The following is a 47,205-nucleotide window of genomic DNA, read 5'->3' on the forward strand; positions in this document are numbered from 1 at the left end:
GCGGGACCTATTTACAGCCCCAAAAAACTTGCCCCCGCGGGGCCGGGGGGGGGGGGGGGGCCCGGGGCCCCCCCCCCCCCCGGCCGGCCCGTCAGACCTCTTCGACGCTGCTCGGCTCGCGCCGGGACAGGTCGATACCGAGTTCCTCCGCTGCGCGGAAGACGTCCTCGTCCGTGTCGCGCATCTCGATGGACATGCCGTCCGAGGACAGCACCTCCACGTTGAGGCAGAGCGACTGCATTTCCTTGATGAGCACCTTGAAGGACTCGGGAATGCCGGGCTCCGGGATGTTCTCGCCCTTGACGATGGCCTCGTAGACCTTCACGCGGCCGGTCACGTCGTCGGACTTGATCGTCAGCAGCTCCTGGAGGGCGTACGCGGCGCCGTATGCCTCCAGCGCCCACACCTCCATCTCACCGAAGCGCTGACCACCGAACTGCGCCTTACCACCCAGCGGCTGCTGGGTGATCATCGAGTACGGGCCGGTCGAACGCGCGTGGAGCTTGTCGTCGACCAGGTGGTGGAGCTTGAGGATGTACATGTACCCGACCGAGATCGGGTCCGGGAACGGCTCGCCGGAGCGGCCGTCGAACAGGTGGGCCTTGCCGGAGGGCAGGACCAGCCGGTCGCCGTCGCGGTTGGGGATCGTGGCCTCGAAGAGACCGGTGATCTCGTCCTCGCGGGCACCGTCGAACACCGGGGTGGCGACGTTGGTGCCGGGCTCGACGCGGTCGGCGCCGATGACCTGGAGGCGCTGCGCCCACTCGTCACCCAGACCGGAGACGTCCCAGCCGCGGCTGGCGAGCCAGCCGAGGTGGATCTCCAGGACCTGTCCCGGGTTCATTCGGGACGGCACACCCAGGGGGTTCAGGATGATGTCGACCGGGGTGCCGTCCTCCAGGAACGGCATGTCCTCGATCGGCAGGATCTTGGAGATGACGCCCTTGTTGCCGTGACGGCCGGCGAGCTTGTCACCGTCGGTGATCTTGCGCTTCTGGGCCACGTAGACGCGGACCAGCTGGTTCACGCCCGGCGGAAGCTCGTCGCCCTCTTCGCGGTCGAAGACGCGGACGCCGATGACCTTGCCGATCTCACCGTGCGGCACCTTCAGCGAGGTGTCGCGCACCTCGCGCGCCTTCTCACCGAAGATCGCGCGGAGCAGGCGCTCCTCCGGCGTCAGCTCGGTCTCGCCCTTGGGCGTGACCTTGCCGACGAGGATGTCGCCGGCGACGACCTCGGCACCGATACGGATGATGCCGCGCTCGTCGAGGTCGGCGAGGACCTCCTCGGAGACGTTCGGGATGTCCCGGGTGATCTCCTCCGGGCCGAGCTTGGTGTCACGGGCGTCGACCTCGTGCTCCTCGATGTGGATCGAGGAGAGGACGTCGTCCTGCACCAGCCGCTGGCTGAGGATGATCGCGTCTTCGTAGTTGTGGCCCTCCCACGGCATGAACGCCACGAGGAGGTTCTTGCCGAGCGCCATCTCACCCTGCTGGGTGGCGGGACCGTCGGCGAGGACCTGGCCCTCGATGACCCGGGCGCCCTCGTTGACGACAACCTTCTGGTTGACCGAGGTGCCCTGGTTGGAGCGGGAGAACTTGGCGATCCGGTACGTGGTGTACGTGCCGTCGTCGTTGGCGACGGTGACGTAGTCCGCGGAGACCTCCTGGACCACACCCGCCTTCTCCGCCTTGATGACGTCACCGGCGTCGACCGCGCAGCGGTACTCCATGCCGGTGCCGACGAGCGGCGCCTCGGACGTGATCAGCGGCACGGCCTGACGCATCATGTTCGCGCCCATGAGCGCGCGGTTGGCGTCGTCGTGCTCCAGGAAGGGGATCATCGCGGTCGCGACCGACACCATCTGGCGCGGCGAGACGTCCATGTAGTCGACGTCGTCGCCCGGGATGTAGTCGATCTCGCCGCCACGGCGGCGGACCAGGACGCGCGACTCGGTGAAGCGCATGTCCTCACCGAGGGTCGCGTTCGCCTGGGCGATCACGAAGCGGTCTTCCTCGTCGGCCGTCAGGTAGTCGACGTCGTCGGTGACGACACCGTCGGTGACCTTGCGGTACGGCGTCTCGACGAAGCCGAACGCGTTGACGCGACCGTACGAGGCGAGCGAGCCGATCAGACCGATGTTCGGGCCTTCGGGCGTCTCGATCGGGCACATGCGGCCGTAGTGGGACGGGTGCACGTCACGGACCTCGAAGCCGGCCCGCTCACGGGACAGACCACCGGGACCCAGTGCCGAGAGACGACGCTTGTGCGTCAGACCCGACAGCGGGTTGTTCTGGTCCATGAACTGCGACAGCTGCGAGGTGCCGAAGAATTCCTTGATCGACGCCACGACCGGGCGGATGTTGATCAGGGTCTGCGGCGTGATCGCCTCGACGTCCTGGGTCGTCATGCGCTCGCGGACGACGCGCTCCATACGAGCCAGACCCGTGCGGACCTGGTTCTGGATGAGCTCGCCGACGTTGCGCAGACGACGGTTGCCGAAGTGGTCGATGTCGTCGGTCTCGACGACGATGTTCCGGCCCGACTCGCCGACCGTCTCGGTCTCGCCCGCGTGGAGCTTCACCAGGTACTTGATGGTGGCGATGATGTCGTCGGTGGTGAGCACGCCGGCGTTCAGCGGCTCGTCCGCGCCGAGCTTCTTGTTCACCTTGTAGCGGCCGACCTTGGCGAGGTCGTAGCGCTTCGGGTTGAAGTAGAGGTTCTCCAGCAGCGTCTGAGCGGCCTCACGGGTCGGCGGCTCGCCCGGACGCAGCTTGCGGTAGATGTCGAGCAGCGCGTCGTCCTGGCCCTGGGTGTGGTCCTTCTCCAGGGTGGCGCGCATGGACTCGTACTCGCCGAACTCCTCCAGGATCTGCTCGGTCGTCCAACCGAGGGCCTTGAGGAGAACGGTGACGGACTGCTTGCGCTTGCGGTCGATGCGGACACCGACCATGTCGCGCTTGTCGATCTCCATCTCCAGCCAGGCACCCCGGGACGGGATGATCTTGGCGGAGAAGATGTCCTTGTCGGACGTCTTGTCGATGGAGGAGTCGAAGTAGACACCCGGCGAGCGGACCAGCTGCGACACCACGACACGCTCGGTGCCGTTGATGACGAAGGTGCCCTTGTTCGTCATGAGCGGGAAGTCGCCCATGAAGACCGTCTGGGACTTGATCTCGCCGGTCTCGTTGTTGGTGAACTCGGCGGTGACGAAGAGCGGGGCGGCGAACGTGAAGTCGCGCTCCTTGCACTCGTCGATGGAGTTCTTCGGCGGCTCGAAACGGTGGTCGCGGAACGTCAGCGACATCGACCCGGAGAAGTCCTCGATCGGGGAGATCTCTTCGAAGATCTCTTCCAGACCGGACTTGGTGGGGACGTCCTGTCCACTCTCGAGAGCGGCCTCGACGCGACCCTTCCAAGCGGCGTTGCCGAGCAGCCAGTCAAAGCTCTCGGTCTGCAGCGCGAGGAGGTTCGGAACCTCGAGGGGCTCCTTGATCTTTGCAAAGGAGATGCGCAGCGGGGCGGTGCTTGCGCCGTTGTTCGTATTGGAGGTCGAGGCGTTGCGCGAGGCGGCCAAGAGGGGGTCCTTCCGAGGGCTCGGACTCACTACGCGCGTACCGGTCCCACGTTGGACACAGAGACAGAAAAGCCCTGATCAGGGCGGATCATTCCTCGGTGCTCAAGCATGGGCATGCCCCTGGTGACGGGCAGGAGGCAGCTAACAGGCAGCGCAAAGGGTCAGTGTAGCCACTTGGCCCACTGATGTCCAGAGCGGGTTTTTTGGGACCCTCATCGGCCTCTTTGTTCTTCTCAACGCCACTGCCAAGACTGCTGCTGCATCAACGTCACGGGCGAGCCCTCCGCGCCCTGCGAGCGCACCTCGATACTGCCCTCTTCGTCATCGATCCATGCCTCGGATGCGGATCGATGTGACGACGCGTCCTGAGAATTGCGCGCTGCGTGCCGTTCGTCAAGGCCCCCCGCCCCCTCAGAGGTTTGTCACCTGCCCGGACCGCCTCAGCGGCGTACAACGGGCGCGCAGCGGACCTCCGGGGCGCACAACGAAGATCACCATACTCGCCGGGGAGCGATGCGCCCAGTCGCCCCGGAGAACGCCGAAGGGCGACCACCCCATTGGGTGATCGCCCTTGGCGGTGCCGGCGTTACGCCTCACGGCGTTTCTCCGGCAAAAGAGTCCGGGGACTCAGGAGGTCACTTGACCTCGACGGCCGCACCGGCAGCCTTGAGGGACTCGGCGGCCTTCTCAGCGGCCTCCTTGTTGACCTTCTCGAGGACCGGCTTCGGGGTGCCGTCGACGAGGTCCTTGGCCTCCTTCAGACCCAGCGAGGTCAGCTCACGCACGACCTTGATGACCTGGATCTTCTTGTCGCCGGCGCCGGTGAGGATGACGTCGAACTCGTCCTTCTCCTCGACGGCCTCAGCGGCGGCACCCGGGCCGGCCGGGCCGGCGACGGCGACGGCCGCGGCGGCGGTGACGTCGAACTTCTCCTCGAAGGCCTTCACGAACTCGGAGAGCTCGATGAGGGTCATCTCTTCGAACTGCGCGAGCAGGTCGTCCTGGGACAGCTTCGCCATGATGGCGTCCTTCCACTAATTCGGCAGGTGCCGGATGTAAATGTCGGCGGGCGTACGATCGGCCCGCTGCGGCCGTCTCCCTAGTGGGCTACGACCATTGCGCGAGCCGAGTTACTCGGCACCGCCCTGCTCGTCACGCTTGACGCGAAGAGCCTCCGCAGTGCGGACGAACTTCGACGGCAGCGCCTGGAAGAGCTGAGCAGCCTGAGACTGCTTGCCCTTGAAGGCACCGGCCAGCTTGCTGAGCAGAACCTCGCGGGACTCGAGGTCCGCGAGCTGCTTGATCTCATCGGCGGACAGCGCCTTGCCGTCAAGGACACCGCCCTTGATGATGAGGTTCGGGTTCTCCTTGGCGAAGTCACGAAGACCCTTCGCCGACTCCACCGGGTCACCGGTGATGAAGGCAACCGCCGTCGGACCATTGAACTGGTCGTCCAGCGAAGTGATCCCGGCCTCGTTGGCCGCGATCTTGGTCAGCGTGTTCTTCACCACGGCGTACTGGGCGTTCTCACCGAGCGAACGACGCAGCGTCTTGAGCTGCGCGACGGTGAGACCCCGGTACTCGGTCAGCACGGCGGCGTTCGAGCTGCGGAACTGGTCCGCGAGCTCGGCTACCGCGGCAGCCTTGTCGGGCCTTGCCATAGAGCGTCGGCCTCCTTCCGGGTGATGAGGACCGCTCAGAAGGGGCTCGACAATGCAAAACGCCCCGGCGCAAGCGCACGGGGCTGAGCTCAACCAGAATGAACCGGGAACTTTCCACGAACACCTGCGCAGGTCGTCCGCGGTTATCAAGCGGATCCTTCGGCCACCACGTCCTCTTACGAACACGCAGCAACGACCAGCGGTCTTTGGCTTCCTCGGAAGAGTACGCGAATGGACGAGCGTCAGGCAAATCGGGTCACCGGGCCCGCGGGGAGCCCGCCCGGACGCGGGGAGGGGCCGCTCCGGAACGGTCCCGGGCGGCCCCTCCCCCGGAGGCTCAGACGCCCTCGGGGGCGCCCCCGGCCCCCTTGCCGAGCTCTTCGAGCACCTTCATGAAGTCGACGGTGTCCTTGGCCGGCGGGACCGCGGGAGAGACCTTGGTCCCGTAGTCCGAGTAGTTCATGGTGATGTTCATCCGGCCCTGGGCCGAGTCCATCCCGATGGCCATCTTGGCCGGGTAGCCCTTGTCGTCGACCCAGACGTCGGTGTCGTAGCCCTTGATGCCCGCCTTGTTCATGTTGGCGAGCAGTTCCTCGCGCTCCTTGCCGGAGAGCTGGCGGTCGACGTCCTTGTTGGTCTTGAGCATCTCGGCGACCGACAGGGTGCCCTTGTAGTGCTGCGTCGCCACGCCCTCGACGTTCTCGGCGCCGACGTGCTTGAGGTTCGGCGACTCCAGCAGCATGGCGATCTGCTGGGAGGGGTCCTGGTTGGCGTTGTCCATGCCACCGGTCAGCTGCTTGGCGGCGGCCCCGCCGCCGGCCTTGGCGATCTCGGCCAGGTCGATCTTCATCCAGCGCTTGCCGTCCGCCTTGGCGGCCATCGCCGATCCCGCGTCCATGTACATGACGTTGTCGCGCATGATCATGCGGATCTGCTCGGGGGCCTGGCCCCCGCCCTGCTGCTTGAGGGCGCCGGTGGGCTTCATCGTCATGTCCAGGACGCTGGGGTCCCAGCCGACGGTGCCGGACATCTCCATCTCGCCGCCCTGCGCGGCGGCGGGCATGCTCATCGTCATCCGCACCTTGGCCGACTTGGCGTCGACGGTGTTCTGGTACGCGGCCTTGAGCATCCGGGCCGCCCCGGCGCGGTCCTGCGTCTTGAGCTTGGGCGCCGCTTCGCCCCCGGCCTTCTTGCCGGCCTGTCCGTCGTCCTGACAGCCCGCGAGGCCGACCACGGCCGCCAGCGCGACCGCGGATATCCCTGCCCTCTTCCAACCCGCTGTGCTCATGCGTCCACCTCTTGTGAGTCTCCTGTGAATTCTGTGACGGTAACTCAGCCCTCTGACAGGAAGCGATCACAGAACGCGGACCAGAAGCACACCCGAACGTTTCCGGACACCGGCAACCAACCCTGCGACCGGGCGGGCCGGGACGGAAGGGAAGCGCGGGAAGGACGGGAAGGACGGGAAGGAACGACGAAGCCGCCCCCGCACCTCGTGATGAGGTGCGGGGGCGGCTTCGGTGCGCGGAACCCGCGGCTGCTGCCGAGTCAGGAGACTCAGACGGCGGCCGGGTCCTCCTCGACGAGGAGGTTGCGGGTGCGGTTGGCGTCCAGCGGGATGCCGGGGCCCATCGTGGTGGCCAGGGTGGCCTTCTTGATGTAGCGGCCCTTGGCGGCGGACGGCTTCAGACGGAGGACTTCCTCCAGCGCCGCGGCGTAGTTCTCGACCAGCTTCGTCTCGTCGAAGGAGACCTTGCCGATGATGAAGTGCAGGTTCGAGTGCTTGTCGACGCGGAACTCGATCTTGCCGCCCTTGATGTCCGTGACAGCCTTCGCCACGTCCGGGGTGACCGTGCCGGTCTTCGGGTTGGGCATCAGACCACGCGGGCCGAGGACGCGGCCGAGGCGGCCGACCTTGCCCATGAGGTCCGGGGTGGCGACGACGGCGTCGAAGTCCAGACGCCCCTTCGCGACCTCGTCGATCAGTTCGTCGGAGCCGACGATGTCGGCGCCAGCGGCTTCCGCGGCCGCAGCACGGTCACCGGTCGCGAAGACCAGGACCCGGGCGGTCTTGCCGGTGCCGTGCGGAAGGTTCACGGTGCCGCGGACCATCTGGTCGGCCTTGCGCGGGTCGACGCCCAGACGCATGGCGACCTCGACGGTGCCGTCGAACTTGACCGAGCTGGTGTCCTTGGCGAGACGGACGGCCTCGAGGGGGGCGTACAGACGCTCCCGGTCGATCTTGGCGTCCGCAGCGCGGAGAGACTTGCTGCGCTTCACTACTGCTCCTGTGGTGTGTCAGGTGTGGAGTCGTGGTGCGGGCCAGCGCCTGGCCCTACCACTGAAGGTCTACGGGGGGGTGATCAGCCCTCGACGGTGATGCCCATGGAACGGGCGGTACCGGCGATGATCTTGTCCGCGGCCTCAAGGTCGTTGGCGTTGAGGTCGGGGAGCTTGACCGTCGCGATCTCGCGCACCTGAGCGGCGGTGAGCTTCGCGACCTTGGTCTTGTGGGGCTCGCCCGATCCCTTGTCCACACCGGCGGCCTTGAGGATCAGCTTCGCGGCCGGCGGGGTCTTCGTCACGAAGGTGAAGGAGCGGTCCTCGTAGACCGTGATCTCCACCGGCACGACCATGCCACGCTGCGACTCGGTCGCGGCGTTGTAGGCCTTGCAGAACTCCATGATGTTGACGCCGTGCTGACCGAGCGCCGGGCCGACCGGCGGGGCCGGGTTGGCGGCGCCCGCGTTGATCTGGAGCTTGATAAGCCCCGTGACCTTCTTCTTCTTGGGAGGCATTGCTCTCTCCGGGTCCTAGTGAGAGTTTCGGCCATCCATCCGATCATCCGGATGGAGGCATACCGCACAACGATAACGGGTATAGCAGCGCGGCTAAAAACCGAGCAGGTCAGACCGGCTCTGGAAGCCCGATCTGACCTGTTCGGAAGCTCTTGTCAGAAGTGCCCGACCGGAGGTCAGTTCTTCTGGATCTGGTCGAAGCTGAGCTCGACCGGGGTCTCGCGGCCGAAGATCTCGACGAGGCCCTTGACCTTCTTGGAGTCCGGGTTGATCTCGTTGATCGTGGCCTGGAGGGTCGCGAACGGGCCGTCCGTGACGGTGACCGCGTCGCCGACCTCGAAGTCCAGAACCTGGACCTCCATCTTGCGCTGCGGCGCCGGCTTGCCCTCGGCCTCGGCCGCCTCGCGGGCCGCCTTCTCCTCGGCCTCCGGGGCGAGCATCTTGACGATCTCGTCCAGGGTCAGCGGGTACGGGTCGTAGGCGTTGCCCACGAAGCCGGTGACGCCGGGGGTGTTGCGGACGACGCCCCAGGACTCGTTCGTCAGGTCCATGCGCACGAGCACGTAGCCCGGGAGCTTGTTCTGACGGACGTTCTTGCGCTCGCCGTTCTTGATCTGAACGATTTCCTCTTCAGGCACCTCGGCCTGGTAGATGAACTCTTCGACGTTCAGGGAGACGGCGCGCTGCTCCAGGTTGGCCTTCACACGCTTCTCGTAACCGGCGTACGTGTGGATGACGTACCACTCGCCGGGCAGGGTGCGCAGCTCTTCGCGGAGGGCGGCGATCGGGTCGACCGGCTCGGCGGGCTCCGCGTCGGCCTCGGCCTGGGCGGCGTCCTCGTCGTCGGCGACGGCGTCGTCGATCTCGTCGGCCTCGGCGACGGCCGCGGCGGCAGCCTCGTCCTCGTCGGTCTCGGCGACGGCGACCGCGTCGTCCTCGATGTGCAGGGCAGCCTCTTCGGCCGGCTCGCCCGCGGCGGCGTCGGCGGCTTCGGCCTGGTCGGGCTCCACAGCGTCCGCCGCCTCGACGATGGCGGTCTGGTCCTCTACGGACTCGACCGACTCGATGGCGTCGTTCAGGTTCGGGTCAGACACGGTGGCTGCTTCTTCCTGGATACACAAATGGGTGGAACGCGCGAAAGGACGCCCATTCATGGAGGCGCCCTACGCGAGGTTTTTAGCCGAAGACGTACTTCACGGCGATGGAGAAGCCCTGGTCGATCACGGTCACGATGCCGATCATGATCACGACGAAGACGATGACGACCGTGGTGTACGTCGTCAGCTGGCTGCGAGTGGGCCAGACGACCTTGCGGAGCTCCGCGACGATCTGGCGGTAGAACTGCGCGAGGCGGCCGAACGGGCCCTTCTTGCCCCGCTTGCCGCCCTTGCGTGCCTTCTTCGGCGCTTCGTCCTGGGCATCAGGCATGTCGATGGAGCCCACGGCGTCCGTCACGCAACTCACCTGATTCCGGGTCGTGGCCGTGCCGCGCCCGGTGGAGCCGCACGACAATGCAGAGAAGTACGTACATGCGCACACATCCTGGCGAAGGAGTGTGTAGCAGGGCCGGAGGGACTTGAACCCCCAACCGCTGGTTTTGGAGACCAGTGCTCTACCAATTGAGCTACGACCCTTTGTGGTTCCCCCAACCTACCGCATCCGGCCGAGTGCACGGAGTGCGCACGGTGGAGCGGGCTGCTGTGGGCCAACGACAGGTGAGTGTACGTGCTCGCAGGCCCGACGTCGAACAGATACGGGCCGGGCACCCCGCCCGCCCCCTCCCGACCGCTCTGCGGAAGCCTTGTACCGGGGGCCCGTCCGGTCTGGGACGATGGGCCGTATGAGCGCTGCTACCCCTCCGACCGAGCGCAGGGTGTCCGCCCGCGTCGGTGCCATTTCCGAGTCCGCCACGCTTGCCGTGGACGCGAAGGCGAAGGCCCTCAAGGCCGCCGGCCGTCCGGTGATCGGCTTCGGTGCGGGCGAACCGGACTTCCCGACGCCCGACTACATCGTCCAGGCCGCGATCGAGGCCTGCTCGAACCCGAAGTACCACCGCTACACCCCGGCCGGCGGGCTCCCCGAGCTGAAGAACGCGATCGCGGCGAAGACGCTGCGCGACTCCGGCTACGAGGTCGACGCCTCGCAGATCCTGGTCACCAACGGCGGCAAGCAGGCCATCTACGAGGCCTTCGCCGCGATCCTCGACCCGGGCGACGAGGTCATCGTCCCGGCCCCGTACTGGACGACGTACCCCGAGTCGATCCGGCTCGCGGGCGGTGTCCCGGTCGAGGTGGTCGCCGACGAGACGACCGGTTACCGGGTGTCCGTGGAGCAGCTGGAGGCCGCCCGTACGGAGAAGACCAAGGTCGTCCTGTTCGTCTCGCCGTCGAACCCGACCGGTGCCGTCTACAGCGAGGCCGACGCCGAGGCGATCGGCCGCTGGGCACACGAGCACGGCCTGTGGGTGCTGACCGACGAGATCTACGAGCACCTGGTCTACGGGGACGCGCGGTTCACCTCGCTGCCGGCGATCGTGCCGGAGCTGAAGGACAAGTGCATCGTGGTCAACGGCGTCGCCAAGACGTACGCGATGACCGGCTGGCGGGTGGGCTGGATCATCGGCCCGAAGGACGTGGTCAAGGCCGCGACGAACCTGCAGTCGCACGCCACCTCCAACGTCTCCAACGTGGCCCAGGTCGCCGCGCTGGCCGCCGTCTCGGGTCCGCTGGACGCGGTCGCCGAGATGCGCACCGCCTTCGACCGCCGTCGGCAGACGATCGTGCGGATGCTGAGCGAGATCGACGGTGTGATCTGCCCGACACCCGAGGGCGCCTTCTACGCGTACCCGTCGGTGAAGGGGCTGCTCGGCAAGGAGATCCGCGGCAAGCGCCCGCAGACCTCCGTCGAGCTGGCCGCGCTGATCCTGGAGGAGGTGGAGGTCGCCGTGGTTCCCGGTGAGGCCTTCGGCACCCCGGGCTACCTGCGGCTTTCGTACGCGCTGGGCGACGAGGACCTCGTCGAGGGCGTGTCCCGCATCCAGAAGCTGCTGGCCGAGGCGCGCGACTAGTCCGGCAGCGGGACCCGTACTCGATGTCGAGTACGGGCGGCGGTCCTCCGGCGTGGAGCCGGAGGACCGTTTTTGCGTTCGGACACCCACCCGTTGGGAAAAAGGCACTTCCGGGCGCCACGTACGTACGGCAAGATCGGGCGATGGAACGTGTACGTGATCTGACCCTGCTCCCCAAGGCCCATCTGCACCTGCACTTCACCGGGTCGATGCGCCCCGCCACTCTGCTGGAACTGGCCGACAGACACGGTGTGCACCTTCCCGACGCGCTGACCAGCGGTGAGCCGCCGAAGCTGCGGGCGACCGACGAGCGGGGCTGGTTCCGGTTCCAGCGGCTGTACGACGCCGCCAGGTCCTGCCTGCGGACCCCCGAGGACATTCAGCGGCTGGTGCGGGAGGCCGCCGAGGAGGACGTCAGGGACGGCTCCGGGTGGCTGGAGATCCAGGTCGACCCCACGTCGTACGCCCCGCTGCTCGGCGGTCTGATCCCGGCGCTGGAGATCATCCTGGACGCGGTGGACAGCGCGTCCCGGGAGACCGGGCTCGGGATGCGGGTGCTGGTCGCGGCGAACCGGATGAAGCACCCGCTGGACGCGCGCACCCTGGCCCGCCTCGCGGTGCGTTACGCGGACCGCGGGATCGTGGGCTTCGGGCTCTCCAACGACGAGCGCCGGGGCATGGCCAGGGACTTCGACCGCGCCTTCGCCATCGCGCGCGAGGGCGGACTGCTGGCCGCGCCGCACGGCGGGGAGCTGACCGGGCCCGCCTCCGTGCGGGACTGCCTGGACGACCTGCACGCCTCGCGGATCGGGCACGGGGTGCGCGCCGCCGAGGACCCCCGGCTGCTGAAGCGGCTCGCGGACAAGGGCATCACCTGCGAGGTGTGCCCGGCGTCCAACGTGGCCCTGGGGGTCTACGAGAAGCCCGAGGACGTGCCGCTGCGAACGCTGTACGACGCCGGGGTGCCGATGGCGCTGGGGGCGGACGACCCGCTGCTGTTCGGGTCGCGGCTGGCCGCGCAGTACGAGCTGGCGCGGAACCACCACGGCTTCACCGACGCCGAACTGGCCGAGCTGGCACGGCAGTCGGTGCGTGGCTCGGCCGCGCCGCAGGACGTGCGGCAGAAGCTGCTGGCCGGGATCGACGGCTGGCTGGCCTCCTGAAGCGGGGGCGCCGGCGCCCGGCCGACGGCGCCCTCAGACGGCGATGCCCTTCAGGAGGGTGCGGGCCAGGCCCGCGGTGAAGTCGTCGATGTCCTGGGGCGGCTGCTTGCCGATCTCCCCTTCGAGGTCGTAGGCGAAGGTGCGCTGCGCGCAGGCGCCCAGCAGCAGCGAGGCGGCGGCGAAGGTGTCGGCGTCGGGTGAGATGCGGCCGGCGGCGCGTTCGGTGCGCAGATAGGCGTCCAGGCCCTCGATGGGCATGTGCGGGCCGGTGCCCATCTCCCGCATGACGGAGTCGTGGCGGGCCTTGAGCCTGCTCTCGGCGTACAGCGAGGCGCCGATCGGGAAGCTCTCCGCGTAGAAGAGGACGGCCTGGCGGGCGATCTCGGTGAGGTTCTCCTCGACGGTGCGCTCGCCGGGGTCGAGGGCGAGCCGGTGCAGCAGCGGGGTGAGCCTGGGCAGCCGCTCGCTGAGGACGGTGACGAAGAGGTCCTCCTTGCTGGCGAAGTGCTTGTAGAGGGCGGCCTCGGAGCAGCCGGCGGCGCGGGCGATCTCCTTGGTGGTGGCGCGGACCAGGCCCAGCGTGCGCATCAGCTCGTGCGCGGCGTCGACGATGCGTTCGCGGGTGGGCTTCTGCATGGGTGCTCCGGGGTTCGAGAACAGGGGTTGACGGGTGGGTGAGTGCTCACTCACCCTAAGGGTGAGTGAATGCTTACCCACTGGGAAGAGGTGCGTGCGATGAGGCTCACGGTATTCGGTGCCACCGGCGGTGTCGGACAGGAGATCGTCAAACAGGCCCTGGCCGCCGGGCACCACGTCACGGCGGTGGTGCGCGATCCGTCGGGGTACGCCCCGGCGCACGAGCGGCTGGAGGTGTTCAGGTCCGATCTCTCCGACCCCGAGCAGGTGCGCAAGGCGGTGGCGGGGCGGGACGCGGTCCTCTCCGGACTCGGCGCACGCAGGCTCAAGGACGCCGGGATCACCCACCGGCTGACCCGCACGGTGCTGGCGGCGATGGAGGCCGAGGGGGTGCGGCGGCTGGTGGTGGTCAGTGCCGGCCCCCTCTCCCCCGCCCTGCGGGGCCAGCCGCCGCTGGACCGGCTGATGCGGGCCGTCATCGGCACGGTGCTCAAGAAGATCTACGACGATCTGCGCGTCATGGAGTCCGACCTCGCCGCCTCGGGCACGGACTGGACGTCGGTACGGCCGCCCAGGCTGCTCGACAAGCCGCTGACCGGCACCTACCGCAAGGTCGTCGGCGGGATGCCGCGCAGCGGCCGGACGCTCGCGCGGGCCGACGTGGCCCACGCGATGCTCGGCGCGCTGGACGACCCGGCGACCGTGCGGCAGGGCGTCGGAGTGGCGTACTGACCGCCCGCGGGGGCCTCAGAGGGCGCAGTTGACCGTCACGGGCTCGTTGACGAGGGTCACGCCGAACGCGTCGTGGACGCCCGCGACGACCTCGCGGGCGAGGGCCAGCAGGTCCTCGGTGGTGGCGTGGCCCCGGTTGGTCAGGGCCAGGGTGTGCTTGGTGGAGATGCGGGCGGGCCCGTCGCCGTACCCCTTGGTGAAGCCCGCGCGGTCGATCAGCCAGGCGGCCGAGGTCTTGGTCAGCCCCTCCCCCGCCGGGAAGGCGGGCGGGGCGGTGTCGGGGCCGAGACGGTCGGCGACCCGGGCGCGGAACACCGCGAACCGTGCCTCGTCGAGGATCGGGTTGGTGAAGAAGGAGCCGGCCGACCAGGTGTCGTGGTCCGCCGGGTCGAGCACCATGCCCTTGCCCGCGCGCAGGGCGAGCACGCTCTCGCGGGCGGCGGCCACCGGCACCCGGTCGTTCGCCTCGACGCCCAGGGCGCGGGCGGTCTCCGGGTACTTGAGCGGCGCGGAGAGGCCCCCCGCGTCCTCCAGTTCGAAGCGGACCCGCAGCACGACGTAGCGCTCGGGGTCCTCCTTGAAGCGGCTGTGGCGGTAGGAGAACGCGCACTCGGCGTTGGTGAGGGTGACGCGCTCGCCGGTGCGGCGGTCGAAGGCGTCGACCTCGGTGAGGGTGCTGGAGACGTCCTGGCCGTACGCGCCGACGTTCTGGATCGGCGTCGCACCGGCGGAACCGGGGATTCCGGCGAGGCACTCGATGCCCGCGAGACCGGCTTCGACGACCCGGGCGACGGCGTCGGTCCACACCTCGCCGGCGGCCAGCTCCAGCTTCGTGCCGTCGAGGCGGAAGCCGCGGGTGGCGATGCGCAGGGCGGTGCCGTCGAAGCCCTTGTCGCCGACGATCAGGTTGCTGCCGCCGCCGACGATCAGCAGGGGGGTGCCGGTCGCGTCGGCCTCGCGGACCGCGGCGATCACCTCGTCGTCGGTCTCCGCGGTCACCAGGCGGTGCGCGGGGCCGCCGAGGCGGAAGGTGGTCAGGGGGGCGAGGGGGGCATCGTGGAGTTCCTGCACGGGGTCCAGCGTACGAGAGGTGGGGGTGGGGGTGGGGAGGGGTCCGCCGGGTCCGCCGGGGGCGGGGTGCGGGTGTGCGGCTCCGCCGGGGGCGTCCGGGGTACGGGGGTTCGGCTCCGCCGGGGGCCGCCCCCTTGCCCGCCCGTTCCGCCCCCGGGGGGCGGCCCCGCCGCCCAAGGGGGCGGGGGTGAGGCGGCCCCGCCGCCCAGAGGGGGCGGGGGTGAGGCGGCCCCGCCGCCCAGAGGGGGCGGGGGAGCGAGAAGGGCGGCCCCGCCGCCCAAGGGAGCGGCGGGGGCGGGGGTCAGGGGAGTTGGACGATGGCTCGGGACATGCCGAGGACCTTCTGGCCGGCGGCCATGGCGATCAGGTCCACCCGGACCCGGTTGTCGTCGAGCAGGGCCGCGACCTTGCCGGTCACCTCGATCAGGGCGCCCGTACCGTCGTTCGGCACCACGACGGGCTTGGTGAAGCGGACCCCGTACTCGACGACCGCGGCCGGGTCGACCGTCCAGTCGGTGACCACGCGGATCGCCTCGGCCATGGTGAACATGCCGTGCGCGATGACGTCCGGCAGGCCGACCTCCACCGCGAACTTCTCGTTCCAGTGGATCGGGTTGAAGTCGCCCGAGGCGCCCGCGTACTGCACGAGCGTGGCGCGGGTCACGGGGAACGACCGGGCGGGCAGCTCGGTGCCGACCTCGACGTCCGCGTACGCGATCTTGGCAGCCATCTCACGCCTCCTCGGCGGCGGCGCGCGCCACCAGCTTCGTCCAGGCGGTCACGACGTGCTCACCGCTCTCGTCGTGCACCTCACCACGGATGTCCAGGATGTCGTTGCCGGCCATCGACTTGATCGCCTCGATGGTGGAGGTGACCGAGAGCCGGTCGCCCGCCCGCACCGGGCGGGTGTAGGCGAACTTCTGGTCGCCGTGCACCACGCGGCTGTAGTCGAGCCCCAGCTGCGGGTCCTCGATCACCTGGCCCGCGGCCTTGAACGTGATCGCGAACACGAAGGTCGGCGGCGCGATCACATCGGGGTGTCCGAGCGCCTTGGCGGCCTCCTGATCGGTGTAGGCCGGATTGCTGTCGCCGACGGCCTCGGCGAACTCGCGGATCTTCTCCCGGCCGACCTCGTACGCCGAGGTGGGCGGATAGGTCCGCCCCACGAAGGACTGGTCGAGCGCCATGGACTCGTAACCTCCTGTGAAGTGACGTCAATTACGTGAACAAACGACACGAGGCCGCCCCCGGTAAAGGGGACGGCCTCGTGTACGAGCCTGTGCTTAGCGCGTTTCGCGGTGCGCCGTGTGCGAGTTGCAACGCGGGCAGTGCTTCTTCATCTCCATGCGGTCCGGGTTGTTACGCCGGTTCTTCTTGGTGATGTAGTTCCGCTCCTTGCACTCCACGCAGGCCAGCGTGATCTTCGGGCGGACGTCGGTGGCAGCCACGTGAGTGCTCCTTGGACGGACGGATGTACGGATGAACGCAAAAAAGAGTAGCCGATCGGAGGACCGACCCTACAATCGGCTACTGCGCGTAGCGGTGACCGGACTTGAACCGGTGACACAGCGATTATGAGCCGCTTGCTCTACCGACTGAGCTACACCGCTTTGATGTCTGGATCACCTCCCCCGAGGGGGAGGATCTCCGAACACCAGAGCCCCAATGCGGAATCGAACCGCAGACCTTCTCCTTACCATGGAGACGCTCTACCGACTGAGCTATTGGGGCGAGCGATGAAGACATTACACGGTTGCCTGCCGATCGCCCAAATCCATATCGGGGGCCCTGATCGCCCTCCTCAGGACGTACCTCCACCACCCGCCCCGTAGGCCACCTGAGGTCACTCCGGTACGACTATTCCGCTCCTCCTCGAAGCCCCGGAAAGGGGCCCCTAGGCTCGGTCGCACGCTGCGTGATCTTGGCTGCGGCGGCTCCCGCAGGGCGCCGCCGCTCCCCCGCCGCGCCCTTTCCGCCCGAGCCCCGCCAGGAGCGTGATGTCCGACAGTCAGCCGCAGCCGCCCCGTCGGCCGGGAAGCCCGGACGGCTCCGGCGGCTTCGAGGGGGCCGCCGGGGACGGTGCCACCGCCCTGCTGCTGAGCGGCGCCCGGCTCACCGACGGCCGCACGGTGGACGTGCGGCTCAGCGAGGGCCGCATCGAGGCGGTCGGCACGGCGGGCAGCCTGTCGGCGCACCGGGCGGCCCGGGTGGACCTCGGCGGGTTCCTTCTGCTGCCCGCGCCCGCCGAGCCGCACGCGCACAGCGAGAGCGCGCTGACCGCGGACGCCGCCGGTCCGGTCTCGTACGCCGTGCCCGACGTCCAGCGGCGCACCACGGACGCGGCCCTGCTCCAGCTCGGGCACGGGGCCACGGCGCAGCGCTCGCACGTACGGATCGGGGACGTGCCGGGGCTCGGTCCGATGGAGGCCGTGCTGCAGGCCAGGCGGGCGCTGCGCGGGCTGGTGGACCTGTCGGCGGTGGCGGTGCCGGGGCGGCTCACCGGGGTCGCCGGGGCGGACGGTCTGGCGATGCTGCGGGACGCGGTGAAGATGGGCGCCGCCGTGGTGGGCGGCAGCCCGGACCTGGACCCCGATCCGGCCGGGTACGTGGAGCGGGTCCTGGAGGTGGCGGCGGAGCACGGCTGTCCGGTGGACCTGCACACGGACGGTGACGATCCGGCGCGGCTCGCGCGGCTGGCGGCGATGGCCGGCGGGCTGCGGACCGGGGTGGCGATCGGCCCGTGCGGCGGGCTCTCGCGGCTGCCGCTGGAGGTGGCGAGCCGGGCGGCCGACCAGCTGGCCGCGGGCGGGGTGAGCGTGGTGTGCCAGCCGCAGGGCGGGTGCGGCGGGGTGGACCAGCGGGGTGTGGCGCCGGTACGGCTGCTGCGGGCGGCCGGGGTGCGGCTGGCGGCGGGCAGCGGGGCGCTCAGGGACACGGCGAACCCGGTGGGGCGCGGGGATCCGCTGGAGGCGGCGTATCTGCTGGCGTCGCAGAGCGGGATGCGGCCGCAGGACGCGTACGACGCGGTGGCGGGGGTGGCGAGGGCGGCGATGGGGCTGGCCGAGGTGCGGCTGGAGGCGGGGTTTCCGGCGGAGCTGGTGGCGGTGCGGGGGGAGCGGCTGGCGGGGGTGCTGTCGCTGGCTTACAGCCGGATCGTGGTGCATCGGGGGCGGGTGGTGGCGCGGACGAGTGCGGTGCGGGAGTACTGCGATTCGGTGGGGGCGGGGGATCTGGAGCTGCCGCGGCAGGGGAGGGCGGGGGCGTAGCGGGTACGGGGTGGGGCGGGGCGGTGGGGTTCGGCTCCGCCGGGGGCCGCCCCCTTGCCCGCCCGTTCCGCCCCCGGGGGCGGCCCCGCCGCCCAAGGGGGCGGGGGTGGGCGGGCCCGTCGCCCGAGGGCGGGAACGGGCGGCGGGGGGCGGTTTGGGGGCGTACGGTCGGTGATATGCGCATTGTCATCGCTGGTGGACACGGTCAGATCGCGTTGCGGCTGGAGCGCCTGCTCGCCGCGCGCGGGAACGAGGTCGCGGGCATCGTCCGCGATCCGAAACAGAGTGAGGATCTGCGGTCGGCGGGGGCCGAACCGGTCGTGCTCGACCTGGAGTCGGCGTCCGTGGAGGAGGTGGCCGAGGCCCTGCGGGGTGCCTCCGCCGCCGTCTTCGCCGCGGGTGCGGGGCCGGGCAGCGGGGCCGGGCGCAAGGACACCGTGGACCGGGACGCGGCGGTGCTGTTCGCCGACGCGGCGGAGCGCGCGGGGGTGCGCCGCTATCTCGTGGTGTCCTCGATGGGTGCCGATCCGCAGCACGCGGGCGACGAGATCTTCGACGTGTACCTGCGGGCCAAGGGCGCGGCCGACGCGGACGTACGGGCCAGGAAGGGCCTGGACTGGACGATTCTGCGGCCCGGTTCGCTGACCAACGACGCGGGCACGGGCCTGGTGTCGCTGGGCGCGTCGACCGGGCGCGGCCCGGTCACCCGGGACGACGTGGCGGCCGTACTGGCGGAGCTGCTGGAGACGCCGTCGACGGCGGGGCTGACGCTGGAGCTGATCGGCGGCAGCGTGCCCGTCTCGGTGGCCGTGAAGGACATCGCCGGAAACTGACGGGCAGTGGACGGAGCGGCGCAACGGCGCGGCGGGAAGGCCGAGTCGGGGCCCGCCCGCCGCGTCGGCCGTGCTCGGTCGACGACGGGTCGGACAGCGGAGCGAGGAGTCGTATGCACCACAGGACCGAGGACGGGCCGGTCGTCGAACCCGTCGTGGTGGAACGGGCGGAGCAGCCGTACGTGGCGTTCCGCGGGCGGGTGCGGACGGACGGGTTCGCCGCGCTCGCGGACCGTCTGCCCGAGTTGTTCGGATGGCTGGCGGCGCGGGGAACGGAGCCGCTCGGCGGGCCGTTCTTCCGGTACAACCTGATTGCCCCGGACGGGGAGTTCGAGGTCGAGGCGGGCGTCCCGGTCGCGCTGGCGCCGAAGCCGGAGGGTGACGTCAGGGCCGGTGTCCTGCCCGCCGGGAAGTACGCGACGGTGACCCATTTCGGCCACCCGGACCAGCTCTTCGCCGTCGCGTCGGCGCTGTACGCGTGGGGCCGCGCGCAGGGGCTCCCGTGGGACATGACGGAGGCGGCGGACGGCGAGCACTGGGTCTGCCGGCTGGAGACGTACCGGACGGATCCCCGGGTGCAGCCGGACCCCGCCAAGTGGGAGACCGAGCTGGCCTTCCGGCTGCTGGGCTGACGGACCGGCAGGGGGCGGGAAGCGGCGGGGACGGCCCGCCACCGCTCGGCTCCCCCGGGAAAACCCAAAGGCCCCTGCTCTGCGTTTCCGCAGTTCAGGGGCCTTCTTTTGTGGCGGCGCCAGGATTCGAACCTGGGTAGGCTAAGCCGACGGATTTACAGTCCGTTCCCATTGGCCACTCGGGCACACCGCCATGGGATGTCGCCCCGGATCTTCGCCTTGCGGCGCTTTTCCCTGGGGACGACGTAAACGATACCTGATGACCAGGGGTGCTTCGCCACTCGGTTGATCCGCGCCCGTCATCCGTGCGGGTGGCTAGGCTTTGCGACGTATCGCAGAGGCTTTACGCCGTCCCCCGTCACCCACATCAAGGAGCCACAGGACATGGCCGACTCCAGTTTCGACATCGTCTCGAAGGTCGAGCGGCAGGAGGTCGACAACGCCCTCAACCAGGCCGCGAAGGAGATCTCCCAGCGCTACGACTTCAAGAACGTCGGCGCCTCGATCTCCTGGTCCGGCGAGAAGATCCTGATGGAGGCGAACTCCGAGGAGCGCGTCAAGGCGATCCTCGACGTCTTCGAGACCAAGCTGGTCAAGCGCGGGATCTCGCTGAAGGTGCTGGACGCGGGCGAGCCGCAGCTGTCCGGCAAGGAGTACAAGATCTTCGCCTCCATCGAGGAGGGGATCTCGCAGGACAACGCCAAGAAGGTCGCCAAGATCATCCGCGACGAGGGCCCCAAGGGCGTCAAGGCGCAGGTGCAGGGCGACGAGCTGCGCGTCAGCTCGAAGAGCCGGGACGACCTCCAGGCCGTGCAGGCGCTGCTCAAGGGCAAGGACTTCGAGTTCGCGATCCAGTTCGTGAACTACCGCTGAGGTCCTGACCAGGGGCGGTGCGGGCGTGACCGCGCGGTAGCACGTCGAACGGGGGCGGTGGGCGGCTTCGGGCCGACGCCGCCCCTGTCGCGTGTCCCCGGTGTCCGGCCCGCCGGTGTCCGCACCCCCGGTGCCGTCGTGTCCGAATTCCGCCAGCCCGGCGGCGGGCGGGCGCGCAGACTCGGAGGTGCAGAGCGTGGCGGGTGCCGCGCGGAGAGGATGGGGTCATGACGGTCTACGCGACCCTGGACAGCCCGCTGGGCGAGTTGCTGCTGGTCGGCGAGGAGTCGGCGGCGGCCCCCGGCGGCGTCGCGCTGGTCTCGCTGTCGGTGCCGGAGCAGAAGGGCGGCGCCGTCGTGCAGGACGGCTGGCGGTGCGCGCCCGAGCTGTTCGGCGGGGTGGGTGAGCAGTTGAAAGCGTACTTCGCCGGGGAGCTGACGCACTTCGACGTGGCGTACGCGCGGGGTTCGGGTACGGAGTTCCAGCGGCGGGTGTGGAGTGCGGTCGACCGGATTCCGTACGGGCACACGACGTCGTACGGGCAGCTCGCCGAGTCGATCGGGGCCTCGCGGGCGGCGGTGCGGGCGGTCGGCACCGCGATCGGCCGCAATCCGCTGCTGGTGCTGCGCCCCTGCCACCGGATCGTGGCCTCGGACGGGTCGCTGGCCGGGTACGCGGGCGGGCTGGAGCGCAAGCGGCTCCTGCTGGACCTGGAGCGGGCCGACGGCGACGGCGGGGCGGACGGCGGCTCGCGGGCGTGAGCGGGCTGTTCCCGCTGCCGCGGGCGGAGGTGGCGCCGGGGGCGGTGCACGTGCCCGGGTGGCTTTCGCTGGAGGAGCAGCGGGAGTTGGTGGTGGCGTGCCGGCGGTGGGCGGTGGGGCCCGTGCCGTTGCGGCAGACCCGGCTGCCGGGCGGCGGGGTGATGTCGGTGCGGTCGGTCGGCGTGGGCTGGCACTGGGAGCCGTACCGCTATGTGCGTACGGCGGACGGGGTGCCGGTGGCCGCGTTCCCGGACTGGCTGGGCGATCTGGGGCGCCGTGCGCTGGTCGCGGCGTACGGCGGGCAGGGCGCCGGGGACGGGTACGCGCCGGACATGGCGCTCGTGAACTTCTACGACCACGCGGCGCGGATGGGGATGCACCAGGACCGGGAGGAGCGGTCCGCGGCGCCCGTGGTGTCGCTGAGCATCGGTGACAGCTGCGTCTTCCGGCTGGGCAACACCGAGAACCGCGGGCGGCCCTACACGGACGTGGAGCTGGGGTCGGGCGACCTGTTCGTCTTCGGCGGCCCGTCGCGCTTCGCGTACCACGGGGTGCCCAGGGTGCGGCCGGGGACGGGGGATCCGGCGACGGGGCTGGCGGGCGGCCGGCTGAACATCACGCTGCGGGAGACGGGGCTGGCCTGACCGGCTCGGCGGCCCACCGGGCCGCCGGGGCGCGCCGGGCCGCCGGGGTTCGCGGCGGTCCGGTCAGCGGCGCTCGCGGGAGTTGCCGAAGAGGATGCGGTACGCGATCAGCAGGACGAGCGAGCCGCCGATGGCCGCGAGCCAGGTCGGGCCGTCGTAGAACTGGTTGGCGATCTCGCGGTCGAAGAAGCGCGTGGAGATCCACCCGCCGGTGAACGCGCCCGCGATGCCGATCAGCGTGGTGCCGATCAGGCCGCCCGGGTCGCGGCCCGGCAGCAGGATCTTGGCTATGACTCCGGCGATGAGGCCGAGGATGATCCAGCCGAGGATGCTCATGTGGGACTCCCCCTGTGTGTGCTGTGCATCTACGTCGTGTCGTACGGGAGGACGCACCCGGGACGGCGAAGGTTGCGCAGCTCAACAGGGGGAGGGTCGGCTGAGCACCGGTCAGCGGGCGGCGAAGGGCTGGTCGGTGGGGACGATCTCCTTGCCGAGCGGCAGCAGGGACACCGGAATCATCTTGAAGTTCGCGATGCCGAACGGGATTCCAATGATGGTGACGCACAGCAGGACGCCGGTGACGATGTGGCCGAGCGCCAGCCACCAGCCCGCGAGGACCAGCCACAGGACGTTGCCGACGCAGGAGGGTGCTCCGGCGTCCCTGCGGTCCACGACGGTCTGACCGAACGGCCACAGGGCGTACAGGCCGATCCGGAAGGCGGCCAGGCCGAACGGGATGCCGATGATGGTGATGCAGAGCAGCAGGCCCGCACCGAGGTAGCCGAGGAACAGCCAGAATCCGCTGAGGACCAGCCATATGACGTTCAGAAGTGTCTTCACGGGCGGTGTCCTGCCATCTGTTCGAGTCGGGCGATGCGCTCCGCCATGGGCGGGTGGGTCGAGAACAGCTTCGCCGTGCCCTGTCCCGGGCGGAAGGGGTTCGCGATCATCATGTGGCTCGCGGTCTCGATCCGGGGCTCGGGCGGCAGCGGCAACTGCTTGGTACCGGCATCGAGTTTACGGAGTGCACTGGCGAGGGCGAGGGGGTCGCCGGTCAGCTGGGCTCCCGAGGCGTCGGCCTCGTACTCGCGGGAGCGGCTGACGGCGAGCTGGATGATCGAGGCCGCCATGGGGCCCAGGATCATGATCAGCAGCATGCCGAAGATGCCGGGGCCGTCGTTGTCGTTGGACCGGCCGACGGGGATCAGCCAGGCGAAGTTGACCAGGAACATCACGACGGAGGCGAGTGCTCCGGCGACCGAGGAGATGAGGATGTCGCGGTTGTAGACATGGCTCAGCTCGTGGCCGATGACGCCGCGCAGTTCGCGCTCGTCGAGGATCTGGAGGATGCCTTCGGTGCAGCAGACGGCCGCGTTGCGCGGGTTGCGACCGGTGGCGAAGGCGTTCGGTGCCTGGGTCGGCGAGATGTAGAGGCGGGGCATGGGCTGGCGGGCGGCCGTGGACAGCTCGCGGACCATGCGGTAGAGCGCGGGGGCCTCGAATTCGCTGACGGGGCGGGCGCGCATGGCCCGCAGGGCGAGCTTGTCGCTGTTCCAGTAGGCGTAGGCGTTGGTGCCCAGCGCTACGAGGAGCGCGACGATCAGTCCCGTACGTCCGAAGAAACTTCCGATCACGAGGATGAGAGCGGACAGTCCCCCGAGGAGTACGGCAGTCTTCAACCCGTTGTGCCGGCGGTGCACGGTGCGCCCTCCAAGTGGTGCGGCAGGGGAACTCCTGGCTCGGTGGTGCTTCCACGTTCAGTGGACCCTCCCTTACTGGTCAACGCCAGGCGGAGGGTGCTGGTTCCCTTGTGCACCGGGCAGGAGGATTAGCCCGTCCGGGGTGGTGCGCGCCGGTTACTGGAAGAGGTTGCCGGTGGCGAAGCGCAGGATCAGCTGCGGGACGCCGGAGAGGACGATTCCGGCGGCCAGGGTGAGGACGATCGCGGCTGCCACGGGTACGGGGACGGGGAGCCTGCGGGGGCGCGCGGGGCCGTCCGTGGCGGGCTGCGGGGCCGTGGCGGCCTCCTGGGCCGCTCCGGGGGTCTTGGCGGGCTCCTGGGCGGTGGCGGTCTCCGGGGCGCGGAACAGCAGGGCCGTCCACTGGAGGTAGTAGTAGAGCGCGATCACCACGTTCACGGCCATGACGGCGGCCAGCCAGCCCAGGCCCGCGTCGACGGCCGCCGAGAAGACGGTGACCTTCGCGAAGAGGCCGATGATGCCCGGGGGCAGGCCGGCCAGGCAGAGCAGGAAGAAGCCGAGGGCGAGTGCGGCCAGCGGGTCGGTCGCGTACAGGCCCCGGTAGTCGGCGATGCGGTGCAGCGGCTTGCGGCGGGCGACGAGGGCGGCCACGGCGAAGGCGCCGAGGTTCACGACGGCGTACATCAGGGCGTACGCGACGGTGGAGCCGATCTGGGTGTCGCTGGTGTACGCGGCGGCGGCGATCGGGACCAGCAGGTAGCCGGCCTGGCCGACGGACGACCAGGCGAGCAGTCGTACGGCGCTGTACGCGCGGGTGGCGGACTGGCGCAGGGCGGCCAGGTTGCCGACGGTCATGGTGAGGGCGGCGAGCACGGCGAGCGCCGGGCCCCAGATGTCGGCGTACGACGGGAAGGCGACGACGGTCACCAGGATGAGGCCGGAGAAGCCGACCGCCTTGCCGACGACCGAGAGGTACGCGGCGATCGGCAGCGGGGCGCCGACGTAGGTGTCCGGCACCCAGAAGTGGAAGGGCGCGGCGGCCGTCTTGAAGGCGAAGCCGACGAGGGTGAGGGCGACCCCGGCCTGGGCGAGGGTGTCCAGCTGGGCGGGGACGTCGTCGAGCCGGGCGGCGATCTCCGTGAGGTGCAGGGTGCCGGTGGTGGCGTACACGAAGCTGACGCCGAGGAGCATCACGGCGGTCGCGGTGACCGAGGAGAGGAAGAACTTCAGGGCCGCTTCCGAGGACCGCCGGTCGCCGCGGCGCAGGCCGACCAGGGCGAAGGCGGGCAGCGAGGCCACTTCGAGGGCGACGACGAGGGTGGCGAGGTCGCGGGCGGCGGGCAGCAGGGCCGCTCCGGCCGCGGAGGACAGCAGCAGGAACCAGTACTCGCCGGCCGGCAGCCGCTCGTCCTTGGTGGCGGTGATCGACAGGAGGGCGGTGAGGAGGGCGCCGCCGAGCACCAGGGCCTGGATGACCAGGGCGAAGTAGTCGGCGGTGTAGCTGCACACCGCGGGGTCGTCGAGCAGGCAGAAGGTCTTGCGGTCGCCCTTGCGCAGCGGGATCAGCGCGACCAGGGAGGCGGCGAGGCCCGCGACGGCGACGATGCCCAGCAGGTGCTTGCGGCCCTCCCGTACGAACAGGTCGGCGACCAGGATCAGCAGCGCGACGGCCGCCGCGACGACGGGCGGGGCGATGGCGAGCCAGTCGACGGACTGGACGAGCGACGGGGCGTCGGCGGCCTGGGTGACGGACACGGACTGGCCCAGTCCGCTCGCTGCGGTGTGGATCGAGGCGGCCACGGTCACGACTTGCCTCCTGCGAGGAGCTTCTGGACGGCCGGGTCGGTGAGGCCGAGGAGGACTGCGGGCCAGAGGCCGGCGAGGACGGTGAGGGCGACGAGCGGGGTCCAGGAGACGGCTTCGTAGGCCCGGACGTCGGCGACGGGCTCGGCGTTCTCGCGCCGCTCCCCCATGCAGACGCGGCGTACGACGATCAGCAGGTACGCGGCGGTGAGGAGCGTGCCGAGGCCGGCGATCGCCATGAAGGTGAGGAAGGCGGGGCGGCTGAGGCCGTCGGCGGGGTCGAACGCGCCGAACATGGTCAGCATCTCGCCCCAGAACCCGGCCAGTCCCGGCAGGCCGAGCGAGGCGACGGCGGCGAAGGCGAGCAGGGCGCCGAAGCGGGGGGCGCTGCCGTAGAGGGCGGCGCCGGTGGCTCCGGCGAGGGTGTCGAGGTCGGCGGTGCCGTAGCGGTCCTTGAGGGCGCCGACCAGGAAGAAGAGCAGGCCGGTGATGAGGCCGTGGGCGATGTTGGCGAAGAGGGCGCCGTTGATGCCGGTGGGGGTCATGGAGGCGATGCCGAGCAGCACGAAGCCCATGTGGCCCACGGAGGAGTACGCGATGAGCCGCTTGAGGTCGCCCTTGTTGCCCTTGCGCGCGAGGGAGAGGCAGGCGAGGGATCCGTAGATGATGCCGACGACGGCGAAGGCGGCGAGGTAGGGGGCGAAGGTCCGCATGCCCTCGGGGGCGATGGGCAGGGCGATGCGGACGAATCCGTAGGTGCCCATCTTCAGCAGGACGCCGGCGAGGAGCACAGAGCCGACGGTGGGGGCGGCGGTGTGGGCGTCCGGGAGCCAGCTGTGCAGGGGCCACATCGGGGTCTTCACCGCGAGGCCGAGCGCGATTGCCAGAACTGCCGTGACCTGCACGGATGTTGTCAGGCCGCGGCCGTTGTCAGTGGCGAGTGCCACCATGTCGAACGTACCGGACTTCAGGCCGATGAGGAGGAGGCCGAGCAGCATCACGACGGAGCCGAGCAGCGTGTAGAGGATGAACTTCCAGGCCGCCTGCGCCTTTTGGGCGCCGCCCCAGCGGGCGATCAGGAAGTACATCGGGATGAGGACCATCTCGAAGGCGAGGAAGAACAGGATCAGGTCGAGGACGGCGAAGGTGGCGAGGGTGCCGGACTCCAGGACGAGCAGGAGCGCGACGAATGCCTTCGGGGACGGGCCCGCGGGCATCTTGAAGTAGCTGTAGAGCGCGCAGAGGAAGGTCAGCAGCGCGGTCAGGAGCAGGAGGGGGAGCGAGATGCCGTCGATGCCGAGGTGGATGCGGATGTCGAGCGCCGGGATCCAGCTGAGGTCGGTCCTGGCCTGCATCTTCGCCGGGTGGTCGCGGTCGAAGCCGAGCCCGAGGACGATCGCGGCGACGAGGATCGCTCCGGTGACGACGACTCCGTGGCGGAGCACGGCCTGGTCCGGGGACTTCCCCTTCAGTCCGGGCGGGGCCGGCAGGAGGGCGGCGGCGGCGCCGACGAGCGGGCCGACGACGATCAACGCGAGAAGGAACTGCATCACGGATTCGCTGATATCGATCATGGCTCACGCTCCGGCGGCGGCGACGAGGACGGCGGCGATCGCCAGGACGACGGAACCGGCGAGCAGCGCGGCCAGATAGGTCTGGACGTTGCCGGTCTGGGTGAGGCGGACGGCGCTGCCCAGCCAGCGCGGGAGCGTTCCGGCGCCTCGGACGTACGTGTCGATGACCTCGCGGTCCAGGAAGCGGACCAGTTCGGCGCCCGCCCGGACGGGGCGGACGAAGAGGGTGCGGTAGAGGGCGTCCAGGTGGAAGCCGACGGCCGCGTGGCGGTGCAGGGGGCCGAGGAGGAGGCGGCCGGGGTCGCCGGGGTCGGGGGCCGAGGCGATGGAGCCGTACACCGCCTTGTGTGTGGCGATGGCTTCTTCCTCGGAGACCGCCGGGTCGGCTTCGGGGTGCGCGGCGACGGCTCCCAGGGGGATGTTGGTGCCTGCCCGGAAGCGCAGGGCGCGCCAGGCGGCGTACGTCATGATCCCGCCGACCGCGGCGACACCGGTGCCGAGGATGGCGGTGGTGACGGTCGGGGTCAGGGAGTGGACGTCGAACCAGCCCGCGAGCTGTCCGACGGCCAGGCCCAGGGCCAGCGAGGGGACGGCCAGCACCCAGAGGGTGACGGTCATGGCGGGCGGCTGTTTGCCGTGGTCGGCGGCGGCGGGGCCGCGGCCGCGGAAGGCGAGGAGCCAGAGGCGGGTGGCGTACGCGGCGGTGAGGAGGGCGGTCAGCAGACCGGAGACCAGGACGATCCAGCCGGCGCCCGAGGGGCTGGTGGCGGAGTCGCCGAGGGCGGTGTGCTCGGCGGCGACCAGGACGGCTTCCTTGGAGAAGAAGCCGGCGAACGGGGGGATGGCAGCGAGCGCGAGGAGCGCGATCGTCATCGTCCAGTAGGCGTCCGGGATGCGCTTGGCGAGGTCGCCGGTGCGGGACATGGCGGCCAGCGAGTTGGTGCCGGCGGCGTGGATGATCACGCCGGCGCCGAGGAAGAGGAGCGCCTTGAAGGCGCCGTGGGACAGGAGGTGGAAGACGGCGGCACCGGCGTCGCCGACGGCCAGGGCGCCGGTCATGTAGCCGAGCTGGCCGATGGTCGAGTAGGCGAGGACCCGCTTGATGTCGTCCTGGGCGAGGGCCGCCAGACCCGAGCCGACCATCGTGACGGCGGCCATCACGGCGAGGACGGTCATGGCCGCGGCGGAGGCCGCGAAGACGGGCAGGAGGCGGGCCACGAAGTAGATGCCGGCGGCGACCATCGTCGCGGCGTGGATCAGCGCGGAGACGGGGGTCGGGCCCGCCATCGCGTCGGGCAGCCAGGTGTGCAGCGGGAACTGGGCCGACTTGCCCGCCACGCCGACGACCAGCAGCAGGGCGATGAGGGTGGGGTGGTCGAGGCCGCCGGAGGCGACCTCCTTGAGGATGTCGGCGATGCGGAACGTGCCGGTGTCGGCGGCGAGCGCGAACAGGCCGAACAGGAAGGGGACGTCGCCGAGCTTGGTGACCAGGAAGGCCTTGAGGGAGGCGGCGCGGGCCTCGGGCGTCTCCCAGTAGTGGCCGACCAGGAAGTACGAGCAGATGCCCATGATCTCCCAGCCGACCAGGAGCACCATCAGGTCGCCGGAGTAGACGACGAGGAGCATGGCCGCGGTGAAGAGGGAGACGAGGGCGGCGTACGAGGCGTAGCGCGGGTCGTCGCGGAGGTAGGCGGTCGAGTAGGCCTGGACGCAGGTCGCCACGACCGTCACCAGCACGGCGACCAGGGCGGCGAAGCCGTCGATGTGCAGGGCCAGGTCGATGGGGACCGAGCCGGTCGGGGTGAGCCGGGTGGCGGCGTCGATGTCCGCGCCGCCGCCCTGGCGCACGGCGACGGTGATCGCCAGCGCGAGCGCCGCCACGGTGGGCAGCAGCGCCAGCGGGCGTACGAAGCCGGGGGCGGTGCGGCCGAGGAGGAGCCCGGCGACCGCGCCGAGGAACGGCAGGAGGGGGACGAGGACGGCGAGGGTCGTGGTGGTCACGCGGCGGCCTCTGCCTTCTGTGCCGGGTCGTCGCCGGCCGCGGGGGCCGGGGGCCCGTCGTCGGCGGCCGTCTCGGCGGTGTCACGGAGTTTGTCGATGTCCGAGGTGCCGCGGTTGCGGTAGACCATCAGGACGATCGCCAGGCCGATGCCGATCTCGGCGGCGGCGATGGCGATGGTGAAGAGGGTCAGCGCCTGGCCGGTGTGCAGGGTGTCGCGGAGCCAGACGTCGAAGGCGACCAGGTTGAGGTTGACGGCGTTGAGCATCAGCTCGACGGACATCAGGACCAGGATCGCGTTGCGGCGGGCGAGGACGCCGTAGAGGCCGACGCAGAAGAGGAGGGCGGCGAGCACGGCGGGATAGGCGAGGTGCATCAGCTCTGCTCCTTCGGCTCGCGCGGGGTGGCGGCCCGCTGCCCGCGCGCGGCGGTGGCCCTCGGTCCGCGCGGGGCGGTGGCCTTCGGCTTCGGCTTGTGCGCGGGGGCATCGCCGCCGTCCGCCGCCGCCTTCTTGCGGGAGAGGACGATCGCGCCGACGAGGGCGGCCAGGAGCAGCACCGAGAGCGCTTCGAAGGGCAGCACCCAGTGCTGGAAGAGGATCTCGCCGGTGACCTTGGTGGAGCCCTGGACCGGTCCGTCCAGGTCGATCCAGGTCGTACGGAACGCGTCCACGACCACCCAGACCAGGGCCGCCGCCGCGGCGACGGCGACCGCGAGGGCGGCCGGGCGGTTGCCCGAGTCGGCGTCCGGGGAGCGGCCGATGGGCGCCCTGGTGAGCATGAGCCCGAAGAGGAGGAGCACGACCACCGAGCCGACGTAGATCAGTACCTGGACCCAGGCGATGAACTCGGCGGTGAGCAGGAGGTACTCGACGGCCAGCCCGCCGAGGGCGACGACCAGCCAGAGGGCGGCGTGCACCAGCTGCTTGGTGGTGACGGTCACGACGGCGGCGCCCAGGGTGACGATGCCGACGAGCAGGAAGGCGATCTCGACGCCGGTCGGCGAGAGGAAGCCGTGGGAGGCGGCGGCGAGGGAGGCCGGATCCAGGGGGGTGGTCAGCGGGGTGGTCGTCATGCCTGGCCCTCCTGCTGTTCGGCCTGCGCCGCCTGCTGGGCCGCTTCGAGCTTCTCGGCGGCCTTGCGGGCCGCCGCGAGCTCCTTGGGCTCCTCCGCTCCCGGGTCGAGGGCGGGCGGCTCCGGCACCGTCCACATCCATTCACGGAGCTTGTCGCGCTCGTGGGTGAGTTCGTGGATGTCGGTCTCCGCGTACTCGAACTCCGGCGACCAGAAGAGGGCGTCGAAGGGGCACACCTCGATGCAGATCCCGCAGTACATGCAGAGCGAGAAGTCGATGGCGAAGCGGTCGAGGACGTTGCGGCTGCGCTCGCGGCCGCCGGGGGCGGCGGGCGGCACCGTCTCCTTGTGGGAGTCGATGTAGATGCACCAGTCGGGGCACTCGCGGGCGCACAGCATGCAGACCGTGCAGTTCTCCTCGAAGAGCCCGATCACGCCGCGGGTACGGGGCGGGAGTTCGGGCTGCTTCTCCGGGTACTGCTCGGTGACGGTCTTCTTCGTCATCGTGCGGAGGGTGACGGCGAGGCCCTTGGCGAGGCCGCTCCCTGGGATGGGTGCCATGACTACTGGATCGCCACCTTCACGATGCCGGTGAGCGCGATCTGCGCGAGTGCGAGCGGGATGAGTACGGTCCAGGACAGCTTCATCAGCTGGTCCTCGCGCAGCCGCGGATAGCTGACCCGGAGCCAGATCACGACGAAGGCGAGGACCGCGGTCTTCAGCAGGGTCCAGACCCAGCCGAGTCCGTCCGCGCCCCACGGGCCGTGCCAGCCGCCGAGGAACAGGACGGTGGTCAGTCCGCAGACGATGACGATGCCGGCGTACTCGGCGAGCAGGAACAGCGCGAAGCGCAGTCCCGTGTACTCGGTGTACGCGCCGAAGATGATCTCCGAGTCGGCGATCGGGGCGTCGAACGGCGGACGTTGCAGCTCCGCGAGGCCGGCCGTGAAGAACACGAAGGCGCCGATGATCTGCCAGGGCAGCCACCACCACTCCCACGCGTTCAGGATGCCGCCGAGCGAGACGGTGCCCGCGGCCATGGCCACCGAGGCGGCGGCCAGCAGCATGGGCAGCTCGTACGCGAGGAGCTGGGCGGCCGTGCGCAGACCGCCGAGCAGCGAGAACTTGTTGGCCGACGCCCAGCCGGCCATCAGCGAGCCGAGGACGCCGACGCCCATGACGGCGAGCACGTAGAAGATGCCCGCGTCGATGGCCTGCCCGACGGCCGTCTCGCTCGGTCCGATCGGGATGACGAGGAGGACCAGGAGGTACGGGAGGAGGGCGACGGCGGGCGCGAGCTGGAAGATCCGGCGGTCGGCGCCGCTCGGAACCACGTCCTCCTTCTGCGCGAACTTCACGCCGTCGGCGACGAGCTGCGCCCAGCCGTGGAACCCGCCCGCGTACATGGGGCCGAGGCGGCCCTGCATGTGCGCCATCACCTTGTGCTCGGTCTGACCGACCACGAGGGGCAGGACCAGGAAGAGAACGAAGACGAGGACCAGCCGGAGGGCGACGTCGAGTACGTCGTTCACGCGGTATCGCCTCCGGCGGGGGTCGGGTTGTCGGGGTCGTCGGTGGGGTTGGGTTTGGGGGGGTTGGGCTTGGTGGGGTTGGGCGCTGCGGAGTCGGGCTCGGCGGAGTGGGGCTCTGCGGAGTCGGGCTCGGCGGAGTCGGGGGTGGCGGGCTCGGGCTTCCCGGTGGGGGCCGGAGCGGAGGCCGCGGCGGGGCCGGGGGGCTCGGTCGGGGTCGCGCTTGGGGGCGCTTCCTCTGCCGGGGTCCCGCTCGGGGCCGGGGCGTTGGCCGGGGGCGTACTCGGGGCCTCGTCCTTGGCTCCTTGGTCCGGGCTCGGGGCCGGGGCCTCGGTCGGGGCCTCGTCCTGGGCCGGGCTCGCACTCAAAGTCGCGTCCTCGCCCTTGGCCGGGGCCGGGTCCCTGGCCGGGGTCGTGCCCGGAGACGGGGCCTTGGTCGGGCTCGTCGTCGGCGGCTCGTCCTCGGGCTTGGCCGGGGTCGGTGCGAAGGCCGGTTTCGGGTCGTGCCAGGGGGCGTCCGAGCTGCGGGCGGGGGGCGTCGGCCTTGCCGTGCCGGTCTCGCTCGCGTTCTCGCCCGCCGGGGTCGCCGGGGTCGCCGGGGCGGCCGGGGTCTCCGGGGCGGCCGGGGTCTCCGGGGTGGCCTTCGCTGTCTCGGTGCCTTGCGCCGGTCCGGTCTCCTGCACCGGTTCGGTCCCCGGGGACGCCGGGGTCGCCGTGGCTTCCGGAGATGCCGGTGCTGCCGGGGTGGGCGGAGTGGCCGGGGTGGCCGGGGTGGCCGACTGGCTGGCCGAGCCGTCCGCCGCGCTGCGGGAGCGGCGGGGCCTGGCGGGGGCGGCCGGTGCGGGTGCTTCCGCGGGCGCGGCCGGTGTGGCGGCTGCGGCTTCCGGGGGTGCGGGGGTGGCTGGGGTTTCCGGGGCAGGGCTTTGGGACGCCGAGCCCTCCGTCACGCTGCGGCTGCGGCGCGGCGGCCGGTCGGTCGTGCCCGCGGCACCCGCTCCTGCGCCTGCCGCCCGCGCTCCCCTGGCGGGACGGTCCGCACCGGCACCGGCCGCCCGCGCTCCCCTGGCCGGCCGGGCCGGGGCGGGCGGCAGCTGGCCCTTGAGCGGGCCCCACTCGTTCGGGTCCGGGACGCCGGGCGGCAGCACCTGACGGCGCTTCGGGCCGCCGTGCTCGGACTCCCCCGGCTCCTTGGCCCCGGGCCACGCCTTGGCCACCCGGGCCGCGAGCACGAAGTCCTTGCGCAGCGGGTGTCCCTCGAACGTGTCGGGCAGCAGGAGCGGCACGAGGTGCGGGTGGTCGGCGAAGTCGATGCCGAACATCTCGTACGTCTCGCGCTCGTGCCAGGCGGCACCCGCGTAGATCTCGACGGCCGTCGGCAGTACGGGGGCCGCGTGCGGAACCGTCGTACGGACCAGCAGGCGTCGCACCGTACGCCCTTCGAGGGAGACGACGTGGGCGGACACCCGGAATCCGGTGCCCGGCTCGTCGACCGCGCTCAGCCAGTCGAAGTACGTGCAGCCCAGCTTGTCGCGGGCGATTTCGAGCGCGGCGATCCACGAGCCGACGGGGACGTCGACCGTGAGCAGGTCGTACGTCCGCTCGGCGGTGGACTCCTCGCCGAAGATCTCGGTGACGTTGCCGGGCAGGGCGTCGTAGGCGTTCACCGGTCGGCTCCCGGGGCGGGCGGGGGCGTGACCAGGCCGCTCTGCAACGAGGAAACGGACGGGCGGGACCCGGAGTTCCCGTACCGCTCGCCCAGCGATTCGCGGGCGATCTTCTCCTGGAGCTTGAGGATGCCCTGGAGGAGCGCCTCGGGGCGGGGCGGGCAGCCGGGGACGTACACGTCGACGGGGATGATCTGGTCGACGCCCTTGGTGACGGAGTACGAGTCCCAGTACGGGCCGCCGCAGTTGGAGCAGGCGCCGAAGGAGATGACGTACTTGGGCTCCGGCATCTGCTCGTACAGCCGCTTGACCGCCGGGGCCATCTTGTCCGTGACCGTGCCGGAGACGACCATCAGGTCGGCCTGGCGCGGGCCGGGCGCGAAGGGGATCACGCCGAGCCGGATGAAGTCGTGGCGGGCCATCGATGCCGCGATGAACTCGATGGCGCAGCAGGCGAGGCCGAAGTTGAACACCCAGAGGCTGTAGCGGCGGCCCCAGTTGAGGACCACCTTCATCGGCTCGGGCGCGAGGCGGGAGAGGACGCCGAGGCGCTGCGGGGCCGGGAGGTCCACGGGGGCACTCTGCGGAGTGGGGGTCACGTCCATTCGAGGACGCCCTTCTTGTATGCGTACAGCAGGCCCACGGCCAGGAAGCCGAGGAAGATGAACATTTCGATGAGCGTGGTGGCGCCGTAGCCGGCCGCCGCGAAGACCGTCGCCCACGGGAAGAGGAAGATCGAGTCGACGGCGAAGATCACGTAGAGGAACGCGTAGACGTAGTAGCGGACCTGGGTGTGTGCCCAGCCCTCGCCGACGGGGTCGACTCCGCACTCGTACGTCAGGAGCTTCTCCGGGGTGGGCACCACGGGGCGCAGCAGCCGTCCGGCGCCGAAGGCCACGGCGACGAAGAGCACGCCGATGACGGCGAGCAGGCCGACCACCGAGTAGCCCTGGAAGTAGTCCGCCGCCAACTGCGCTGGTGCCGCTTGCGCGGACGCCGGTTGCGCGGCGGCCCATTCGATCGGCACGGTCGGTTCCGGCACGTCCCGTCCCTCGCTCCCCGGCCTTTCGGCGCCCTGTGGTGTGTGTCGTCCGTACGACTGCGGTCGGTCGTCGATCGTCGATCTGTACGCACGGGAGTCTAGGGCCTGACCGGGGCCGCCCCTGTTCGAGCGCAGCCGGGAACCGCGGAGCGTGCGGCGGGCCGCGGGCTGCCGGGACGGCTGGGCGGGGTGGGTCCGGTGGTGGGGTTGTCCCCACCCCGGGTCGCTGGCCCACCCCATGGCGTCCGGTTGCGCCGCCGGGCAGGCTGGAGCACATGACCGCCAGCTCCGGTGCGCACAAGCCCGGCTCCGACCTGCCTCCGATCCGCAGCTTCGCCTTTGGCGCGCACACGTGGAAGGAGGTCGCACATCTGCTGCTGAACCTCCCGACGGCGCTGTTCGGTTTTCTGGCCACGGTGATCGTCGTCGTGCTGGGCAGCGGTCTGGCCGTGACGGTGATCGGGCTGCCGCTGCTGGCGGCGGGGCTCGGCGGGGCGCGGCTGATCGGTCGTTCGGAGCGGGCACGCGCGCGTGCCCTGCTCGGGGTGCGGGTGGAGGAGCCGAGTCCGCTGCGGGCCGCGCAGGCGCAGGACGGTTTCTTCCCCTGGCTGTGGACGGCGCTCAAGGACCCGGTGGGCTGGCGGTCGGTGCTGTACTCGGTGATCCGGCTGCCGTGGGGGGTGCTGACCTTCGGGTTGACGCTGGTGAGCCTGCTCCTGCTGTGGCCGGTGCTGGGTTACGTGACCCGGGGGCTGACCAATGTGGACCGGGCGATGGTGCGGGGGCTGCTGCCGCCGTCGGGCGAGCTGGAGCGGCGGATCGCGGAGCTGGAGTCGGACCGGGGTGTGGTCGTCGACACCGCCGCCGCCGACCTGCGGCGCATCGAGCGCGATCTGCACGACGGCGCGCAGGCCCGCCTGGTCGCCCTGGCGATGGGGCTCGGTCTGGCGAAGGAGAAGCTGCTGGACGACCCGGAGACCGCGGCGCAGATGGTCGGCGAGGCGCACGGCGAGGTGAAGCTCGCGCTGCAGGAGCTGCGCGATCTCGCCCGGGGCATCCATCCCGCGGTCCTCACCGACCGCGGCCTGGACGCGGCGCTCTCGGCGATCGCCTCGCGGTGCACGGTGCCGGTCACGGTGACGGCGGAACTGGGCGAGCGGCCGGCGGAGGCCATCGAGGGCATCGCGTACTTCACGGTCTCCGAGCTGCTGCAGAACGTCAGCAAGCACAGCGGTGCGCGGACGGCGTCGGTCGACGTGTGGCGCTCCGGGGACCGGCTGCTGATCCAGGTGCGGGACGACGGGCGCGGCGGCGCGAAGCTGGACGGCGGCACCGGGATGTCCGGTCTCGCGGAACGGCTGGGCGCGGTGGACGGGCTCTTCACGGTGGACTCGCCGGTGGGGGCGGGCACGACGGTGACGGCCGAGCTTCCCTGGCGCGAGCGGGTGCAGGGGGGCGGCGGGCGGCGCTGAGGAGCGCGCCGACTGCGGTGGAGCGCAGGTCCGGGGGTGGGGAAAACCCCAGGGGAAGACTGCGCTTTACCTCATGGTTCCGGGGGCCGCGAAGCCTCAGTCTTGAAGCACACCACGTCAGTGCCGGGCACCTTGCCCCGGTCCTGAAGCACCACATCTCAGTCCTGAGCACCTCACCAGACCCGTACGGAAGAAACGGACCGCATCATGGCCACGGATTACGTCTCTCGGCCCCGCTCCCACCGCGTGCCCGCGGTGCTGCGCGCGCCGTTCGAGCCCCGCGCCTGGCGCGAGTTCGGCTACGTACTGCTCAGCCTGCCGATCAGCATCGTGGTCTTCGTCTGCGCGATCTTCACGGTCTCGCTGGGCGCCGGCCTGCTGGTCACCTTCCTCGGGATACCGGTACTGGCGGCCGGTCTCGCCCTGGCGCGCGGCTTCGGCGCGATGGAGCGGGCACGGGCCCGTCTGCTGCTGGGGCTCGACGTTCCCTCGCCCCGGCCGCTGCGCGGTGCCAAGCCCAGTCTGATGGGCTGGGTCGGGGCGCTCCTCAAGAGCGGGGTGTCCTGGCGTCATCTGCTGTACGGGCTGCTGCACATGCCGTGGGCGATCTTCGCCTTCGCCGTCTCGTTGATGTTCTGGACGTACGGGCTGGCCGCCCTGACCTACCCGCTGTGCCACTGGGCGTTCAACTCCTCGAACGGCGGCGGCATCCAGTTCTACGGCGACGGCGAGCACCAGGTCTATCTCGACTCGCCCCCCGAGATAGCCCTGGTCAGCGCGATCGGCCTGCTCGTCGTGATCGTCTGCCCCTGGGTCACCCGGGCGCTGGTGTCGGTGGACCGGCTGATGGTGGCGGGTCTGCTGGGGCCGTCCGCCCTGGACAGCCGGGTCACCGAGCTGGAGTCGGACCGGGGCGTGGTCGTCGACACCGCCGCCGCCGACCTGCGGCGCATCGAGCGCGATCTGCACGACGGCGCGCAGGCCCGCCTGGTCGCCCTGGCCATGGACCTGGGGCTGGCGAAGGAGAAGCTGGCCGAGGACCCGGACGCGGCGGCCCGCATGGTGGACGAGGCGCACGGCGAGGTGAAGGTGGCGCTGCAGGAGCTGCGCGACCTGGCCCGGGGCATCCATCCCGCGGTGCTCACCGACCGCGGTCTGGACGCGGCGCTCTCGGCGGTCGCCTCCCGGTGCACGGTGCCGGTGGGTGTGGAGGTGGACCTGCCGTCCCGGCCGGCCCCGGCCATCGAGGGCATCGCCTACTTCACGGTCTCCGAGCTGCTGCAGAACGTCAGCAAGCACGCGCGGGCCACGCGGGCTTCGATCGACGTGTGGCGCACGGAGGACCGGCTGATGCTCCAGGTGAGCGACGACGGCCGGGGCGGTGCGAGCGTCGGTGGCGGTTCGGGGCTGGCGGGGCTGGCGGAGCGGCTGGACGCGGTGGACGGGGTCCTGGTCGTGCACTCCCCCGCCGGCGGTCCGACGACCATCACCGCAGAGCTCCCCTGGCGCGGCTGATTCGGGGCCGGGGCTCCGTCCCCCGGCCCCGCCCCCGGAGCCCCGTCCCCGGAGCTCCGGCCTGCGGACTCCGGACCTCCGGGCTCCGCGGGCACCCCCTTCCGCACCCCGGTTCCGGCGTCCGCCCCCGGCCGCCCCGGAGCCCCACCGCCCACTTCCCGCCATCCGTGCGCGACCCGGTCCGGATGCTGGGATGCTTGGTGGCAGTTGAATGCGGTACACACCGGAGCTGGGGGCAGGGAAGTCGTGGGAGACAGGGTGCGCGTGGTCATCGCCGAGGATTCGGTACTTCTTCGGGAGGGCCTGACCCGGCTGCTGACCGACCTCGGGCACGACGTGGTCGCAGGCGTCGGTGACGGGGATGCGCTGGTCAAGACGGTCGGTGACCTGGCCGCGCAGGGGGAGCTGCCGGACGTGGTGGTGGCGGACGTACGGATGCCGCCGACCCACACCGACGAGGGGGTGCGGGCCGCGGTGCGACTGCGGCGGGAGCATCCCGGAATCGGGGTACTCGTTCTGTCGCAGTACGTGGAGGAGCAGTACGCGACCGAGTTGCTGGCCGGGTCCAGCACCGGGGTCGGGTATCTGCTCAAGGACCGGGTGGCGGAGGTCCGGGAGTTCGTGGACGCCGTGGTTCGGGTGGCCCAGGGCGGTACCGCCCTGGACCCCGAGGTGGTGGCCCAGCTGCTCGGACGCAGCCGCAAGCAGGACGTGCTCGCCGGACTCACCCCTCGTGAGCGGGAGGTCCTGGGACTAATGGCGGAGGGGCGGACCAATTCGGCGATCGCCAAGCAGCTGGTGGTGAGCGACGGAGCGGTCGAGAAGCACGTCAGCAACATCTTCCTGAAGCTCGGGCTCTCGCCGAGCGTCGGGGACCACCGGCGGGTGCTGGCGGTGCTGACGTACCTGAATTCATGAACACCGTGTGAAGCCTGAAGGAGCCCGGGGGGTGCCGGCGGCGGCCGACGGAGTCGGTGGGGACGCCGGACGGTGCCGGTCCCGGCGGAAGGCCCGGCCGACGGCACTGGCCTTCTGACGCTCCGTCAGATAGCAAGGTCGGGAGGGTGCCGACAGGAGGCGTGGGACCAGAACCAAAGGATGAGGACGGAGCGTCTTCGACAACGTGCCGGGGGGCGAACGAATCATGACGAAACAGGGCACCGAGGTGTCTCATCAGCAGGTCCATCATGTGAGCGGGCCGAGGAAGGCCACCCTTACCGACGTAGGGTGGCCACGGAATGGCCGGGCGATCGGCCGATCCGGAGCAGCCGCCTCTGAGGGAGGTCCAGTTCAGTGACCAGCCAGGTCAGTAGCCCGGCCGAGCAGGCCGACGGCGCAAACGGCGCCGACGGAGCCCACGACTCCGTCGTCGGGGAGCAGCGCGGTCCCGCCGCGGGGGGTGCCCCGGGGGCCACGGAGAAAGAGGTCCGCCGCCTGGACCGGGTGATCATCCGGTTCGCGGGCGACTCCGGTGACGGTATGCAGCTCACCGGTGACCGCTTCACGTCGGAGACGGCGTCGTTCGGCAACGACTTGTCGACGCTGCCGAACTTCCCGGCCGAGATCCGCGCCCCTGCCGGAACCCTGCCGGGTGTCTCCAGCTTCCAGCTGCACTTCGCCGACCACGACATCCTCACGCCCGGGGACGCCCCGAACGTGCTGGTGGCGATGAACCCGGCCGCGCTCAAGGCGAACATCGCCGATGTGCCGCGCGGCGCGGAGATCATCATCAACACGGACGAGTTCACCAAGCGGCCGATGGCCAAGGTGGGGTACGAGACGTCCCCGCTGGAGGACGGTTCGCTGGACGCCTACAGCGTGCACCCGGTGCCGCTGACCACCCTGACGGTGGAGGCGCTCAAGGACTTCGGCCTGTCCCGCAAGGACGCCGGCCGGTCCAAGAACATGTTCGCGCTGGGCCTGCTCAGCTGGATGTACCACCGGCCCACCGAGGGCACGGAGGCGTTCCTGCGGCAGAAGTTCGCCAAGAAGCCGGAGATCGCCGAGGCGAACGTGGCGGCCTTCCGGGCGGGCTGGAACTTCGGCGAGACCACCGAGGACTTCGCGGTCAGCTACGAGGTGGCCCCGGCCACCACCGCGTTCCCCCCGGGCACGTACCGGAACATCTCCGGGAACCTGGCGCTCTCCTACGGGCTGGTCGCCGCCGGGCAGCAGGCCGACCTGCCGCTCTACCTCGGCTCGTACCCGATCACCCCGGCCTCCGACATCCTGCACGAGCTCTCCAAGCACAAGAACTTCGGTGTGCGGACCTTCCAGGCGGAGGACGAGATCGCGGCCATCGGCGCGGCGCTGGGTGCCGCGTTCGGCGGGCAGCTCGCGGTGACCACCACCTCGGGCCCCGGCGTGGCGCTCAAGTCGGAGACCATCGGCCTCGCGGTCTCGCTGGAGCTGCCGCTGCTGATCGTGGCGATCCAGCGCGGCGGCCCGTCCACCGGTCTGCCGACCAAGACCGAGCAGGCGGACCTGCTCCAGGCGATGTACGGCCGCAACGGCGAGGCGCCGGTGCCGGTCGTCGCCCCGCGCACGCCCGCCGACTGCTTCGACGCGGCGCTCGACGCGGCGCGCATCGCGCTGACGTACCGCACCCCGGTCTTCCTGCTCTCCGACGGCTACCTGGCCAACGGCAGCGAGCCGTGGCGGGTCCCGGAGGTCGACGAACTCCCGGACCTGCGCGTGCAGTTCGCGACCGGCCCCAACCACGAGCTGGCGGACGGCACCGAGGTCTTCTGGCCGTACAAGCGCGACCCGCAGACGCTGGCCCGCCCCTGGGCGGTGCCCGGCACCCCCGGTCTGGAGCACCGGATCGGCGGCATCGAGAAGCAGGACGGCACGGGCAACATCTCCTACGACCCGGCCAACCACGACTTCATGGTCCGCACCCGCCAGGCGAAGATCGACGGCATCGAGGTCCCGGACCTGGTCGTCGACGACCCCGACGGCGCACGGACCCTGGTGCTCGGCTGGGGCTCGACGTACGGGCCGATCACGGCGGCGGTGCGGCGGCTGCGCACCGACGGCGTTCCCATCGCCCAGGCCCACCTGCGCCACCTCAACCCCTTCCCGAGGAATCTCGAAGAGGTGCTGAGGCGTTACGACAAGGTGGTCGTCCCGGAGATGAACCTGGGTCAGCTCGCCACGCTGATCCGGGCCAAGTACCTCGTGGACGCGATTTCGTACAACCAGGTCAACGGAATGCCGTTCAAGGCCGAGCAGCTGGCCACGGCTCTCAAGGAGGCCATCGATGACTGAGACGACGACCGAGCCGAAGTCCGGGGAGGCCGGGCCGGCCGCTCCGGCCGGGAAGACGCTTCTGTCGCTGGTCCCCAAGGCCGAGGCGAAGCAGTCCATGAAGGACTTCAAGTCCGACCAGGAAGTGCGCTGGTGTCCGGGCTGCGGCGACTACGCGGTGCTCGCCGCCGTGCAGGGCTTCATGCCGGAGCTGGGGCTGGCGAAGGAGAACATCGTCTTCGTCTCCGGGATCGGCTGCTCCTCCCGCTTCCCGTACTACATGAACACCTACGGGATGCACTCCATCCACGGCCGCGCCCCGGCCATCGCGACCGGCCTCGCCTCCTCCCGGCGGGACCTGAGCGTGTGGGTGGTCACCGGTGACGGCGACGCGCTGTCCATCGGCGGCAACCACCTGATCCACGCGCTGCGCCGCAATGTGAACCTCAAGATCCTCCTGTTCAACAACCGGATCTACGGGCTCACCAAGGGCCAGTACAGCCCCACCTCGGAAGTCGGCAAGATCACCAAGTCGACGCCGATGGGTTCGCTGGACGCGCCCTTCAACCCGGTCTCGCTCGCGATCGGCGCGGAGGCGTCCTTCGTCGCCCGCACCGTCGACTCCGACCGCAAGCACCTCACCGAGGTGCTGCGCCAGGCCGCCGACCACCCGGGCACCGCGCTGGTGGAGATCTACCAGAACTGCAACATCTTCAACGACGGCGCCTTCGAGGTCCTCAAGGACAAGGACCAGGCGGAGGAGGCGGTCATCCGGCTCACCCACGGCGAGCCGATCCGCTTCGGTGCCGACGGGTCGAAGGGTGTCGTACGGGACCCGCAGACCGGCGATCTGAAGGTGGTCGCGGTCACCGAGGAGAACCAGTCGCAGATCCTCGTCCACGACGCGCACAACGCCTCGCCGACCACGGCCTTCGCGCTGTCCCGGCTGGCCGACCCGGACACCCTGCACCACACCCCGATCGGAGTGTTCCGCTCCGTCGACCGCCCGGTGTACGACACGCTGATGGCCGACCAGCTGGACTCCGCGATCGAGCGGGACGGCAAGGGCGACCTCGGTGCGCTGCTCGCGGGCAAGGACACCTGGACCGTCGTCGGCTAGCCCGACCACGCCCGGTACGAAAGGGGCGCCCGGCCTGCACAGGCCGGGCGCCCCTTCGCGCTTCCTGGCTCCCCCCGGATGTCATGACCGTATTGCGGAACGGACATGACATGCGGAGCCGGCGGGGCTTACCGTCGTGCGCGACAGGTGTGTGCAGCGTGCATGTTCCAGGGCGGGAGGCCAGAACCGGTGGAGACGAAGAAGGAGCAGCGGGCGGGGCTGCTGTACGGCATCGGGGCCTACGGCATGTGGGGTGCGGTCCCGCTGTTCTGGCCCCTGCTGAAGCCCGCGGGCGCGATCGAGATCCTGGCCCACCGGATGGTGTGGTCGCTGGTCGTGGTGGTGGTCGCGCTGCTGGTGGTGCGCCGCTGGGGCTGGATACGGGAACTGCTCGGGCAGCCGCGCAAGCTGGGCCTGATAGCCCTGGCCGCCACCGTCATCAGCGTCAACTGGGCGCTCTACATCTGGTCGGTCAACACCGGTCACGTGGTGGAGGCCTCACTCGGCTACTTCATCAACCCGCTGGTCACCATCGCCATGGGCGTGCTGCTGCTCGGCGAGCGGATGCGTCCCGTGCAGTGGGCGGCGGTCGGCGTCGGAGCGGCGGCGGTCGTGGTGCTGGCGGTGGGGTACGGGCAGCCGCCGTGGATCTCGCTGGTGCTGGCGTTCTCGTTCGCCACGTACGGCCTGCTGAAGAAGAAGGTCAACCTGGGCGGGCTGGAGTCGCTGGCGGCCGAGACGGCGATCCAGTTCCTGCCCGCGCTCGGGTACCTGGTGTGGCTGGGGGCGGCGGGTTCGTCGGCCTTCGGGGCGCACGGGACGGGGCACGCGGCGCTGCTCGCCGCGACCGGGCTGGTGACCGCGGTGCCGCTGGTGTGCTTCGGCGCGGCGGCGATCCGGGTGCCGCTGTCCACGCTGGGGCTGCTCCAGTACCTGGCGCCGGTCTTCCAGTTCCTGCTGGGGATCGTGTACTTCCACGAGGCGATGCCGCCGGAGCGGTGGGCCGGGTTCGGCCTGGTGTGGCTCGCGCTGTCCCTGCTGACCTGGGACGCGCTGCGCACCGCCCGGAAGGGCAGGCGGGCCGCGCTGCTGGCCGCGGCGGCGTTGCCCCCGGAGGCGGCGGACGTGGCGGCGGGCGCGGCAGAGGCACAGGTCGCGGAGAAGGGTGCGGGTGCTGCTGCCGGTACGGCGGAGGCTGCTGGTGCCGGTACGGCGAAGGCTTCGGATCCGGCGGGAGCGTAGGCCGCGGGTACCGGCACCGGACCCGGCGCGTAAAACCGGAGGACGGTCGGGGTGGGCTCGGGTTAGGCTCGATGTATGGCCAGGCACTACTACTTTCTGTGATTCCTCGCGCGGACGCGGCGTGAGTGCGAGCGGCTGAGCCCTCGCCCCGCCGGTGACGTCCGCGCGCCCTCAGGCCCGCCTGCCGATCCCATCCCCTGAGGAATCACCGTGCGCCCTCGCGCCCAGATCCAGAGCCGTACCCACACCCCTGCCCACGCCCAGACCCCGGCCCCGGTCTCGTCCCAGCTCTCGCTGCGGAACGTCTCCCTCGCCTTCGGTGACCGTGCCGTACTCGACGGAGTCACGCTGTCCGTCCGCCCCGGAGAGAAGGCCGGGGTAGTCGGGGAGAACGGGTCCGGAAAGTCCACCCTGCTGCGGCTGATGGCCCAAACCCTGCTGCCCGACGAGGGCGGGGTCACCGTCGCCTTCCCCGGTGGCGTCGGCCATCTCGCGCAGACCCTCGGTCTCGCCCCGCACCTCACCGTCCAGCACGCCGTCGACGCCGCACTCGCCGACCTCCGCACGCTGGAGGCCGCGATCCGGGACGCCGAGGCCGGACTCGGCGACCATCCCACCGAGGCCGCGCTCGACGCGTACGGCGAGCTGCTCACCGCGTACCAGGACCGGGGCGGGTACGAGGCCGACGCCCGCGTGGACAGCGCGCTGCACGTGCTCGGGCTGGCCCGCATCACCCGGGAGCGGACCCTCGGTTCGCTCTCCGGCGGGGAGCAGTCGCGGCTGGCGCTCGCCTGCGTGCTGGCCGCCGCCCCCGAACTCCTGCTGCTCGACGAGCCCACGAACCATCTCGACCAGCAGGCCACCGGCTGGCTGGAGGAGCAGTTGCGCGCCCACCGCGGCACCGTCGTCGCCGTCACCCACGACCGGATGTTCCTGGAGCGGATCGCCGACACGATCCTGGAGGTCGACCGCGATCTGCGGACGGTACGCAGGTACGGCGACGGCTGGGGCGGATACCTGGCCGCGAGGGCCTCGGCCCGTGCCAGGTGGGCGCAGGAGCACCAGGAGTGGGTCGACGACCTGGCCCGTACCGAGGCACTGGTCGAGGCGGCCGGGCAGCGGCTCGCCGCCACCGGCAAGGACCCCCGTCAGGGCTTCGGCAAGCACCGCAGGTCCAGCGAGGCCAAGCTGTCGGGGCGGGTGCGGGCGGCCAAGCAGCGGCTGGAACTGCTGCGCGCGTCGCCCGTCCCGGCGCCACCGGTTCCGCTTCGGTTTCACGTGAAACTCGACACAGCGACGCTGGAGGAGCGCCAACAGGACGGCCCACTGGCCGAGTTGAAGGACGTCTCGGTCGGTGACCGGTTGTCCGTGGCCGAGCTGCGGATCGCGGCCGGGGAGCGGCTGCTCGTCTCGGGGCCGAACGGGGCCGGGAAGTCCACACTGCTGCGGGTCCTGGCGGGCGATCTGGAGCCGGACGCCGGGAGTGTCGTACGGCCGCGGCACCTCGGCTATCTGCCGCAGGAGCTGGCGCCCACGAACGACGGGCGTTCCCTGCTCGCGGGGTACGCGGCGGGGCGGGCCGGGTTCCCGGAGGAGTACGCGGACGAGCTGCTCGCGCTGGGGCTGTTCCGGGAGGAGGACCTCGGGGTGCCGGTGGCCGCGCTGTCGGTCGGGCAGCGCAGGCGGCTGGAGCTGGCGCGGCTGGTGTCCCGGCCGGCGGACCTGCTCGTGCTGGACGAGCCGACGAACCATGTGTCGCTGGGGCTGGTGGAGGAGGTCGAGGAGGCGTTGGCGGGGTACCCCGGGGCGGTGGTGGTGGTTTCGCACGACCGGCGATTTCGGAGTGGGTTCGGGGGTGGGGAGCGGAGTCGGCGGCGGCGGTTGGAGTTGGTGGCGGGGGGTGTGGTGGGGCGGGGGTAGCGGGGCGGGGGTACGGGGTCGGGGGTACGGGGGCGGGGCCGGGCGGGGGTGGGTTGTTCGGCTCCGCCGGGGGCCGCCCCCGTACCCGCCCGTTCCGCCCCCGGGGGCGGCCCCGCCGCCCAAGGGGGCGGGGGGTGTGGGGCGGGGGTGTGCGGGCGCGGCGTCCGAGGGGGCGGGGGTGGCGGGGGGATTTGGGGGTGGTTCGGTATGCGAACAAGGGTGACCGGATTCGGCTCTTGACGTCGAGTCAAACTCTCGCTGAACATCAGGCACGCACAGCGCTCATGGCTCAGTGCCCAACCGCCTTACCAGCAAGGCCAGTTCCCGCACTTCCGTCCCGTCCCCGTTCGGAATCCGGAGCCCCCACATGACGCTCGTCCCTGCCCGCATATCGTCCCGCAGAGTGGCCGCGGTGGCCGCGCTCGCCGTCGCGGGGCTGCTCGCCCCGGTCGCCGCGAACACCGCGACCGCCGCACCCGCGCAGGCACCCACCGCCGCCCAGGCGCCCTCCGTCGCCGCCGCGCCCGACATCCCCCTCGCCAACGTCAAGGCGCACCTCACCCAGTTCTCCAACATCGCCGCCGCCAACGGGGGCAACCGCGCCCACGGCCGCGCCGGCTACAAGGCGTCCATCGACTACGTGAAGGCCAAGCTGGACGCGGCCGGGTTCACCACCTCGCTCCAGACCTTCACCGCGAGCGGCGCCACCGGCTACAACCTGATCGCGGACTGGCCCGGTGGCGACGCGAACAAGGTGATCATGGCCGGCTCGCACCTCGACTCGGTGACCTCGGGTGCCGGGATCAACGACAACGGCTCGGGCTCGGCCGCCGTCCTGGAGACCGCACTGGCGGTCTCCCGCGCCCAGTTCAAGCCCGACAAGCACCTGCGGTTCGCCTGGTGGGGCGCCGAGGAGCTGGGCCTGCTCGGCTCGAAGGCGTACGTCAACAGCCTCCCGTCCACCGAGCGCGCGAAGATCGCGGGCTATCTGAACTTCGACATGATCGGCTCGCCGAACGCCGGCTACTTCGTCTACGACGACGACCCGACCATCGAGAAGACCTTCAAGGACTACTACGCGGGCCTCGGCATCCCCACCGAGATCGAGACCGAGGGCGACGGCCGCTCCGACCACGCCCCGTTCAAGAACGTCGGCGTCCCGGTCGGCGGCCTGTTCTCCGGCGCCGACTACCGCAAGACGGCCGCCCAGGCGCAGAAGTGGGGCGGCACCTCCGGCGTCGCCTTCGACCGCTGCTACCACTCGTCCTGCGACAACACCTCGAACATCAACGACACCGCCCTGGACCGCAACAGCGACGCCGTCGCACACGCGATCTGGACGCTGTCCGCGGGCAGTACGACCCCGCCGACCGGCACCGACTACGAGAACACCACGCCGCTCGCGATCCCCGACGCGGGCGCCGCGGTGACCTCGCCGATCACGGTCTCCGGGCGCACGGGCAACGCGCCCGCCGCGCTCAAGGTGTCGGTGAACGTGAAGCACACCTGGCGCGGTGACGTGGTCATCGACCTCCTCGCCCCGGACGGGACCGCGTACCGGCTGAAGAACTCCAGCAGCGGCGACTCGGCCGACAACGTCGTGGAGACGTACACGGTGAACGCGTCGAGCGAGGTCGCCAACGGTGTGTGGAAGCTGCGCGTCCAGGACGTGGCGAGCCAGGACACCGGCACGCTGAACAGCTGGAAGCTCACCTTCTAGCAGGCCCCGGCCCACCGGCCGAACCTTCGGGCCCCCAGAACCTGCCGCCCCCGACGCGCGTCAACTCCCGCGTCAGGGGCGGCAGTCCAATGTCCGCAGCACATGGTCGACCAGCTCCGCGATCCGCTCCGGGGTGTGCGGCGGCTTGCGCAGCGCGTACCGGTAGTAGAGCGGCCCGTACAGCAGCTCCACGGCCAGTTCCAGATCGGCGTCCAGCGGCAGCCGGCCCTGGCGCTGCGCGCTCTTGAGCCGGTCCAGCGCGGCCGTGAAGCGCGGCGTGATGATCTGTGTGTGGACGGCCCGGGTCAGTTCCTCGTCGTGGTGCAGTTCGGAGAGGATGCCGATGTACGCGGGCCCGAACGGCGGGGTGGTGAGGAACCGCACCACCCCGGTCATCTGCGTGTACAGGTCGGCGGCCAGGTGCCCGGTGTCCGGAAACGGTGCCCTGCTGTCGGTCTGCTGGCCGATCGCTTCGAGGAGCACGGCGCCCTTCGAGGACCACCAGCGGTAGATCGTCTTCTTGCTGACGCCCGCTCTGGCCGCGATGGCCTCCATCGTGACGCCGCCGTAGCCCTTCTCGGTGCACAGGGCGATGGAAGCCGCGAGGATCGCCTGCCGGGACCTCTCGCTGCGTCGCTGCGGGTTCGGCGTCGCGCTCACGGGCGGAGTCTAACCGGGCGACGATACGTAGCGTATTGACAGCGGAACAACAGCCTCCAACAATAGCCATCTCAGGGGGAACGATCCGTGTCGTGGGGGGGCGCCCCGGGGGGGGGCGCGCCAAGAAGCCCGGATCAAATTGGCGCGGCCCCCCCCCGAGGTTGGGGGGGGGGGGGAGGAGACCCAGCTTGACGACTGGATAGCTCGCA

General features: G+C 70.8%; 44 protein-coding genes and 4 tRNA genes. 17 read left to right on the forward strand and 31 right to left on the reverse strand.

Annotated features, from left to right (window positions below; genetic code table 11):
- Positions 1-91 precede the first annotated feature (91 nt).
- The 9 genes from rpoB to ACFYVL_RS29580 all read right to left on the reverse strand — a co-directional run bounded on the left by rpoB (position 92) and on the right by ACFYVL_RS29580 (position 9,670).
- Complete coding sequence (gene rpoB, locus ACFYVL_RS29540) at positions 92-3,577, reverse strand: DNA-directed RNA polymerase subunit beta (RefSeq protein ID WP_389250135.1); 3,486 nt, start codon at positions 3,575-3,577, stop codon at positions 92-94.
- A gap of 635 nt (positions 3,578-4,212) precedes the next feature.
- Positions 4,213-4,596: a 50S ribosomal protein L7/L12 gene (gene rplL / locus ACFYVL_RS29545; protein ID WP_389250137.1), complete on the reverse strand. Its 384-nt coding sequence runs from the start codon at positions 4,594-4,596 to the stop codon at positions 4,213-4,215.
- A 111-nt stretch (positions 4,597-4,707) separates the two neighbouring features.
- Positions 4,708-5,238 (reverse strand): 50S ribosomal protein L10, encoded by a 531-nt coding sequence (rplJ, locus tag ACFYVL_RS29550; RefSeq protein ID WP_389250139.1) that lies wholly within the window; start codon positions 5,236-5,238, stop codon positions 4,708-4,710.
- 337 nt (positions 5,239-5,575) lie between these two features.
- Positions 5,576-6,526, reverse strand: a complete 951-nt coding sequence (locus ACFYVL_RS29555; RefSeq protein ID WP_389250140.1) for a hypothetical protein — start codon at positions 6,524-6,526, stop codon at positions 5,576-5,578.
- 269 nt (positions 6,527-6,795) lie between these two features.
- Entirely contained in the window at positions 6,796-7,518 is a 723-nt protein-coding gene (gene rplA / locus ACFYVL_RS29560; RefSeq protein ID WP_389250142.1) for a 50S ribosomal protein L1, read from the reverse strand.
- An 83-nt stretch (positions 7,519-7,601) separates the two neighbouring features.
- Complete coding sequence (rplK, locus tag ACFYVL_RS29565) at positions 7,602-8,036, reverse strand: 50S ribosomal protein L11 (RefSeq protein ID WP_189821125.1); 435 nt, start codon at positions 8,034-8,036, stop codon at positions 7,602-7,604.
- A 176-nt stretch (positions 8,037-8,212) separates the two neighbouring features.
- Positions 8,213-9,130, reverse strand: a complete 918-nt coding sequence (gene nusG / locus ACFYVL_RS29570) for a transcription termination/antitermination protein NusG (protein ID WP_389250145.1) — start codon at positions 9,128-9,130, stop codon at positions 8,213-8,215.
- Between the two features lie 82 nt (positions 9,131-9,212).
- Positions 9,213-9,491 carry a preprotein translocase subunit SecE gene (secE, locus tag ACFYVL_RS29575; protein ID WP_389250147.1) on the reverse strand — a complete coding sequence of 93 codons (279 nt, stop codon included), beginning with the start codon at positions 9,489-9,491 and terminating at the stop codon, positions 9,213-9,215.
- A 106-nt stretch (positions 9,492-9,597) separates the two neighbouring features.
- Positions 9,598-9,670 (reverse strand) — tRNA-Trp (locus ACFYVL_RS29580).
- 206 nt (positions 9,671-9,876) lie between these two features.
- Here ACFYVL_RS29580 and ACFYVL_RS29585 point away from each other — a divergent pair.
- Both ACFYVL_RS29585 and ACFYVL_RS29590 read left to right on the forward strand, forming a co-directional pair.
- On the forward strand, positions 9,877-11,103 hold the full coding sequence (locus tag ACFYVL_RS29585) for a pyridoxal phosphate-dependent aminotransferase (RefSeq protein ID WP_389250149.1): 1,227 nt from the start codon (positions 9,877-9,879) through the stop codon (positions 11,101-11,103).
- Between the two features lie 143 nt (positions 11,104-11,246).
- Positions 11,247-12,266 (forward strand): adenosine deaminase, encoded by a 1,020-nt coding sequence (locus ACFYVL_RS29590; RefSeq protein WP_389250151.1) that lies wholly within the window; start codon positions 11,247-11,249, stop codon positions 12,264-12,266.
- Positions 12,267-12,299: 33 nt separating this feature from the next.
- Here the strand turns inward: ACFYVL_RS29590 and ACFYVL_RS29595 are convergent, their stop codons facing one another.
- Entirely contained in the window at positions 12,300-12,902 is a 603-nt protein-coding gene (locus ACFYVL_RS29595) for a TetR/AcrR family transcriptional regulator (protein WP_389250154.1), read from the reverse strand.
- Between the two features lie 99 nt (positions 12,903-13,001).
- Between ACFYVL_RS29595 and ACFYVL_RS29600 the strand changes: the two genes are divergently transcribed.
- On the forward strand, positions 13,002-13,634 hold the full coding sequence (locus ACFYVL_RS29600) for an NAD(P)-dependent oxidoreductase (protein ID WP_389250156.1): 633 nt from the start codon (positions 13,002-13,004) through the stop codon (positions 13,632-13,634).
- A 15-nt stretch (positions 13,635-13,649) separates the two neighbouring features.
- Here ACFYVL_RS29600 and ACFYVL_RS29605 read toward each other — a convergent pair whose 3' ends face one another.
- The 6 genes from ACFYVL_RS29605 to ACFYVL_RS29630 form a co-directional block, all read right to left on the reverse strand.
- Positions 13,650-14,705: a UDP-N-acetylmuramate dehydrogenase gene (locus ACFYVL_RS29605; protein ID WP_389250158.1), complete on the reverse strand. Its 1,056-nt coding sequence runs from the start codon at positions 14,703-14,705 to the stop codon at positions 13,650-13,652.
- Positions 14,706-15,006: 301 nt separating this feature from the next.
- The gene (locus ACFYVL_RS29610) at positions 15,007-15,435 is read right to left on the reverse strand and encodes a MaoC family dehydratase (protein WP_389250160.1); all 429 of its coding nucleotides are present in this window, start codon (positions 15,433-15,435) and stop codon (positions 15,007-15,009) included.
- A gap of 1 nt (position 15,436) precedes the next feature.
- Positions 15,437-15,892 (reverse strand): MaoC family dehydratase N-terminal domain-containing protein, encoded by a 456-nt coding sequence (locus tag ACFYVL_RS29615; RefSeq protein ID WP_389250162.1) that lies wholly within the window; start codon positions 15,890-15,892, stop codon positions 15,437-15,439.
- A 96-nt stretch (positions 15,893-15,988) separates the two neighbouring features.
- Entirely contained in the window at positions 15,989-16,153 is a 165-nt protein-coding gene (gene rpmG, locus ACFYVL_RS29620) for a 50S ribosomal protein L33 (RefSeq protein ID WP_007265873.1), read from the reverse strand.
- Between the two features lie 89 nt (positions 16,154-16,242).
- Positions 16,243-16,315, reverse strand: a tRNA-Met gene (locus ACFYVL_RS29625).
- Positions 16,316-16,363: 48 nt separating this feature from the next.
- Positions 16,364-16,436 (reverse strand) — tRNA-Thr (locus ACFYVL_RS29630).
- Between the two features lie 266 nt (positions 16,437-16,702).
- Here ACFYVL_RS29630 and ACFYVL_RS29635 point away from each other — a divergent pair.
- From ACFYVL_RS29635 to ACFYVL_RS29645, 3 genes are all read left to right on the forward strand, one after another.
- Positions 16,703-17,971, forward strand: a complete 1,269-nt coding sequence (locus ACFYVL_RS29635; protein WP_389250164.1) for an amidohydrolase family protein — start codon at positions 16,703-16,705, stop codon at positions 17,969-17,971.
- A gap of 176 nt (positions 17,972-18,147) precedes the next feature.
- Positions 18,148-18,804, forward strand: coding sequence for an SDR family oxidoreductase (locus tag ACFYVL_RS29640; RefSeq protein WP_389250166.1), 657 nt, complete (start codon positions 18,148-18,150; stop codon positions 18,802-18,804).
- Between the two features lie 113 nt (positions 18,805-18,917).
- On the forward strand, positions 18,918-19,436 hold the full coding sequence (locus ACFYVL_RS29645) for a GyrI-like domain-containing protein (protein ID WP_389250168.1): 519 nt from the start codon (positions 18,918-18,920) through the stop codon (positions 19,434-19,436).
- A gap of 111 nt (positions 19,437-19,547) precedes the next feature.
- On the opposite strand, the gene ACFYVL_RS29650 is transcribed toward ACFYVL_RS29645, so the two are convergent.
- Positions 19,548-19,629, reverse strand: a tRNA-Tyr gene (locus ACFYVL_RS29650).
- Between the two features lie 191 nt (positions 19,630-19,820).
- Between ACFYVL_RS29650 and ACFYVL_RS29655 the strand changes: the two genes are divergently transcribed.
- The 3 genes from ACFYVL_RS29655 (at position 19,821) to ACFYVL_RS29665 (ending at position 21,714) form a co-directional block, all read left to right on the forward strand.
- Positions 19,821-20,309 (forward strand): YajQ family cyclic di-GMP-binding protein, encoded by a 489-nt coding sequence (locus ACFYVL_RS29655; protein WP_389250171.1) that lies wholly within the window; start codon positions 19,821-19,823, stop codon positions 20,307-20,309.
- 227 nt (positions 20,310-20,536) lie between these two features.
- Positions 20,537-21,070, forward strand: a complete 534-nt coding sequence (locus tag ACFYVL_RS29660; protein WP_389250173.1) for a methylated-DNA--[protein]-cysteine S-methyltransferase — start codon at positions 20,537-20,539, stop codon at positions 21,068-21,070.
- Positions 21,067-21,714, forward strand: a complete 648-nt coding sequence (locus ACFYVL_RS29665; protein WP_389250175.1) for an alpha-ketoglutarate-dependent dioxygenase AlkB family protein — start codon at positions 21,067-21,069, stop codon at positions 21,712-21,714. Before ACFYVL_RS29660 ends, ACFYVL_RS29665 begins: the two co-directional genes overlap by 4 nt.
- Before the next feature lie 63 nt (positions 21,715-21,777).
- Here ACFYVL_RS29665 and ACFYVL_RS29670 read toward each other — a convergent pair whose 3' ends face one another.
- The 13 genes from ACFYVL_RS29670 to ACFYVL_RS29730 all read right to left on the reverse strand — a co-directional run bounded on the left by ACFYVL_RS29670 (position 21,778) and on the right by ACFYVL_RS29730 (position 34,098).
- Complete coding sequence (locus tag ACFYVL_RS29670; RefSeq protein ID WP_389250177.1) at positions 21,778-22,050, reverse strand: GlsB/YeaQ/YmgE family stress response membrane protein; 273 nt, start codon at positions 22,048-22,050, stop codon at positions 21,778-21,780.
- Positions 22,051-22,161: 111 nt separating this feature from the next.
- On the reverse strand, positions 22,162-22,554 hold the full coding sequence (locus ACFYVL_RS29675) for a YccF domain-containing protein (RefSeq protein ID WP_389250179.1): 393 nt from the start codon (positions 22,552-22,554) through the stop codon (positions 22,162-22,164).
- The gene (gene htpX / locus ACFYVL_RS29680; protein WP_389250181.1) at positions 22,551-23,414 is read right to left on the reverse strand and encodes a zinc metalloprotease HtpX; all 864 of its coding nucleotides are present in this window, start codon (positions 23,412-23,414) and stop codon (positions 22,551-22,553) included. Before htpX ends, ACFYVL_RS29675 begins: the two co-directional genes overlap by 4 nt.
- 156 nt (positions 23,415-23,570) lie before the next feature.
- Complete coding sequence (locus ACFYVL_RS29685) at positions 23,571-25,214, reverse strand: NADH-quinone oxidoreductase subunit N (protein ID WP_389250221.1); 1,644 nt, start codon at positions 25,212-25,214, stop codon at positions 23,571-23,573.
- 2 nt (positions 25,215-25,216) lie between these two features.
- Entirely contained in the window at positions 25,217-26,791 is a 1,575-nt protein-coding gene (locus ACFYVL_RS29690; RefSeq protein WP_389250183.1) for a NuoM family protein, read from the reverse strand.
- A 3-nt stretch (positions 26,792-26,794) separates the two neighbouring features.
- Positions 26,795-28,792, reverse strand: coding sequence for an NADH-quinone oxidoreductase subunit L (locus tag ACFYVL_RS29695; protein WP_389250185.1), 1,998 nt, complete (start codon positions 28,790-28,792; stop codon positions 26,795-26,797).
- A complete protein-coding gene (gene nuoK / locus ACFYVL_RS29700) occupies positions 28,789-29,166 on the reverse strand; it encodes an NADH-quinone oxidoreductase subunit NuoK (protein WP_389250187.1) in 378 nt (125 codons plus the stop codon). Before nuoK ends, ACFYVL_RS29695 begins: the two co-directional genes overlap by 4 nt.
- The gene (locus ACFYVL_RS29705; RefSeq protein ID WP_389250189.1) at positions 29,166-29,864 is read right to left on the reverse strand and encodes an NADH-quinone oxidoreductase subunit J; all 699 of its coding nucleotides are present in this window, start codon (positions 29,862-29,864) and stop codon (positions 29,166-29,168) included. The genes nuoK and ACFYVL_RS29705 overlap by 1 nt, the downstream gene beginning before the upstream one ends.
- Positions 29,861-30,424 (reverse strand): NuoI/complex I 23 kDa subunit family protein, encoded by a 564-nt coding sequence (locus ACFYVL_RS29710; RefSeq protein WP_389250191.1) that lies wholly within the window; start codon positions 30,422-30,424, stop codon positions 29,861-29,863. Before ACFYVL_RS29710 ends, ACFYVL_RS29705 begins: the two co-directional genes overlap by 4 nt.
- 2 nt (positions 30,425-30,426) lie before the next feature.
- A complete protein-coding gene (locus ACFYVL_RS29715) occupies positions 30,427-31,395 on the reverse strand; it encodes an NADH-quinone oxidoreductase subunit H (protein ID WP_389250193.1) in 969 nt (322 codons plus the stop codon).
- Complete coding sequence (locus ACFYVL_RS29720; RefSeq protein WP_389250195.1) at positions 31,392-33,056, reverse strand: NADH-quinone oxidoreductase subunit C; 1,665 nt, start codon at positions 33,054-33,056, stop codon at positions 31,392-31,394. The genes ACFYVL_RS29715 and ACFYVL_RS29720 overlap by 4 nt, the downstream gene beginning before the upstream one ends.
- Entirely contained in the window at positions 33,053-33,661 is a 609-nt protein-coding gene (locus ACFYVL_RS29725) for an NADH-quinone oxidoreductase subunit B (RefSeq protein WP_389250197.1), read from the reverse strand. The genes ACFYVL_RS29720 and ACFYVL_RS29725 overlap by 4 nt, the downstream gene beginning before the upstream one ends.
- Positions 33,652-34,098, reverse strand: coding sequence for an NADH-quinone oxidoreductase subunit A (locus ACFYVL_RS29730; protein WP_389250199.1), 447 nt, complete (start codon positions 34,096-34,098; stop codon positions 33,652-33,654). The genes ACFYVL_RS29725 and ACFYVL_RS29730 overlap by 10 nt, the downstream gene beginning before the upstream one ends.
- 275 nt (positions 34,099-34,373) lie before the next feature.
- On the opposite strand from ACFYVL_RS29730, the gene ACFYVL_RS29735 reads away from it, so the two are divergent.
- From ACFYVL_RS29735 to ACFYVL_RS29770, 8 genes are all read left to right on the forward strand, one after another.
- Complete coding sequence (locus ACFYVL_RS29735; RefSeq protein ID WP_389250201.1) at positions 34,374-35,570, forward strand: sensor histidine kinase; 1,197 nt, start codon at positions 34,374-34,376, stop codon at positions 35,568-35,570.
- Positions 35,571-35,777: 207 nt separating this feature from the next.
- Positions 35,778-37,085, forward strand: a complete 1,308-nt coding sequence (locus ACFYVL_RS29740; protein ID WP_389250203.1) for a sensor histidine kinase — start codon at positions 35,778-35,780, stop codon at positions 37,083-37,085.
- Between the two features lie 258 nt (positions 37,086-37,343).
- On the forward strand, positions 37,344-38,003 hold the full coding sequence (locus tag ACFYVL_RS29745) for a LuxR C-terminal-related transcriptional regulator (protein ID WP_389250223.1): 660 nt from the start codon (positions 37,344-37,346) through the stop codon (positions 38,001-38,003).
- Positions 38,004-38,378: 375 nt separating this feature from the next.
- Positions 38,379-40,355, forward strand: coding sequence for a 2-oxoacid:acceptor oxidoreductase subunit alpha (locus tag ACFYVL_RS29750; RefSeq protein WP_389250205.1), 1,977 nt, complete (start codon positions 38,379-38,381; stop codon positions 40,353-40,355).
- A gap of 97 nt (positions 40,356-40,452) precedes the next feature.
- On the forward strand, positions 40,453-41,454 hold the full coding sequence (locus ACFYVL_RS29755) for a 2-oxoacid:ferredoxin oxidoreductase subunit beta (protein WP_389250225.1): 1,002 nt from the start codon (positions 40,453-40,455) through the stop codon (positions 41,452-41,454).
- A gap of 189 nt (positions 41,455-41,643) precedes the next feature.
- A complete protein-coding gene (rarD, locus tag ACFYVL_RS29760; protein ID WP_389250207.1) occupies positions 41,644-42,696 on the forward strand; it encodes an EamA family transporter RarD in 1,053 nt (350 codons plus the stop codon).
- Between the two features lie 228 nt (positions 42,697-42,924).
- The gene (abc-f, locus tag ACFYVL_RS29765; RefSeq protein ID WP_389250227.1) at positions 42,925-44,616 is read left to right on the forward strand and encodes a ribosomal protection-like ABC-F family protein; all 1,692 of its coding nucleotides are present in this window, start codon (positions 42,925-42,927) and stop codon (positions 44,614-44,616) included.
- Positions 44,617-44,983: 367 nt separating this feature from the next.
- The gene (locus ACFYVL_RS29770; RefSeq protein ID WP_389250209.1) at positions 44,984-46,336 is read left to right on the forward strand and encodes a M28 family metallopeptidase; all 1,353 of its coding nucleotides are present in this window, start codon (positions 44,984-44,986) and stop codon (positions 46,334-46,336) included.
- Between the two features lie 72 nt (positions 46,337-46,408).
- Here the strand turns inward: ACFYVL_RS29770 and ACFYVL_RS29775 are convergent, their stop codons facing one another.
- The gene (locus ACFYVL_RS29775; RefSeq protein WP_389250211.1) at positions 46,409-46,996 is read right to left on the reverse strand and encodes a TetR/AcrR family transcriptional regulator; all 588 of its coding nucleotides are present in this window, start codon (positions 46,994-46,996) and stop codon (positions 46,409-46,411) included.
- Positions 46,997-47,205 lie beyond the last annotated feature (209 nt).

The organism is Streptomyces sp. NPDC004111 (assembly GCF_042874215.1).
Taxonomy (GTDB): Bacteria; Actinomycetota; Actinomycetes; order Streptomycetales; family Streptomycetaceae; genus Streptomyces.

Excerpts from the sequence above, each read along its gene's own strand:
- rplL (WP_389250137.1), bottom strand. The coding sequence starts at position 4,596 with ATGGCGAAGCTGTCCCAGGACGACCTGCTCGCGCAGTTCGAAGAGATG.
- rplJ (WP_389250139.1), bottom strand. The coding sequence starts at position 5,238 with ATGGCAAGGCCCGACAAGGCTGCCGCGGTAGCCGAGCTCGCGGACCAG.
- ACFYVL_RS29555 (WP_389250140.1), bottom strand. The coding sequence starts at position 6,526 with ATGAGCACAGCGGGTTGGAAGAGGGCAGGGATATCCGCGGTCGCGCTG.
- rplK (WP_189821125.1), bottom strand. The coding sequence starts at position 8,036 with ATGCCTCCCAAGAAGAAGAAGGTCACGGGGCTTATCAAGCTCCAGATC.
- ACFYVL_RS29585 (WP_389250149.1), top strand. The coding sequence starts at position 9,877 with ATGAGCGCTGCTACCCCTCCGACCGAGCGCAGGGTGTCCGCCCGCGTC.
- ACFYVL_RS29590 (WP_389250151.1), top strand. The coding sequence starts at position 11,247 with ATGGAACGTGTACGTGATCTGACCCTGCTCCCCAAGGCCCATCTGCAC.
- ACFYVL_RS29595 (WP_389250154.1), bottom strand. The coding sequence starts at position 12,902 with ATGCAGAAGCCCACCCGCGAACGCATCGTCGACGCCGCGCACGAGCTG.
- ACFYVL_RS29600 (WP_389250156.1), top strand. The coding sequence starts at position 13,002 with ATGAGGCTCACGGTATTCGGTGCCACCGGCGGTGTCGGACAGGAGATC.
- ACFYVL_RS29610 (WP_389250160.1), bottom strand. The coding sequence starts at position 15,435 with ATGGCTGCCAAGATCGCGTACGCGGACGTCGAGGTCGGCACCGAGCTG.
- ACFYVL_RS29615 (WP_389250162.1), bottom strand. The coding sequence starts at position 15,892 with ATGGCGCTCGACCAGTCCTTCGTGGGGCGGACCTATCCGCCCACCTCG.
- ACFYVL_RS29635 (WP_389250164.1), top strand. The coding sequence starts at position 16,703 with ATGTCCGACAGTCAGCCGCAGCCGCCCCGTCGGCCGGGAAGCCCGGAC.
- ACFYVL_RS29640 (WP_389250166.1), top strand. The coding sequence starts at position 18,148 with ATGCGCATTGTCATCGCTGGTGGACACGGTCAGATCGCGTTGCGGCTG.
- ACFYVL_RS29645 (WP_389250168.1), top strand. The coding sequence starts at position 18,918 with ATGCACCACAGGACCGAGGACGGGCCGGTCGTCGAACCCGTCGTGGTG.
- ACFYVL_RS29655 (WP_389250171.1), top strand. The coding sequence starts at position 19,821 with ATGGCCGACTCCAGTTTCGACATCGTCTCGAAGGTCGAGCGGCAGGAG.
- ACFYVL_RS29660 (WP_389250173.1), top strand. The coding sequence starts at position 20,537 with ATGACGGTCTACGCGACCCTGGACAGCCCGCTGGGCGAGTTGCTGCTG.
- ACFYVL_RS29670 (WP_389250177.1), bottom strand. The coding sequence starts at position 22,050 with ATGAGCATCCTCGGCTGGATCATCCTCGGCCTCATCGCCGGAGTCATA.
- ACFYVL_RS29690 (WP_389250183.1), bottom strand. The coding sequence starts at position 26,791 with ATGATCGATATCAGCGAATCCGTGATGCAGTTCCTTCTCGCGTTGATC.
- nuoK (WP_389250187.1), bottom strand. The coding sequence starts at position 29,166 with ATGCACCTCGCCTATCCCGCCGTGCTCGCCGCCCTCCTCTTCTGCGTC.
- ACFYVL_RS29705 (WP_389250189.1), bottom strand. The coding sequence starts at position 29,864 with ATGACGACCACCCCGCTGACCACCCCCCTGGATCCGGCCTCCCTCGCC.
- ACFYVL_RS29710 (WP_389250191.1), bottom strand. The coding sequence starts at position 30,424 with ATGGCACCCATCCCAGGGAGCGGCCTCGCCAAGGGCCTCGCCGTCACC.
- ACFYVL_RS29725 (WP_389250197.1), bottom strand. The coding sequence starts at position 33,661 with ATGGACGTGACCCCCACTCCGCAGAGTGCCCCCGTGGACCTCCCGGCC.
- ACFYVL_RS29735 (WP_389250201.1), top strand. The coding sequence starts at position 34,374 with ATGACCGCCAGCTCCGGTGCGCACAAGCCCGGCTCCGACCTGCCTCCG.
- ACFYVL_RS29740 (WP_389250203.1), top strand. The coding sequence starts at position 35,778 with ATGGCCACGGATTACGTCTCTCGGCCCCGCTCCCACCGCGTGCCCGCG.
- ACFYVL_RS29755 (WP_389250225.1), top strand. The coding sequence starts at position 40,453 with ATGAAGGACTTCAAGTCCGACCAGGAAGTGCGCTGGTGTCCGGGCTGC.
- ACFYVL_RS29770 (WP_389250209.1), top strand. The coding sequence starts at position 44,984 with ATGACGCTCGTCCCTGCCCGCATATCGTCCCGCAGAGTGGCCGCGGTG.